Origin of the sequence: Actinomadura meridiana (assembly GCF_039537545.1) — a bacterium.
Taxonomy (GTDB): domain Bacteria; phylum Actinomycetota; class Actinomycetes; order Streptosporangiales; family Streptosporangiaceae; genus Spirillospora; species Spirillospora meridiana.
Window position 1 is genome coordinate 1 of sequence record NZ_BAABAS010000001.1, and the last position, 57,671, is coordinate 57,671.

Annotated in this window: 48 protein-coding genes, 2 tRNA genes and 1 pseudogene (1 of these 51 running past the window's edge); 38 read left to right on the forward strand and 13 right to left on the reverse strand. The window is 67.6% G+C overall.

Features of this window, described 5'->3' with window-relative positions; all coding sequences use genetic code 11:
- A pseudogene (locus tag ABD808_RS00005) lies at nucleotides 1-509 on the reverse strand (hypothetical protein); the annotation flags it as partial.
- A 505-nt stretch (nucleotides 510-1,014) separates the two neighbouring features.
- Here ABD808_RS00005 and ABD808_RS00010 point away from each other — a divergent pair.
- From ABD808_RS00010 to ABD808_RS00020, 3 genes are all read left to right on the forward strand, one after another.
- Nucleotides 1,015-1,929, forward strand: coding sequence for a hypothetical protein (locus ABD808_RS00010; RefSeq protein ID WP_344887460.1), 915 nt, complete (start codon nucleotides 1,015-1,017; stop codon nucleotides 1,927-1,929).
- Nucleotides 1,926-2,960, forward strand: coding sequence for a DNA methyltransferase (locus ABD808_RS00015; protein ID WP_344887465.1), 1,035 nt, complete (start codon nucleotides 1,926-1,928; stop codon nucleotides 2,958-2,960). Before ABD808_RS00010 ends, ABD808_RS00015 begins: the two co-directional genes overlap by 4 nt.
- Nucleotides 2,961-3,114: 154 nt before the next feature.
- Entirely contained in the window at nucleotides 3,115-4,833 is a 1,719-nt protein-coding gene (locus ABD808_RS00020) for a recombinase family protein (protein ID WP_344887468.1), read from the forward strand.
- Here ABD808_RS00020 and ABD808_RS00025 read toward each other — a convergent pair.
- Nucleotides 4,798-4,883, reverse strand: a tRNA-Leu gene (locus tag ABD808_RS00025). The genes ABD808_RS00020 and ABD808_RS00025 overlap by 36 nt on opposite strands.
- An 83-nt stretch (nucleotides 4,884-4,966) precedes the next feature.
- Between ABD808_RS00025 and ABD808_RS00030 the strand changes: the two genes are divergently transcribed.
- Entirely contained in the window at nucleotides 4,967-6,301 is a 1,335-nt protein-coding gene (locus ABD808_RS00030) for a M20/M25/M40 family metallo-hydrolase (RefSeq protein WP_344888297.1), read from the forward strand.
- A 254-nt stretch (nucleotides 6,302-6,555) separates the two neighbouring features.
- Here ABD808_RS00030 and ABD808_RS00035 read toward each other — a convergent pair whose 3' ends face one another.
- Nucleotides 6,556-6,741: a DUF5703 family protein gene (locus ABD808_RS00035; RefSeq protein WP_344887471.1), complete on the reverse strand. Its 186-nt coding sequence runs from the start codon at nucleotides 6,739-6,741 to the stop codon at nucleotides 6,556-6,558.
- A gap of 256 nt (nucleotides 6,742-6,997) precedes the next feature.
- Here ABD808_RS00035 and topA point away from each other — a divergent pair, with 256 nt between their 5' ends.
- The 12 genes from topA (at nucleotide 6,998) to ABD808_RS00095 (ending at nucleotide 23,483) form a co-directional block, all read left to right on the forward strand.
- Complete coding sequence (topA, locus tag ABD808_RS00040; RefSeq protein ID WP_344887474.1) at nucleotides 6,998-9,694, forward strand: type I DNA topoisomerase; 2,697 nt, start codon at nucleotides 6,998-7,000, stop codon at nucleotides 9,692-9,694.
- A gap of 28 nt (nucleotides 9,695-9,722) precedes the next feature.
- On the forward strand, nucleotides 9,723-11,807 hold the full coding sequence (gene tmk, locus ABD808_RS00045; protein WP_344887477.1) for a dTMP kinase: 2,085 nt from the start codon (nucleotides 9,723-9,725) through the stop codon (nucleotides 11,805-11,807).
- A 19-nt stretch (nucleotides 11,808-11,826) separates the two neighbouring features.
- On the forward strand, nucleotides 11,827-12,966 hold the full coding sequence (locus ABD808_RS00050; RefSeq protein WP_344887480.1) for a DNA polymerase III subunit delta': 1,140 nt from the start codon (nucleotides 11,827-11,829) through the stop codon (nucleotides 12,964-12,966).
- A gap of 316 nt (nucleotides 12,967-13,282) precedes the next feature.
- Complete coding sequence (locus ABD808_RS00055) at nucleotides 13,283-14,893, forward strand: S8 family peptidase (protein WP_344887483.1); 1,611 nt, start codon at nucleotides 13,283-13,285, stop codon at nucleotides 14,891-14,893.
- A 308-nt stretch (nucleotides 14,894-15,201) separates the two neighbouring features.
- Nucleotides 15,202-16,008 (forward strand): permease-like cell division protein FtsX, encoded by an 807-nt coding sequence (locus tag ABD808_RS00060; RefSeq protein WP_344887486.1) that lies wholly within the window; start codon nucleotides 15,202-15,204, stop codon nucleotides 16,006-16,008.
- A gap of 7 nt (nucleotides 16,009-16,015) precedes the next feature.
- Nucleotides 16,016-16,498, forward strand: a complete 483-nt coding sequence (locus tag ABD808_RS00065) for a low molecular weight protein-tyrosine-phosphatase (RefSeq protein WP_344887489.1) — start codon at nucleotides 16,016-16,018, stop codon at nucleotides 16,496-16,498.
- A 7-nt stretch (nucleotides 16,499-16,505) separates the two neighbouring features.
- Nucleotides 16,506-17,354: a fructosamine kinase family protein gene (locus ABD808_RS00070; RefSeq protein ID WP_344887492.1), complete on the forward strand. Its 849-nt coding sequence runs from the start codon at nucleotides 16,506-16,508 to the stop codon at nucleotides 17,352-17,354.
- Nucleotides 17,355-17,572: 218 nt separating this feature from the next.
- On the forward strand, nucleotides 17,573-18,595 hold the full coding sequence (locus ABD808_RS00075; protein ID WP_344887495.1) for a hypothetical protein: 1,023 nt from the start codon (nucleotides 17,573-17,575) through the stop codon (nucleotides 18,593-18,595).
- A 65-nt stretch (nucleotides 18,596-18,660) separates the two neighbouring features.
- Entirely contained in the window at nucleotides 18,661-19,497 is an 837-nt protein-coding gene (locus ABD808_RS00080) for a PSP1 domain-containing protein (RefSeq protein WP_344888300.1), read from the forward strand.
- A 249-nt stretch (nucleotides 19,498-19,746) separates the two neighbouring features.
- A complete protein-coding gene (locus ABD808_RS00085) occupies nucleotides 19,747-20,829 on the forward strand; it encodes a S1 family peptidase (protein WP_344887498.1) in 1,083 nt (360 codons plus the stop codon).
- A gap of 53 nt (nucleotides 20,830-20,882) precedes the next feature.
- Nucleotides 20,883-21,722 carry a GNAT family N-acetyltransferase gene (locus tag ABD808_RS00090; protein WP_344887501.1) on the forward strand — a complete coding sequence of 280 codons (840 nt, stop codon included), beginning with the start codon at nucleotides 20,883-20,885 and terminating at the stop codon, nucleotides 21,720-21,722.
- A gap of 966 nt (nucleotides 21,723-22,688) precedes the next feature.
- Nucleotides 22,689-23,483: a methyltransferase gene (locus ABD808_RS00095; RefSeq protein WP_344887504.1), complete on the forward strand. Its 795-nt coding sequence runs from the start codon at nucleotides 22,689-22,691 to the stop codon at nucleotides 23,481-23,483.
- A 327-nt stretch (nucleotides 23,484-23,810) separates the two neighbouring features.
- On the opposite strand, the gene ABD808_RS00100 is transcribed toward ABD808_RS00095, so the two are convergent.
- Nucleotides 23,811-25,301: a DHA2 family efflux MFS transporter permease subunit gene (locus ABD808_RS00100; protein WP_344887507.1), complete on the reverse strand. Its 1,491-nt coding sequence runs from the start codon at nucleotides 25,299-25,301 to the stop codon at nucleotides 23,811-23,813.
- A 103-nt stretch (nucleotides 25,302-25,404) separates the two neighbouring features.
- On the opposite strand from ABD808_RS00100, the gene ABD808_RS00105 reads away from it, so the two are divergent.
- The 3 genes from ABD808_RS00105 to ABD808_RS00115 all read left to right on the forward strand — a co-directional run bounded on the left by ABD808_RS00105 (nucleotide 25,405) and on the right by ABD808_RS00115 (nucleotide 27,826).
- Nucleotides 25,405-26,106, forward strand: coding sequence for a TetR/AcrR family transcriptional regulator (locus tag ABD808_RS00105; RefSeq protein WP_344887510.1), 702 nt, complete (start codon nucleotides 25,405-25,407; stop codon nucleotides 26,104-26,106).
- A gap of 68 nt (nucleotides 26,107-26,174) precedes the next feature.
- Nucleotides 26,175-27,689, forward strand: a complete 1,515-nt coding sequence (locus tag ABD808_RS00110; RefSeq protein ID WP_344887513.1) for an alpha/beta hydrolase — start codon at nucleotides 26,175-26,177, stop codon at nucleotides 27,687-27,689.
- Nucleotides 27,690-27,753: 64 nt separating this feature from the next.
- Nucleotides 27,754-27,826: transfer RNA gene (locus ABD808_RS00115), tRNA-Thr, on the forward strand.
- Between the two features lie 82 nt (nucleotides 27,827-27,908).
- On the opposite strand, the gene ABD808_RS00120 is transcribed toward ABD808_RS00115, so the two are convergent.
- Nucleotides 27,909-28,034 (reverse strand): hypothetical protein, encoded by a 126-nt coding sequence (locus ABD808_RS00120; RefSeq protein WP_344887516.1) that lies wholly within the window; start codon nucleotides 28,032-28,034, stop codon nucleotides 27,909-27,911.
- Between the two features lie 3 nt (nucleotides 28,035-28,037).
- Here ABD808_RS00120 and ABD808_RS00125 point away from each other — a divergent pair, with 3 nt between their 5' ends.
- Nucleotides 28,038-28,970: a tetratricopeptide repeat protein gene (locus ABD808_RS00125; protein WP_344887519.1), complete on the forward strand. Its 933-nt coding sequence runs from the start codon at nucleotides 28,038-28,040 to the stop codon at nucleotides 28,968-28,970.
- On the forward strand, nucleotides 28,963-29,322 hold the full coding sequence (locus ABD808_RS00130; RefSeq protein WP_344887521.1) for a tetratricopeptide repeat protein: 360 nt from the start codon (nucleotides 28,963-28,965) through the stop codon (nucleotides 29,320-29,322). Before ABD808_RS00125 ends, ABD808_RS00130 begins: the two co-directional genes overlap by 8 nt.
- A gap of 258 nt (nucleotides 29,323-29,580) precedes the next feature.
- Here ABD808_RS00130 and ABD808_RS00135 read toward each other — a convergent pair whose 3' ends face one another.
- The 4 genes from ABD808_RS00135 to ABD808_RS00150 form a co-directional block, all read right to left on the reverse strand.
- The gene (locus tag ABD808_RS00135) at nucleotides 29,581-30,129 is read right to left on the reverse strand and encodes a GNAT family N-acetyltransferase (RefSeq protein WP_344887524.1); all 549 of its coding nucleotides are present in this window, start codon (nucleotides 30,127-30,129) and stop codon (nucleotides 29,581-29,583) included.
- Between the two features lie 152 nt (nucleotides 30,130-30,281).
- Complete coding sequence (locus ABD808_RS00140) at nucleotides 30,282-30,770, reverse strand: hypothetical protein (protein WP_344887528.1); 489 nt, start codon at nucleotides 30,768-30,770, stop codon at nucleotides 30,282-30,284.
- Between the two features lie 182 nt (nucleotides 30,771-30,952).
- Nucleotides 30,953-31,501, reverse strand: coding sequence for a GNAT family N-acetyltransferase (locus ABD808_RS00145; protein ID WP_344887531.1), 549 nt, complete (start codon nucleotides 31,499-31,501; stop codon nucleotides 30,953-30,955).
- Nucleotides 31,502-31,622: 121 nt separating this feature from the next.
- Nucleotides 31,623-32,015 (reverse strand): MarR family winged helix-turn-helix transcriptional regulator, encoded by a 393-nt coding sequence (locus tag ABD808_RS00150; protein WP_344887534.1) that lies wholly within the window; start codon nucleotides 32,013-32,015, stop codon nucleotides 31,623-31,625.
- 90 nt (nucleotides 32,016-32,105) lie between these two features.
- On the opposite strand from ABD808_RS00150, the gene ABD808_RS00155 reads away from it, so the two are divergent.
- The gene (locus ABD808_RS00155) at nucleotides 32,106-33,569 is read left to right on the forward strand and encodes an MFS transporter (RefSeq protein WP_425548864.1); all 1,464 of its coding nucleotides are present in this window, start codon (nucleotides 32,106-32,108) and stop codon (nucleotides 33,567-33,569) included.
- Nucleotides 33,570-35,237: 1,668 nt separating this feature from the next.
- On the opposite strand, the gene ABD808_RS00160 is transcribed toward ABD808_RS00155, so the two are convergent.
- Nucleotides 35,238-37,595 (reverse strand): VIT domain-containing protein, encoded by a 2,358-nt coding sequence (locus ABD808_RS00160; protein ID WP_344887540.1) that lies wholly within the window; start codon nucleotides 37,593-37,595, stop codon nucleotides 35,238-35,240.
- Nucleotides 37,592-38,593 (reverse strand): MerR family transcriptional regulator, encoded by a 1,002-nt coding sequence (locus ABD808_RS00165; protein ID WP_344887543.1) that lies wholly within the window; start codon nucleotides 38,591-38,593, stop codon nucleotides 37,592-37,594. The genes ABD808_RS00160 and ABD808_RS00165 overlap by 4 nt, the downstream gene beginning before the upstream one ends.
- Nucleotides 38,594-38,851: 258 nt before the next feature.
- Between ABD808_RS00165 and ABD808_RS00170 the strand changes: the two genes are divergently transcribed.
- Complete coding sequence (locus ABD808_RS00170) at nucleotides 38,852-40,639, forward strand: RNA polymerase sigma factor (RefSeq protein ID WP_344887546.1); 1,788 nt, start codon at nucleotides 38,852-38,854, stop codon at nucleotides 40,637-40,639.
- Nucleotides 40,640-40,765: 126 nt separating this feature from the next.
- The gene (locus ABD808_RS00175; protein ID WP_344887549.1) at nucleotides 40,766-41,998 is read left to right on the forward strand and encodes an NlpC/P60 family protein; all 1,233 of its coding nucleotides are present in this window, start codon (nucleotides 40,766-40,768) and stop codon (nucleotides 41,996-41,998) included.
- 213 nt (nucleotides 41,999-42,211) lie between these two features.
- Here ABD808_RS00175 and ABD808_RS00180 read toward each other — a convergent pair whose 3' ends face one another.
- Nucleotides 42,212-42,703, reverse strand: a complete 492-nt coding sequence (locus tag ABD808_RS00180; protein ID WP_138645020.1) for an inorganic diphosphatase — start codon at nucleotides 42,701-42,703, stop codon at nucleotides 42,212-42,214.
- Between the two features lie 219 nt (nucleotides 42,704-42,922).
- On the opposite strand from ABD808_RS00180, the gene dacB reads away from it, so the two are divergent.
- The 11 genes from dacB (at nucleotide 42,923) to ABD808_RS00235 (ending at nucleotide 53,312) form a co-directional block, all read left to right on the forward strand.
- The gene (gene dacB, locus ABD808_RS00185; RefSeq protein WP_344887556.1) at nucleotides 42,923-44,227 is read left to right on the forward strand and encodes a D-alanyl-D-alanine carboxypeptidase/D-alanyl-D-alanine endopeptidase; all 1,305 of its coding nucleotides are present in this window, start codon (nucleotides 42,923-42,925) and stop codon (nucleotides 44,225-44,227) included.
- A gap of 134 nt (nucleotides 44,228-44,361) precedes the next feature.
- A complete protein-coding gene (locus tag ABD808_RS00190) occupies nucleotides 44,362-45,471 on the forward strand; it encodes a zinc-dependent metalloprotease (RefSeq protein ID WP_344888303.1) in 1,110 nt (369 codons plus the stop codon).
- Between the two features lie 104 nt (nucleotides 45,472-45,575).
- The gene (tilS, locus tag ABD808_RS00195) at nucleotides 45,576-46,601 is read left to right on the forward strand and encodes a tRNA lysidine(34) synthetase TilS (RefSeq protein ID WP_344887559.1); all 1,026 of its coding nucleotides are present in this window, start codon (nucleotides 45,576-45,578) and stop codon (nucleotides 46,599-46,601) included.
- Between the two features lie 123 nt (nucleotides 46,602-46,724).
- Entirely contained in the window at nucleotides 46,725-47,288 is a 564-nt protein-coding gene (gene hpt / locus ABD808_RS00200; protein WP_344887562.1) for a hypoxanthine phosphoribosyltransferase, read from the forward strand.
- 387 nt (nucleotides 47,289-47,675) lie between these two features.
- Entirely contained in the window at nucleotides 47,676-49,679 is a 2,004-nt protein-coding gene (gene ftsH, locus ABD808_RS00205) for an ATP-dependent zinc metalloprotease FtsH (RefSeq protein WP_344887565.1), read from the forward strand.
- Between the two features lie 14 nt (nucleotides 49,680-49,693).
- Nucleotides 49,694-50,305, forward strand: a complete 612-nt coding sequence (gene folE / locus ABD808_RS00210; RefSeq protein ID WP_344887568.1) for a GTP cyclohydrolase I FolE — start codon at nucleotides 49,694-49,696, stop codon at nucleotides 50,303-50,305.
- Nucleotides 50,306-50,505: 200 nt separating this feature from the next.
- The gene (folP, locus tag ABD808_RS00215) at nucleotides 50,506-51,426 is read left to right on the forward strand and encodes a dihydropteroate synthase (protein ID WP_344887571.1); all 921 of its coding nucleotides are present in this window, start codon (nucleotides 50,506-50,508) and stop codon (nucleotides 51,424-51,426) included.
- Nucleotides 51,423-51,860, forward strand: coding sequence for a nuclear transport factor 2 family protein (locus ABD808_RS00220; RefSeq protein WP_344887574.1), 438 nt, complete (start codon nucleotides 51,423-51,425; stop codon nucleotides 51,858-51,860). The genes folP and ABD808_RS00220 overlap by 4 nt, the downstream gene beginning before the upstream one ends.
- Nucleotides 51,857-52,222, forward strand: a complete 366-nt coding sequence (gene folB / locus ABD808_RS00225) for a dihydroneopterin aldolase (RefSeq protein ID WP_344887578.1) — start codon at nucleotides 51,857-51,859, stop codon at nucleotides 52,220-52,222. Before ABD808_RS00220 ends, folB begins: the two co-directional genes overlap by 4 nt.
- Nucleotides 52,219-52,806, forward strand: a complete 588-nt coding sequence (gene folK, locus ABD808_RS00230; RefSeq protein WP_344887581.1) for a 2-amino-4-hydroxy-6-hydroxymethyldihydropteridine diphosphokinase — start codon at nucleotides 52,219-52,221, stop codon at nucleotides 52,804-52,806. The genes folB and folK overlap by 4 nt, the downstream gene beginning before the upstream one ends.
- Nucleotides 52,803-53,312: a DUF3180 domain-containing protein gene (locus tag ABD808_RS00235; RefSeq protein WP_344887583.1), complete on the forward strand. Its 510-nt coding sequence runs from the start codon at nucleotides 52,803-52,805 to the stop codon at nucleotides 53,310-53,312. The genes folK and ABD808_RS00235 overlap by 4 nt, the downstream gene beginning before the upstream one ends.
- Before the next feature lie 54 nt (nucleotides 53,313-53,366).
- On the opposite strand, the gene ABD808_RS00240 is transcribed toward ABD808_RS00235, so the two are convergent.
- Nucleotides 53,367-54,515 carry an NADH-quinone oxidoreductase subunit D gene (locus ABD808_RS00240; protein WP_344887585.1) on the reverse strand — a complete coding sequence of 383 codons (1,149 nt, stop codon included), beginning with the start codon at nucleotides 54,513-54,515 and terminating at the stop codon, nucleotides 53,367-53,369.
- A 79-nt stretch (nucleotides 54,516-54,594) separates the two neighbouring features.
- Here ABD808_RS00240 and ABD808_RS00245 point away from each other — a divergent pair, with 79 nt between their 5' ends.
- The 3 genes from ABD808_RS00245 to ABD808_RS00255 all read left to right on the forward strand — a co-directional run.
- Nucleotides 54,595-55,275 (forward strand): PH domain-containing protein, encoded by a 681-nt coding sequence (locus ABD808_RS00245; RefSeq protein WP_344887587.1) that lies wholly within the window; start codon nucleotides 54,595-54,597, stop codon nucleotides 55,273-55,275.
- Between the two features lie 332 nt (nucleotides 55,276-55,607).
- Nucleotides 55,608-56,750 carry a PH domain-containing protein gene (locus ABD808_RS00250; RefSeq protein ID WP_344887589.1) on the forward strand — a complete coding sequence of 381 codons (1,143 nt, stop codon included), beginning with the start codon at nucleotides 55,608-55,610 and terminating at the stop codon, nucleotides 56,748-56,750.
- Between the two features lie 234 nt (nucleotides 56,751-56,984).
- Nucleotides 56,985-57,671: the 5' portion of a cytochrome P450 gene (locus ABD808_RS00255; protein WP_344887592.1), read on the forward strand. It continues 522 nt past the right edge of the window; only the first 687 of its 1,209 coding nucleotides appear in the window; the start codon lies at nucleotides 56,985-56,987; its stop codon lies off the right edge, out of view.

Here is a 57,671-nt window from a genome sequence, read left to right on the forward strand (position 1 = left end):
GTGCCAACGACCTTCCTTTCCGGTTCCCCCAACCCTAGTTGGGGACCTGTCCGGAAGGTCCGAGGCACCTCAGTGTCCAGGTGGGCGAGACGGTCACGAACGGCTGCCTTCAACCCGGGCAAGGCCACCCCCACGCATCCGACGACCCAGGCCGAGCCGTCGCGGCGGGCGCGCGTGACCAGCTCCCTCCACACCAGGTCGCGGGTCTGGTACGCGGTCGCCGGGTGCAGCAGGATCGCCCGCAGCTCATCGAGCCCGATCAGCCGCGCGGGCAACCCGTGCCCGAGCGCGGCGCCGTCCACCGACAGCGCGCCCGGCTCCCGCGTCAACGCGGCGAAGCTCCTTTCCGCGACGTCTAGGGCGTGCCCGCTCCCGGTGGCGGCGCGGCGGGGCCGCTTCCCGAGGGACTGGACGGAACGGGTGCGTGACCGCGACACCTCGCCGGTTCGCGGGCGGCTGGTCGGACGGAGGGCGCCGCTGGTGAGGCTGAGGTCGGTGACGTTGCGCATGTGGACCCCCGAGTGGTCGGTTCCGGATCGGACGCCGACATCACCTCAGAGACCATGTGCAGATCATGAACACATCCCCGGCGCGCACCGTGTGCAGCCGCGGACACGGATCTGCTTACGATCTGCTCAAAATCGCTGTGACCAGCCAGAACACGAAGTGTTCACCATGAGCACGCCGTGACAGGCTCGGCCGGTCAAGCCCGAACATGTGCTTATAACCGCTCTGACCTGCGTGAACACGGAGGCGGAGGTGGACGTGCAAAGGAAGATCAAAACCGTGAAGCGGTCTCCCGCGTACCACCTCACAGCTGGGATGTCCCTCCGGCGGCCGCCGTGTTCACGGCGGCTCGAATTCCTGCTGTCGCGCCTTCCCGTCGCGCGACCTTCGCCGGTGCGGCTGGACCGTGCGAGTGGTGAGAGATCTTTCGTTTGTCCAAGTGGTCGATGCGGTGGGTCTGTTACTTAGTGAGACAGGGGACCGGGTGACCATCACGGGTCACCCACCATGAACAGCACCAGTGGACCGGCTCCGACACCTGCCACCCGCGCGCGGCACCTGTTGCCGCTGACCGTCTGGCTCTGCCCCGACGACACCACCAGCCCACCAATCCCACCCACCGGCCAGCCACACCAGACACCAGACCGCCGCGCTGCGCTCACCAAGATCTGCGACCGGCACCGCGCGAGTATCAACACCACCCTGGCCCGCCACATCATCAACGCCACCACCGGCGAAGGTGACGTGATCACCGAAGCGTTCACCACCAACCACGCCACCCTGACCGCCGCCGCCCACCTCGGCCGCCGCGCCCTGGCGTGTGTCCCGCACCCGCCGATGGCCCAGCACATCGGCGCGCAACTGCGCGCCACGCTGCCCCAAGAGTTCCTCGGCCGGGTGCAGATGCGGCCGTGCCGCGCCGACCAGATGCACCGGGGCGTCGCCGACCACCTCGGCCGGGTCTCGCTCGTGATCGCGGCCCCACCGATACCCCGAGCGGCGACCACCCACACCGGGCCCAGAACCGCCAGCTCCCCGGGCGGATGCCCGGCCTGTTTGTCCGACGTCCTAGCCAACACCGCCTTCCAGACCCGCTCGTTCCTGCCCGCCGCCTACCGGATCCTGCGGCCGGGTGGACACTTGGCGGTCGTCACCACCGCCAGACACCTCAACGGGCGGCTCGTCGATCCCGCTCCGGAGATCATCCGGCAGGCCCGCGCGGCCGGGTTCCGGTACAGCCAGCACGTCATCGCCGTCCGCGTCCCCGTCGAAGGAGACACACTCCTGGTCCAGGCCAGCCCCGTCAGCATCGGGCAACTCCGCGACGTCCGCTCCCGGGCACTGCCCCCAGCGGTCCGCGTCCACGCCGATGTCTGCCTCCTGACTCGGCCGGGCGACACCAGCCGGGGAGGTAACCGATGACCGTGAACAGCCACACCGAACCCCGAGTGTTCACCTCGGTTCTGCTCACCGGGCAGCAGCCCTCACGCATCCAGCGCAAAGGCCGCTACACGCCCGAGTCGATGGCGCACCCGGCCAAGATGCTTCCCGCGATCGCCGCGCAGATCATCGCCACCTACACCGAACCCGACGGCCTGGTCGTCGACCCGATGTGCGGGATCGGAACCACCCTGGTCGAAGCCGTCCACCAAGGGCGTCCCGCGATCGGAATCGAGTACGAAGCCCACTTCGCGCGGATGGCCGCCGCCAACCTCCGGCACGCCCGATCCCAAGGGGCACCCAGCGCCAGCCGGGTCCTTCACGGTGACGCCCGCCAGGTCATGACCACCACGCTCGCCGAGTACGCCAGTACCGCCTCACTCATCCTGACCTCGCCCCCCTATGGCGCGGCCACCCACGGGCAGGTGCGCACCGGCCGCGACAACGGCGGCGGGAAGATCGACAAGTTCGACAGCCGGTACTCCACCGACCGCCGCAACCTCGCCCACCGTCCCACCGGCGAACTCCTCGCCGGATTCGGGCAGATCCTCGCTGGCAGCGCCACCCTGCTGTGCCCAGGCGGAGTCGTGGCCGTCACCGTCCGCCCGTTCCGCGTGGCCGGAGAACTCATCGACCTGCCAGGCCAGGTCATCACCGTCGCGCAAGACAACGGCCTGGTCCTGGTCAACAGACTCGCCGCCCTCCTGTGCGGCCTGCGCGACGGGCAGATCGTCACCCGCGCGTCGTTCTTCCAAATGATCGAAGCCCGCCGCCTCCGCGACCACGGCATACCCGCCATGGCCACCGCCCATGAAGACCTGTTGGTGTTTCAGCGCCGAAGAGACCTTCCCTGCGAGTTTGACGAGGAAGCTGGCGGTTCGGTGAACCGATGCGCGTCATTCGGTTCCGCGAGCTTGACAGGGCTTGACCTTGTCAAACGAGGTCGGGCTGGATCGGTGGGCCGATTCCGGGATGGTCGCACCGCCCGGACGGGCGGGGTGGTCACCTCATGAGCACTCCGGACAAGACCAAACGAAGAATCCGGGTCTGCGTGCCGGATGAACCACCACCGCTCACACCGGATGTGGCTCGCGTTCTGCTGCGGATTGTGCTCGCCGCGCGATCTCGGCGAGACCCGGAACACCAGCACGAGCAGGAGGACAACGAATGACATTGTCAAGTGCGCCGCTGCCACAGACGGCCGTCCAGGAACAGGGGTTGAGGTTCGCCTTCTACGGGCGGGTCTCGACAGAAGACAACCAGGACCCGGCCGCATCACGCGCCTGGCAACTCCGCCGCGCAGGCGGGCTCGTCGAACCCAAAGGCGGAACGATCGTCGCCGAGTACTTCGACGTCGACAAATCCCGTTCGATCCCGTGGGCTCGGCGGCCGCGCGCCTCGGCGCTGATCGAAGCGCTCAAGAATCCCGCCCGCGACTTCGACGCTGTCGTCGTGGGGGAGCCGCACCGGGCCTTCTACGGCAACCAGTACTCGTTGACCTTTCCGCTGTTCGAGCACTTCCGCGTCCCGCTGTGGGTCCCCGAGGTCGGCGGCGCGATCGACCCGGCCAACGAAGCCCACGACATGATCATGGGTGTCTTCGGTGGACTGTCCAAGGGCGAACGGAACCGGATCAAGATCCGCGTTCGCTCAGCCATGGCCGCGATCACCGCCACCGAGGGCCGCTACCTTGGCGGGCGCCCTCCCTACGGGTATGAGCTGATCGACGCCGGACCACACCCCAACCCGGCCAAGGCGGCCGACGGCAAGCGCCTTCGCCGTCTGGTCCCTCACCCGGCATTCTCCTTGGTGGTGAAATGGATCTTCGCCCAGTTCATCGGCGGGCGGGGCCTGTTCGACATCGCCGAGGAACTGACCCGTGAGGGTGTCCCGTCGCCCTCGGCGGCTGACCCAGGACGTAACCGACATCGGGTTCAGGTGGCCTGGTCGAAGTCGGCGGTGCGGGTCATCGTCACCAACCCGCGCTACACAGGACGCCAGGTCTGGAACAAGCAGCGCAAGGACGAGGTCCTGCTCGATGTCAACGACGTCGCGCTGGGGCACACCACCAAGCTGCGCTGGAACGACCGCGACCAGTGGGTCTGGTCCGAGCAGCAAGCCCACGAACCGCTGGTATCGGTGGAGGACTTCGAGCGCGCCCAAGCCGTCCTGGCCTCGCGCGGGCACGGCCCGGCCGTCCACAAGCCGCACCGGACCCGGCGGCCCTACGCCTTCCGAGGATGCCTGCACTGCGGGTACTGCGAGCGCAGGATGCAAGGCAACTGGAACAACGACCAGGCCTACTACCGGTGCAGGTTCCCGGCCGAGTACGCGCTCGCCAACACCATCGCCCACCCCAAGGTCGTCTACCTGCGCGAGGCCGAGATCATCAAGGACATCGAGAGCTGGCTGATGACGGCGTTCTCGCCGGGCCGGATCGAGGCCACGGTCGAGGCGATGGTCGAGCAGGCAGGCAGTACCGAGAACCCCGCCGCGACCCAGCTTCGTAAGCAACTGTCCACCTGCGCCCAGCGGTTGAATCAGTACCGCGCGGCTCTGAACGCGGGCGCCGATGCCGTGCAGGTCGCGCAGTGGATCAACGAGACAGAGCAGGAACGTGCTCGGCTGGAGGGCGAACTGCGCGCCGTCCCAGATGATCGGGTGGTCTCGACCGACGAACTGCGGGAGGTGTTGCGGCAGACCAGTGAACTCGCTCACGCGGTCGTGAACGCATGCCCCGATGACAAGGCGGATCTCTACGCGAAGCTCGGGCTCAGAATGATGTACTACCCGCAGAAAAAACTCGTGGAAGCCAAGCTCGTTCCGACTTCCACATGTGCTAATGGTGTGTGTCCGAGGGGGGACTTGAACCCCCATGCCCCGTGAAGGGCACTAGCACCTCAAGCTAGCGCGTCTGCCTATTCCGCCACCCGGACTGGTCGCAGGCCGCAGTGGGGCTGCGGCGGGCTTCACCATACCAAAGGTGCGGGGTCGCGGCGACGTCGTGCGGCGGGGCACCATGGGACGGGTACGCGACGGACTTGGGGTGATCGGTGTGAGTGCTGAGGACGAGGTCGTGCGGCTCTGCCAGGAGCTGATTCGGATCGATACGAGTAACCCGGGCGATCATTCGGGGCCGGGGGAGCGGGTGGCGGCGGAGTATGTCGCGGAGAAGCTTGAGGAGGTCGGGCTGGAGGCTCGGATCTTCGAGTCGCATCCGGGGCGGGCCAGTCTGGTGGCGCGGATCGAGGGGGAGGATCCGGGGCGGGACGCCCTGTTGTTGCACGGGCATCTGGATGTGGTGCCCGCTCGCAAGGAGGACTGGACGCGGGATCCGTTCGGGGGTGAGATCGCGGACGGGTGCGTCTGGGGGCGCGGGGCCGTGGACATGAAGGACATGGACGCGATGATCCTGGCGGTGGTTCGGGATCGGTTGCGAGAGGGGAGGAAGCCGCCGCGGGATGTTGTGCTCGCGTTTCTCGCCGATGAGGAGGCCGGGGGGAAGTGGGGCGCGCAATGGTTGGTGCGGGAGCATCCGGAGTTGTTCGAGGGGTGCACGGAGGCCGTGGGGGAGGTCGGCGGGTTCAGTTTGACGGTGCCCGGCGACCGGCGGATGTATCTCATCGAGACGGCGGAGAAGGGGATGGCATGGATGAACCTCACCGCCAAGGGGACGGCCGGGCACGGGTCGATGGTGCATCCGGACAACGCGGTGACGGCGGTGGCGGCGGCCGTCGGGAGGCTCGGGTCGCATGAGTTTCCGGTGCGGCTGACGAAGTCGGTGCGGGCGTTCCTGGAGCGGGTGTGTGAGGCGTACGGGGTCGAGTTCGACCCGGAGCGGCCGGAGGCGTGCCTGGAGCGGATCGGGCCGCTGGCGCGGATGATCGGGGCGACGCTCACGAACACGCTCAATCCGACGCGGCTGGACGCGGGATACAAGACGAACGTCATTCCGCAGACGGCCACGGCACAGGTCGACGGACGATTCCTACCTGGGCATGAGGCGGAGTTCTTCTCCGTTGTGGACGAGCTTCTCGGGCCGGACGTTCAACGCGATTTCGTCCACCATGACCATGCGCTGGAGACTGATTATGAGGGGGCGCTCGTCGCGGCCATGGAGGACGCGCTGACCTCGGAGGATCCGGGGGCGCTGCCCGTCCAGTACTGCCTGAGCGGCGGGACGGACGCCAAGTCGTTCGCGCGGCTGGGAATGCGGTGCTTCGGTTTCGCGCCGCTGCGACTCCCGCCAGATCTGGACTTTTCCGGAATGTTCCATGGCGTCGACGAGCGCGTTCCGGTGGACGGTCTTCGATTCGGCGCGCGCGTCCTCGACAGGTTCCTCGATCGGTCCTGAGTTTGCCGTCACGAGTGCGTTCCGTGGTGCTATGGTTACTACTCGTTGACGGCGATCCGGTCGCAACGTGATTGATCGGTGGTGGGTGACGCGGCACGGTGGGGCCGGCTGACGTCCCGCCGCGTCGCGTCACCGCCGTCGCGCTGTTGTTGATCGCCGATCTTGCCCGTGGATGTCCGGGTGAGAGGGTGGGCTCACGGTGTGTTATTTCGGGCGCACCTAGTGCTACACTCCGGCCGGACCGGCGGGAACGGTCAGAATGTGCGGACGACGCGGATGACCTTGCGGCGGAGTTGAATACGGCGGCGCCCGTCCGGGTAGAGGCGCAAGCGATCGATCTCCCAGCCGCCGCGCTCCGCGTGCTCGGTCAGGATCTGCCGGGCGGTATCGCGGGTGGTGCCGCGGGGCAGTGACAGAACGAGGTAGGTGTACTGCGCCATTGCGACCATTATTACCTGGTCCACCGGGAACCCGACACCGCACCGTGGACGCCCGGTCCGCATGGCTTCCGGGGGCATGTCATCCTGTCTGGGGCGTACGGCGGTGAGCGTACCGTTCGCCTCCCGAGGGACGGGACGATGATCGCCGGCCGGTGGAGACGGCCCGCGGGCATGAAGACGCCGTCCCGTGACGTTGTACGAAGACTGTAAGAAAGAGCCTGTTCAAGAGGATCAAGACAGCGAGGTTGGAGCGACTGTGCCAGCCAAGAACGGCACCGCGAACAGTGGCCGGAGCAACGCCGCCGGTACCCGCCTGGTGATCGTCGAGTCGCCCGCGAAGGCGAAGACGATCGCGGGGTACCTGGGGCGTGGCTACATCGTGGAGTCCAGTATCGGCCATATCCGGGACCTCCCGGGCAGCGCCTCGGAGGTGCCGGCCAAGTACAAGGGCGAGCCGTGGGCGAAGCTCGGCGTGAACGTCGAGAGCCAGTTCGAGCCGCTCTACGTCGTCAACGCCGACAAGCGGGCGCAGGTCCAGAAGCTGAAGAAGCTGCTGGCCGAGGCCGACGAGCTCTACCTCGCGACGGACGAGGACCGGGAGGGCGAGGCGATCGCCTGGCACCTCCAGGACGTCCTGAAGCCCAAGGTCCCCGTGCACAGGATGGTCTTCAACGAGATCACCAAGGACGCGATCCAGCGCGCCGCCGCCAACCCGCGCGAGCTGAACATGCGGCTGGTGGACGCGCAGGAGACGCGCCGTATTCTCGACCGCCTCTACGGGTACGAGGTCAGCCCCGTCCTGTGGAAGAAGGTCATGCCGAAGCTGTCGGCGGGCCGTGTCCAGTCGGTGGCGACGCGGCTGGTCGTGGAGCGGGAGCGGGAGCGCATCGCGTTCGTCACCGCCCACTACTGGGACATCGCGGCACAGTTCGACACCGGCAAGGACGAGCAGCCGACGGAGTTCAAGGCGGGTCTCGTCTCCGTGGACGGCAGGCGCGTCGCGCAGGGCCGTGACTTCGCGTCCACCGGCACCCTGAAGAGCGGCGACGTCCTGCATCTGGACGAGCCCGCCGCCCGCGCGCTGGCCGACCGGCTCCGAGGACGGCCGTACGAGGTCAAGTCCGTCGAGCGCAAGCCGTACACGCGCAGGCCGTATCCCCCGTTCCGGACGACGACCCTCCAGCAGGAGGCCAGCCGGAAACTGAACTTCTCCGCGAAGTACACGATGTCGGTGGCGCAGAAGCTGTACGAGAACGGCTTCATCACCTACATGCGTACCGACTCGATCACGCTGTCGGAGACGGCGATCACGGCGGCGCGGCGGCAGGCGGCGACGCTGTTCGGCGGCGAGTACGTTCCGGACAAGCCGCGCGTCTACACCTCGAAGGTGAAGAACGCGCAGGAGGCGCACGAGGCGATCCGTCCGGCGGGCGAGTCGTTCCGCACCCCGGCGGAGACGGGCCTGTCCGGCGACCAGTTCCGGATGTACGAGCTGATCTGGAAGCGGACGATCGCGTCGCAGATGAAGGACGCGGCGGGCCAGTCGGTGTCGATCCGCGTCACCGGGCTGTCGACCGACAACGAGCGGGCCGAGTTCGGCGCGACCGGTAAGACGATCACTTTCCACGGGTTCCTCAAGGCATATGTGGAGAGCGCGGACGACCCGTCCACCGACCGCGACGACCAGGAGCGGCGCCTGCCGAACCTGGCGGAGGGCGACCCGCTGACCGCGTCCGCCGTGGACGCCGAGGGCCACTCGACCCGCCCGCCCGCCCGCTACACCGAGGCGAGCCTGGTCAAGGAGCTGGAGGAGCGGGAGATCGGGCGCCCGTCCACCTACGCCTCGATCATCGGGACGATCCTGGCCCGTGAGTACGTGTTCAAGAAGGGCACGGCGCTCGTCCCGTCGTTCCTGGCGTTCGCCGTGGTCAACCTGCTGGAGCAGCACTTCGGCAACCTGGTCGACTACGACTTCACCGCGCACATGGAGGACGGTCTCGACGAGATCGCCCGCGGCGAGGCGGAGCGCGTCCGCTGGCTGACGCGGTTCTACTTCGGCGACGGCGGCGAGGAGGGGCTGAAGGAGCTGGTCGGCGACATCGGCGACATCGACGCCAAGGGTGTCAGCTCGTTCCCGATCAAGGACTCCGACATTGTGGTGCGGGTCGGCCGGTACGGCTCCTACCTCGACCGCGACGGCCAGCGCGCCAACATCCCGGACGACATCGCGCCGGACGAGCTGACCGCCGACAAGGCCGAGGAGCTGCTCGCCCAGCCGTCCGGCGACCGTGAACTGGGCACGGACCCGCAGAGCGGGCACCTGATCGTCGCGAAGTCCGGGCGATACGGCCCGTACGTTACCGAGGTCCTGCCCGAGCAGCCGCCTCCGGCGGAGGGCGAGAAGAAGCGGCGCACGAAGAAGGCCGACGCCGCGAAGCCGCGCACCGGTTCGCTTTTCAAGTCGATGTCGCTCGACACGGTGACGCTGGACGACGCGCTGAAGCTGCTGTCGCTGCCGCGCGACCTCGGAGAGCTGGACGGTGAGAAGGTCACCGCGCAGAACGGCCGTTTCGGTCCGTACATCAAACGCGGCACCGACAGCCGTTCGCTCGGCTCCGAGGAGGACCTGTTCACCGTCACGCTGGAGCAGGCGAAGGAGCTGTTCGCGCAGCCGAAGCAGCGTGGACGGCGAGCCGCGGCGGCGGCGCCGCTGCGTGAGCTCGGCAACGATCCGGCGAGCGAGAAGCCGGTCGTGGTGAAGGAGGGGCGTTTCGGCCCGTACGTCACCGACGGCGAGACGAACGCGAGCCTGCGCAAGGGCGACGAGGTCGAGTCGATCACCATCCAGCGGGCGGCGGAACTGCTCGCGGAGCGCCGCGAGAAGGTCGCGGCGGGTGGCGGGAAGAAGAAGCCGGCAACCCGCCGTCGAACCTCCGCGAAGTCCAGTTCTTAGGGACATCCACGCCGATACCCTGACCGACATGACCAGAACGGGCGCCCCGCACCCCGCCGCGTCACCGCCGCCGGGAAACTCGTCCCTGTCGAACTCGTCGATGTCGATCAGGCCGTTCCGGCGACTGCGGACCGCCCTCGCCGTCTCCGGGCTGGGCCTGTGGCTCGCCGTTCCCGCGCTGACGGCGATGGCGGCGGCGCTGACCAGCGACGACGGCGCCGCCACGCGGGCGCGCGCGGTCGGCGCCGTGCTGGCGCTGATGCTGCTGCCAGCGGTGCTGCTCGCCCCGATCGCCGGGGTGCTCGCCGCCCGGGTCGACCGGCGGCTGATGCTGATCATCACCGATGTGCTGCGGCTGGTGATCCTGGTGACGGTCCCGCTCGTGAACACGCTGCCGTGGACGATGGCGGCGGCGTTCCTCGTCGCCTGCCTCGGTCTGCTGTGGGCACCCGCGGCGCGCGCGTCGCTGCCCGCGCTCGTCCGGGACGACGAACACCGCGCCGCCGCGCGCCGGTCGGCGGCCCGCGTGCTGTCCGGCCCCGCTCCCGTGGCCGCGCTGCTGTTCGCGATCCTCGCCCTGATCGCGGACGGGACGCTCGGCCGCGACACCCGCCACGACCTGCCCATCTACGTGACGGCCGCCGTGCTGCTGATGTCGGCAGCCGTGGTCGCCGCGATCCGCGACATCCCGGCGACGGAGCCGATCAACGTCCCGTCGCCGCTGAAAGTGATCTTCCAGGGGCCCGGGACGGCGTCCGCGCGCGGCCTCGGCCTGGCCGTCACCGCGGTGTCGTTGACGGTCGCCGCGATCGTCGCCGTCGCGCGCGTCCACACCGGTGAGCTGGGCGGCGGCGACGCGGGCTACGGCAGCGTGCTGACCGGTCTCGCGCTGGGGCTTGGTTTCGGCGTGTTCCTCGGGCCGCGCGTGCTCGTTCCGTTCAGCCGCCGCAGGCTGCTCGGTCTCGCCGTCCTCGCCGCCGCCGTGACGCTCGGCGTGGCGGCGCTCGTCCAGAACCTCGTCGTGGTCGTGTTCGCGACGGGCCTGCTCGGCGTGTTCGCCGGGGTCGCGTGGACGAACGGGACGGCCACGCTCGCCGACCCCGACGCGCCGGACGACACTCGTCCGGCCGCCTACCTGCGTTCCGTCGCGGCCGTCACCGCGACGGTCGTGTTCGCGGTCGTCCCGCTGATCGCGGGCGCGGTCGGTTCGCACCGCATCGACCTCGGCGGCGGGGTCTACGACTTCGACGGGACGGGCGCCGCGCTGCTCATCGCGGTGATCGTCGGGCTGCTGTGCGGCGTTTTCGCGTACCGGCGGCTGGACGACCGGCGCGACATCCCCCTCGTCCCCGACCTGCGGGCCGCGCTGCGCGGCGAGATCTACACGCCGCCGGAGCAGATCGCCGCTGCCGTCGCCCGGCAGCCCGTCCAGCGCGGGCAGCGCGGTGTGTTCATCGCGTTCGAGGGCGGTGAGGGCGCCGGGAAGACCACGCAGGCGCGGCTCGCCGCGATCTGGCTCCGCGACCACGGCTACGACGTCGTCACCACCCACGAGCCGGGCGCGACGAAGATCGGTATGCGGCTGCGCGCGATGCTGCTCGACCGCGACACCACCGGACTGTCGGACCGGGCTGAGAGTCTGTTGTACGCCGCCGACCGCGCCGACCATGTCGCCAACGTGATCAAGCCCGCTATGGAGCGTGGCGCTATCGTCGTCAGTGACCGTTATGTCGACTCGTCCCTCGCCTACCAGGGGTTCGGACGCCAGCAGCGGGTCGAGGACATCGCCCGGGTCAACGCCTGGGCGACCGGCGGTCTCGTCCCTGACCTGACCGTTCTGATGGAGATCCCGCCGTCGTCCGGCCGGGACCGGCTGTCCGCGCCCGCCGACCGGATCGAGTCCCTGCCGGACGAGTTCCACGAGCGTGTCCGCGCCGGTTTCCACGCGCTTGCCGAGGCCGACCCGGACCGCTATCTGATCGTCGACGCGACGCGTCCGCAGTCCGAGCTGAGTCGCGAGATCCAGTACCGCATCCGCGAGATCCTGCCCGACCCCGTCCCCGCCGGTACGGAGGACGCCACGAGCACGTTCCCCGTCATCACCGACTTCTGACCCGGCTAGCCTCGTACCCATGAGCGTCTGGGATGACCTGGTGGGGCAGGAGCCCGTCGTCGCGCAGCTGTCGGCGGCGGCGGGGGGTGCGGGCGGCCTGGCGCACGCCTGGCTGTTCACCGGCCCTCCCGGTTCGGGTTATGTCACGGCGGCGCGGGCGTTCGCGGCGTCGTTGCAGTGCGAGGAGACGCCGCGTGGGTGCGGGCACTGCGCGTCCTGCCACCAGGTGTTGCAGGGAACCCACGCGGATGTGGAAGTCGTCCGTCCGCAGGGGTTGTCCTTCCTCGTGCGTGAGGCCCGGGAGCTGGTGTTGCGCGCTGCGTCGTCGCCGGGCGGTAGACACTGGCGGATCGTCCTGTTCGAGGAGACCGAGCGGGCGGGGGAGCGCGCGGCCAACGCGTTGCTGAAGGCGATCGAGGAGCCGTCGCCGCGAACCATCTGGTTGCTGTGCGCGCCGTCGCCCGAGGATCTGCTGGTGACGATCCGTTCGCGCTGCCGTCAGGCGGTGTTGCGGACGCCGCCGACTGCCGCGATCGCCGACTTCCTCGTCCAGCGGGACGGTGCCGACCGGGAGATCGCCGAGGTGGTGGCGCGGGCCGCGCAGGGCCACATCGACCGTGCGCGCCGCCTCGCGTCCGACGGGCGGATGCGGGGGGTGCGGGACGGCGTCGTGGCGATCCCGCGCCGCCTGACGGGGGTGAGCCCGGCGGTCGCGGCCGCGGAGACCCTGGTGGACGCGGCGAAGGCGGAACGCGATTCGCAGACCGTGGAACTCAACGAGTCCGAGATGTCGGCCTTGCGGAAGGCGCTCGGCGAGAGTGAGAAGGGCCGCATGCCGCGCGGCACGGCGGGCGCTCTCAAGGACCTGGAGGACCGGCAGAAGTCGCGGGCGACCCGGGTGCTGCGCGACGCCCTGGACCGGACGCTCCTCGACCTCGCCTCCTACTACCGTGACGTGCTGGCCCTCCAGTTGGGGGCGGGCAGCGAGCTGGTCAACGTCGATCTCGGGCCCGAGCTGCGCACGGCGGCGGGCCGGGACCGTCCGGAGGACACGCTCCGCCGCCTGGACGCGATCATGGCGTGCCGGGAGCGGCTGGACGCGAACGTCAACCCACAACTGGCCTTCGAGGCTCTGACCCTGGCCCTCCGCACAGGCTGACCTCGGCCTCCGCGCGGGCTGACCGTGGCGCTTCGCGTGGGCTGATCGTGGCGCTTCGCGCGGCTTGGTGGGCGCCCGTGCTGGGGGCGTTCCGGACGCCTTACAAGAGATCTACTTTTTCGTTACATACTCGTACGCACTTCTCAATAGGAACATACGTACCTTCTCCTCGCTTGGGGTCTAATCTCGGGCCCGCTCCCACGGCCAGGAGGTTGCTTTGCGGCGAACCTTGGTTTCCGCCGCGTGCGCCGTCACCACCGTGACGGCCCTCGCGTTCCCAGCGTCAGCGGCTCCGGGTCCCGCTCCCGCGAAAGGCGTGGACTCGGAGTACGTCGTCCTCTACAAGGAGGGCGCTTCCCCTGGTCAGGCCCATCGTGCGGTGCGGGACGCCGGGGGCAGGATCGTCCACGAGAACCGCGATGTGGGCCTCGCGACCGTCCGTTCGAGCAACCCCGAGTTCGTCCACGACGCGATGGACGAACGGGCCCTCGACGGCGTCGCGCACAACCGGGTCATCGGCGAGGCGCCGAAGACGCCCAAACGGAAGGCCCCGGATGTCGAACGGGTCGTCGGTGCGAAGAACACGGCGTCCCTCAATGGCAAACCGTCCAAGGACGCCGAACCGCTGGCCGACCTGCAATGGGACATGAAACAGATCCACGCGACAGAGGACGGCTCCTACAAGAAGGAACCGGGCGACAAGCGCGTATTGGTCGGCATCCTCGACACCGGGGTGGACGGCGACCATCCCGACATCAAGCCGAACTTCAACCGCAAACTCAGTAGGAACTTCACCCACGACATCCCCACCGACGCCAATGGCGCAGAGGTCGACGGCCCCTGCGAGTTCGCGTCGTGCGTCGACCCCAACGACTGGGACGACAACGACCACGGCACACACGTCGCGTCCACGATCGCGTCACCGCGCAACGGTCTCGGCATCGCCGGGGTGGCGCCGAACGTCTCAATCGTGAATCTGCGCGTCGCACTGGACTCCGGCTACTTCTTCGTGGGCCCTGTCGTAGACGGCCTGACCTACGCCGGCCGGAACGGCATCGACGTCGTGAACATGTCCTTCTACGTGGACCCGTGGCTCTTCAACTGCGGTGACAACCCGGCCGACCGCCCCGAGGACCAGCTGGAGCAGCGCACGATCGTCAAGGCCGTGCAGCGCGCCCTGGACTTCGCGCACGAGCACGACGTCACGCTGATCAACTCGGCGGGTAACGAGCGCGTCGACTACACGAAGCCGACCACGGACGCCGCCAGCCCCAACTTCGTGTCCGTTCCGGGGGAGAAGCCGCACGAGCGGACGATCCCGGCGGACTGCAAGGCGATGCCCGCCGAGGGCGACCACGTCATCCCGATCGCGGCGACGGGCCAGAGCACCCGCAAGTCGTACTACAGCAGCTTCGGCGACGGGTACGTCGCGGTGGCCGCGCCCGGCGGCGACAAGGTCGACACGGCCGATCAGCGTCCGGATGACAAGGCCGGGGTCTGGGCCGCCTACCCCGAGCGCCTCGCGAAGGCTCGCGGCGAACTGAACGCCGACGGCACGCCGAAGGTGCCGAACATCATCCGCAGCTGCAAGGGCGACGAGTGCGCCTACTACCAGTCGCTCCAGGGCACGTCGATGGCGTCGCCACACGCGGTCGGCGTCGCGGCGCTCATCATCAGCAAGTACGGGCACCGGGACCGCGACCACGGTGGCCTCACGCTTGACCCGCGCGCAGTGGAATGGAGGCTGCGCGGTACCGCGACGGAGAAGGCGTGCCCGAGCCCACGGACCGTCGAGTACGTCTGGTACACGCAGCAGGACGGCAAGTGGGTGAAGAACACCTCGACGCAGACCTGTGAGGGTTCGGAAGGACAGAACGGGTTCTTCGGCAACGGCATCGTGGACGCGCTGAACGCCGTCCGCCACTAACCTCCCAACCCAGAATTCGGCTCTCGGATCGACCTCTTACGGTCGGTCCGAGAGCTGTTTCGTGCTGCGGTACCTGCATTGCTTCTGAAATTCTGCGACGGAAGCAACCTGAGACAGTCGACGGCGTCTCTGGTGCATGGAAGGTCAACTTCTCAACCGCCAGCGACTGGGCCAACGCGCGAACACCCCTTGTGGGCGAACCCTTGCCGGAGGCCCCTCGCATGAATGAGGTCAAAACGACGGTGGCCGAACGCCCTCCAGACGCATCGGCGACGGCTCACGGTGACACGGCCATGGGTGACACAGCCATGACGGCGTCCGATGACGCGACATCAGCGGTCACCGAGTTGTACCGGGGCCATGCACTGGGGCTGACGCGCCTCGCCCTGATGCTGGTCGGTGACCGGGGGACGGCCGAGGACGTCGTCCAAGAGGCGTTCGCGGGCCTCTACAAGCGGTGGCCGCGCCTGCGGGAGCGTGACAAGGCGCTCACCTACGTGCGTTCGGCTGTTCTGAACGGAAAAGCTGTGAGCGAGAACGAAGAGCGCCTGACGGACGCGCTGAAGAGCGTCGGGGAGACCGTCGAGCCCGGGGACGTCCTCCCGCCGCCGTTCCCGGACACGCCGCGCAGGACGTCCCCACATCCCCTGGCGATGGCCGCCGTGATCGCCGCGTCCGTCGTGATGGTCGGCGGCGCGGCCGCGGGCGGCTATGTCGCCTTCGACCGGACGACCGGCGACCACGCGGGGCCGAACGCGGCGGCGTCCAACGGGCGCCAGGTGTCGGTGTTCCTTTGCGTCGTCACGTCCAGCAAACGCAGGTGCGCGAAGCAGAACGCGACCGATCAGCAGAAACAGGACATCAAGCGGCGGCTGGAACAGATGCCGCAGGTGCGGAGTGTCGAGTACGAATCGCAGCTGGAGGCGTACAAGCGAATCAAGAAGCAGTTCACCGGCCACAAGGACTTCTTGGCGAGCACCCGCGCGACCGACGTGCCTGATTCGTTCCGCGCCCAGGTCGCGGACCTTCAGGGCGCGAGGGCGGTGACGCTCGTGATGGAGACGCTCCCCGGCGTCGACACCGTCACGATCGACCCGCGTCCGCCTCGGGCATGATGGAGGGATGCCGTATCGCGTCACGTTCGTCTGCACGGGAAACATCTGCCGCTCCCCGATGGCCGAATGGGTCCTGCGCCAGCACGTTGAGGACGAGGGCCTCGAAGTGGAGGTGGACAGTTCGGGAACCGGCGGCTGGCATGTCGGTGACGAAGCCGACGAGCGGACGGTCGCGGCGCTGCGGCGGGCGGGCTACCGGTCCGCGCACATCGCCCGGCAGTGGGAACCGTCCTGGTTCGACCGGTACGACCTGATCGTCGCGCTGGACGAGGGGCACCGGCGGGCGCTGCGGTCGATGGCGCCGGACGAGGCGTCCCGCGCCAAGATCCGACTGTTGCGCGAGTTCGACCCGGACGCGGTGCCGCCGGACCTCGATGTCCCCGACCCCTACTACGGGGGAAGCGACGGTTTCGACCTCGTCCTGAAACAGGTGGAGGCGGCCATGCCGGGCCTTCTGGACGAGATCCGCTCGGCGCTCAAGGAGCGCTGAGCGGCCCGTGCGCGGCCGACTCGAACGCCTCCTCGGGACCGGGGTGGACGCCTTGGCCGACCTCGGCTCCAGCCACGCGTGGACGCTGCACCGGGCGTCCCTGGCCGACGGCCGCGAGGTGTTCGTGAAGGCCGCGTCCGACCAGGCGGGCGTGTTCGCGGCGGAGGCGGCCGGGCTGCGCTGGCTGGCCGAGGCGGGCCCCGGGACGCCCGTCCCCGAGGTGATCGCGGCCGACGACCGTCTGCTCGTGCTGCCATGGCTGCGGTCCGCGTCCCCGGCGCCGTCCACGGCTGAACGCCTCGGACGCGAACTGGCCGTGCTGCATACGTCAGCTCGTCCCGCTACGTACGGCGCGCCCTGGGAGGGCTATATAGCCGACCTCCCTTTGGACAACACGTCCGGCGACGATGACTGGCCCCGTTGGTACGCCGAACGGCGCCTCGAACCGTTTCTGCGCCTTGGCGCGCGGCACCTGTCGTCCGCCGACGTCCGGCTGGTCGAGCGCGTGATGGCGGACGTCCAGGCGCTCGCCGGGCCGCCGGAGCCTCCGAGCCGCATCCACGGCGACCTGTGGTCGGGGAACGTCCTGTGGACCGGCGACCGGGCACTGCTGATCGACCCGGCGGCGCACGGCGGCCACCGCGAGACCGACCTGGCGATGCTGGCGCTGTTCGGGACGCCGCACCTTGACCGCGTCCTTGCCGCCTACGACGAGGCCGCGCCGCTCGCCGACGGGTGGCGCGACCGGATCCCGCTGCACCAGCTGCACCCCCTCCTCGTGCACGTCGCACTCTTCGGGGGGTCATATCGTGCGTCCCTGGTGGACGCGGCCCGCTCGACGCTCGGCTCCGGCTGACACGCGCGGCGGGCGACACGCAGGGCGAGCGGACGCGCAGGGCATGCGAGGCGGCGGGCGTGTGACGCGCAGGGCGAGTGACACGCGCGGGTGCGATGGAGTTTCGATGCGGTAACTCCGCGTTGATGGGTTTTTGTCGCGGTGCAGATGAGATAGAAACGACGGGCGACAGGGACGCCGGGCCGCGTCCGGACTGGGGGAGAGCAGCGGAAAGGCAGGTGCGGGGCGACCCGATGGACGGCAGGCGAGAGAACCCACTCTGGAGGGGCCTCATTCCCATCGCCGTCGCCGCGGCGGCGGCGCTGTTCGTCGGCGGCGGCATGGACGCCGTCCACCGCCACCAACGCGGGGAGAAGAAACAGCACGACGCCAAGCCCGCCTCCGAGTCGCGCGAGACGGGGCCGCGGTTCGTCGTCGGCGTCGCCGCGTCCGGTTCCGCGCTCATCGTCCGGGACATCCGCACCGGAAACGACGTCGGCCTACCCGTCGCCGCACCGCAGGGCCACCAGTTCCACCGTGTCGAGGCGTTGAAGGACGGTTCGTACATCGTCGCCGCCTATGCCGCCCACACGGTAACGTTCCAGCGGCTTACGCTCGGCAAGGACGGACGTCCGAAAGACCTCAAGGACGTTCCGAAAGCCACCGTCCCCGGTGTTTCCACCGCCTGGTCGGACTTGGCGGTCAGTTCCGATGGTGCGCGTATCGCCTACGTCACGTACGAGCATGCGCGTGGCCGCGTGGACGTCGTTTCCACCAGTACCGGCGCCCACAAGGTGTGGACGACGAAGATGGCCGCACGTGTCGGCAGCCTTTCCTGGTCCGGAGGCACGCTCTCGTTCGTGTGGAGCCCTGTTCGTACCACCGGCGGACGGTTCACCGAAGTCAAACACCAACTGCGAACCCTCAACACCGGTGGCGCGGCAGGCGACCTGAAACTGAGCAAGGCCGTCCTGAACCTGCCCGAAGGGTGCACGACCGCGATCCTCACCCGGGACGGGAAAGCCGTCGTCGCGGGGATCGTGAAGAACTCCCAGATGTCCGTGCAGGTGTACACCGTGGCCGGAAAACCCACCACGGTCCTGTGGCGCCAGAAGGTGAAGAACAAACTCACCGCTCTGGACACCGCTCCAGCAGGCAAGGCCGTCCTGGCGAACGCCGGAGACCTGTACCTGAAGGGCGTCCCCGGTGCGCCGGGCATCCGAGCCATTCCCGGTGAGGACCTCGCGGACGCGACCTGGTAACTCGCGGGTCCCGACGCCTACAGTGGACCGCACAGAACCGGGCGAACGGGAGCAAAGCCGTGGGAATGGTGATGGCCGTCAGCTTCACCCGTTACGGCCGCCTCTACTACCTCGATCCCGGCCCGCACAGCCCCCGGGTCGGCGACAGGGTGCTCGTCCCCACCGACTCCGGCCCGGAGGTCGCCGAGTGCGTCTGGGCGCCCCAGTGGGTGTCCGAGGACATCGACGGCCTCCCCGAATGCGCCGGTCCCGCCACCGACGAGCACCTGGCCCGCGACGAGACCAACCGCCGCCGCCGTGCCGAGGGCCGCTCGATCGCCAAACGCCTGATCCGCAAGCACGAGCTCCCCATGAAGGTCATCGGCGTCGACTATCTCGACCACGACAACGTCTTCAAGATCTACTTCACGGCCCCGCACCGCGTCGACTTCCGCGCCCTCGTCCGCGACCTGGCCCGCGGCATCAAGGCCCGCGTCGAACTCCGCCAGGTCGGCCCCCGCGACGAGGCGCGCCTCCAGGGCGGCATCGGCCCCTGCGGTCGCGACCTGTGCTGTGCGACCTTCCTGAAGGACTTCGAACCCGTCTCAGTCCGGATGGCGAAAGAGCAGGATCTCCCCGTCAACCCACTCCGGATAGCCGGTGCTTGTGGGCGCCTTATGTGCTGCCTCAAATACGAGCATCCGCTGTACGTCAAAGCTCACGAACGGATGCCCGCACTGGGTTCGCGCGTCGATACCCCTAGTGGGCCGGGCCAGGTGGTGGGACGGAACGTCCCGTCCGACAAGGTCACCGTCCGTCTCGCTGGAGGCGGGCGCTGTTCCTGCCCCTCCGCCTCGGTCTGCTCCCCGCGGAAGCAACACGAAGCCATGTACAGCGACCCCGCCCCAGACGACGAGACCTAAGCGGCGTTCGACGAAGAGTCACCAGCTCAGCCGTCACCCGTAACGACGCAGGCCGCAGGCCCGGACGGAACTCGGACCGGTCACCCGCTCGGCCGCCCCGATCTCGCTGGCCTTCGGCTGGCACTTGACAGAGGGTGACCGCCAACCTTGGCAGTTTCACCACTTGTGGTGGTTGTCGTCCGTTCTTCACTATTCCGGGGAGTCGTCTCCCTGGGAAACCCCCTCACCCGCCTACCCCCAGGAGGCTCCGTGAGACCCCTCCCGCTGATCATGATCACATGTGGTACGGCGATCATCGTCGCCGTCGCTCCCCGCATGGCCGCTCCCAACCCCGAGATCCTGGCCGGTCCCAACCCGGCCCCCGCTCCCGACATCGCGCCTCCCGACCCGGTGGCCGCCCCCGAGCCCGACGTGCCGTCCGACCCCGAATCGGCCCGGGCCCATGCCCGCGCGCCGAAACACGACTCCGCAACACCCCGGGGATCGGCCCAGGCCCGCGGCTCAGGCCACGCACCCGCTCCAGCACGCGCTGGCGCCCCCGCCGCTCCCGGTGCCGCCGCGCCGTCCGCTCCCTCCTCGGCGTCGGCTCCCTCGGCCCCGGCGGTGGCACCCACGCCCGACCCGGTCTCCGAGCCCGCACCCGGTGCGAACCCGGAACCCCCGTCCAACCCGGACCCCGAGCCCGGTTCCGGATCCGACCCCGTCGGCCCCGGGATCATCCCCGACCCGGTGGACAACGGACGCTCCCGCTCCATCCCCGCACCGATGGCCGAGGGCGGCCAGCCGATCTTCGCGCCCGGTGGCATCCGCTGCACCCTGGGCTTCAATGTGCGCAAGTCGGACACCTACTACTTCCTCACCGCGGGTGCCTGCGCCGACAAACAGGGCCTGAAGATCTACGCCGACCCCATGCTCACCCTCCAACTCGGGACCGTCGTCTCCGTCGCCGACACCGTCGCGCTCGTCCGCTATGTCGACCCGCACACGGAGCGCCCCGGCAGCATCCGCGTTGCGAACGAGTCGCACGACATCACCGGCATTCGCAACCCGGTCGTCGGCCAAGAAATATGCGGCGCGGGCCCCGTCAAGGGGTTGCGGTGCGGCACCGTCAAACGGCTCGACGCGACCATCAATTTCCCGCAGGGATCCGTGACCAACGTGGGAGAGGCGTCCATGTGCGGAGAGCCCGAGAACTGGGGCGTGCCGTACTTCGCCGGGACGACCGCCATCGGCATGGGCGTCGGTACTCCCGACGGCTGTGGCGGCGCCGGATCGTCCTACTTCACCCTGATCGACGATTCACTCGACGCCTTCGGAGTCGAGGTGTACTGACCACCGCGTTTATTCGGTTGTGCGGCGGAAGGGAGCGGTCCTAGCGTCCGACCATGAACTCACCGGTGCCGGACGGACCTGTACGGCTGCTCGGAATCGACGACCTCCCCGCCTGCCAGCGCCTCGCCGAAGACCGGGACTGGGGCCGCGAAGACCACAAATGGCGGTTCCTGTTCTCGGTCGGCGACGTGTACGGCATCGACGGGCCGGACGGCGAACTGGCCGGGACGGTGATTTCGACGCCCTACGGTAAGGACGTCGCCGCCATCAGCATGGTGCTCGTAGCCCGTCGCTACGAGCGCCGCGGCCTGGGCGCCCGCTTGATGCGCCACGCGATGGACAACACGAGAACGGCGAGCCTCTGCCTGACCGCCACCGAATATGGACGCCCCCTCTACGAGCGCCTGGGATTCCGACCCGTGGGCCTCTGCACCGCATACGCAGGTGTGGCCACAGGGCCACGCAGACGAGGAGCCTCCGTCCCGGCACGGGCGAACGACATGCCCGCCATCCAAAAACTCGACACCGAGGTCTTCGGTGCCGACCGCGCGCAGGTGATCAGGGGCCTGCCCTCCTTCTGCGAATCACTACATGTAGTCAGAGACGGCCCCGACATCACGGGCTTCGGAGGCACATGGCAAAACGAAGACTGGACCATGGTCGGCCCAGTCATCTCCCAGAACACCGAAACCGCACTAACCCTCATAACTGACCTTCTCCCACCAAACAACCAAACACGCCTGGACATCGACAACCGCCACCCAGAACTAATCGCCTTGGCGGAAAAGCGCGGCCTACGCCCAGCGTTCACAACCACGGTCATGGAGTACGGCGCGCCCATAAACGGCGACCCCACTCGCCTCTACACCCCCATAGCCCAAGCCCTGGGCTGACCCAACTCCCCGAAACCCAACAACCAGAACCCCACCGCGCCCCTCACGCCCGAGACTCACCGGCACACCCCAAAAACGCGACCGGCATCACATCCCACCAACCGACACTCGCCCCCCAACCTCACCACTAACCTCTCGCGCCCCAGCAACCACCCGACCCCACCCCGAGTCCCCACCGAAGGCACTTCGCGCCCGGCGTTTGCCTCCCATCCCACCGCCCCACCCGCCGCCAAGTCGCCCCCGAGGGCGCCTCGCAACCCGACCGTGCCCCGAGCCCGACGTCGAGTCGGTCCGGAGGAGCTTCGTGACTCGGCGGTCGCCGCCGAGCTCGCCGTCAAGTCGGCCCGGAGGTGGTTCGTGACTAGGCGGTCGCCCCCGATTCCGCCGCGCCGCCCGGCGCCGAGTCGGCCCCCGGGGGCGCCTCGCGATCCGGTGGTTTGCTCCGAGCCCGCCACGCTGTCCGGCGTCGAGTTGACCGACTCCATGCCGGCGTCCAAACACGACCCGTCCCGCCCAGAGGCTCAGCCCTGTGGCTCAGCCCTGCGGCCGGCCGCGCCCAGCGCGCGCTGGGGCCCCGCCACCCCCCGGCTCGGCGCCCGCCTCGCCGCAGAAGGCCTGGGCAGTCGCGTACCGGGTGGTCGGGGTCAGTTATGAGTGAGGGCGTCGCGGGCGGACGCGGGTTGTGGCCGCATAGCCCATGTCCGTCCACCGTCCGCCACTACGCGCCGTCCGCGATTACGCACGACCGAGCCAATACACGACTGGCTTTCGCTCGCCGTCGGTCACCTCACGGCCTGGGCCCTGGAGCGGATCATGGTTGGAGACTGGTCATGGTCTGGGTTTCGCCATTGTTCATGGGTGGTCGTTGTGGGGGGTGTCGTTTGTGGTGACCATGGGGCGTACGGGCACCGGAGCTCTAGGCTTGGCGTATGGCTTGGCACCTTCGGGCTTGTGGGTGTGGTGTGTGTGGACGCTGACCCGTGGGCCGCTCTGGCGGAGCAATTTGTTGACGGGGCTTACGCGACGGTGAAGGGTCGGGTCCGGACGTTCGTCCTGCACAGTCACCTTCTGGATCATCTTCCGGAGGCGCCCGCACGGGTTCTCGACGTAGGCGGTGGAGCCGGTCACCAGTCGTTTCCGCTCGCGCGTTCCGGCTATGACATCACCCTCCTGGACTCGTCGGCCGCGATGCTTGCCAAGGCCGAGCAGCGGCGCGCGGCTGAGCCTCCCGATGTTCGTGACCGCATAAGGCTCGTCCACGGACGAGGAGAGGACGCTCCCGCGGTCCTGGACGGGCAGCGGTTCGATGTGGTTCTGTGCCACGGCGTCCTGATGTACCTCACCGATCCGGCCGCGCTCATCGCCTCCCTTTGCGCGTGCACCGGCGATGGCGGGATCTTGTCGATCATGGCGCTCAATGCCGACACTCTGGCGGTGCGGCCCGCGCTCGAACGACGTTGGGGCGACGCGCTGGCGGCATTCGACTCCTGTGAGGAGCGTGGAGTCCTCGGCGTCGAGACCCGCGCCGACACGGTTGCCGAATTGGCCGAGCGGATTCAGTCCCACGATGTCGCGGTGATCGCCTGGTACGGGGTGTGGTTGTTTTCCGACTGGATGAGCTTGGACGCGACCGCCGATGAAGACATCGCCGCGATCGCCGAGGTTGAACTTGAGGCCAGCAAACGGGACCCCTATCGCAGTCTCAGTCGGGTCTTTCACCTTCTTGGCCGCAAGTCTGTCGGTGGTGACATCTCGCATTGACCTTTGCGCAGCGAGCGGTCCCCGGACGACGCGGTTCACTGCGCTTCACTGGCAGCTGAACGTACCTGCCGGACGGGCTATCCCAAGAAGCTGTCGCTCAGGGACGGGTGTCAGAGCCCATAAGTGCTCGTGGCGGTCGTGGGCCTTCTTGATGTTTCGGGTCGGTTAGGCGGTGGGCGGGTGTGAGGCTCCAGTGATGCATGGGTGACGCTCGTCTCTCTCCCTGACCTGCTGGACGGTGGCCCGCGCAGCGCCGACGAGATGGCGGCCGGGTGGGGCGCCCACCCCGAGAGCTGCACCGCATGCTGCCCTCCCTGGCTGGGCGGTTCAATTGGTCCGTAGGGACGTGGCCTCCTCCTGCTTGCGAGGGATCGCGAGGATCGGGAGTAGGGCGAGGAGCAGGATCGCCGCCGTCCACCAGAGGGTTTCGGTGAAGGCGTTCGTCAGGAGGGCGGGCGTGTCGGGCGTGCGCCGTGCGGCGGCCTCTGCGAGGTTGCCGGACGCGCCGGGGATCTCGCCGCGAATGGCGATCTGCAGGATGACCGCGACCGCCGCGGTGCCGAACGAGCCGCCCACGCGGACCAGGATGTGCGCGCCGGTGGTCGCCGTCGGCACGGCCTCGCGTGGCAGGCCCTGGTAGGCCATCGACAGTAGACAGGGTGCGATCATGCCGTGGCCGAGCCCCACAACGAACATCGTGCCCGCGATCATGGCGCGTCCAGTGTCGGGGGTCAGGGTGGTGAGCACCAGGGTGCCCGCGAGGACGCAGAGGACGCCGCCGACGGCGAACCAGCGTCCGCCGAACCTGTCGGCCAGTCGTCCCGACACCGACATGGTGATCATCGCGCCCACGCCCATCGGCGCCAGCAACCAGCCCGCGTCCAGGGCGGAGTCTCCACGAACCAATCCGGCGAACAGCGGAATCAGGATCATCACGCCGAACATCGCGCCGCTGTAGAAGAAGAGTCCGCCGGTGGCGGTTGTGAACGCGCGGGTACGCAGTCGACGCAGATCGATGAGTGCGCCGTCCCCCTTACGTATCGCGTGTACGACGAACGCGGCCACAAGGATGCCCCCGCCGATGACGCTGGCCAGGAAGCGCACGCCGGTGAGACTCGTTCCGTTACCGGCTTCCGACAACCCGTACACCAGGCCCGCCAGCCCTGGGGACAGCAGCAGCATGCCACGGACGTCCAGGCGCGCGTCCGTGCTGCGTTCGGTGTCGTGCGGCAGCATCCGCAGGGCGGCGAGCAGCGCGACCGCGCAGAACGGGACGTTGACGAAGAACATCCAGCGCCAGTTCATGTTGTCGACGATGACGCCGCCGAGAATCGGGCCGAGCACCGGTGCCAGCATCGTCGGAACCGAAACGATGCTCATCACGCGGCCCATACGCCCTGGACCCGCCTCCCGGGCGAGCATCATCTGCCCGACCGGCATCAGCATCCCACCGCCGGCGCCCTGCAGGACGCGGAACGCGATCAGGGAGGGGACGGACCAGGCGAGCCCGCACAGCAACGATCCGCTGATGAACAGCCCGAGCGAGGTGAGCCACATCGTCCGCGCGCCGAACCGCTGCACCGACCATCCGGTCAGCGGGATCGCCATGGACAGGGCGAGGGTGTAGCCGGTCACCACCCACTGAATGGTCGACAGGGAGGTGTCGAAGTCCCTGCCCAGGGCCGTGATCGCGACGTTGACGATCGTGGTGTCAAGGACCGTCATTATGGCGCCGAGCACCACGACGATCGCGAGGTTGCGCAGGTGCGGGTCGATCCCCCTGTCGCCGGCGGGGGGCGCGGTTCGAGTGGTCGTCATCCGGCCGCCTTCCGTTTCCGTACGCCGTATCGCCAACACCGTACATCGTATCCAGCGATCCGTACACCGTATCGATACGGCGTATCGCGTTAGGATCGGTGTCGTGGCAGGTTCGGCGAGGTCAGGCGACGTGTGGACCCGTTCTCAAGGCGGGCGCCGTCCGAAGTTGACGCGCGAGGCGATCGTCAAGGCGGCGATCAAGGTCGCGGACGCCGAGGGCCTGGACGCGGTGTCGATCCGCCGTATCGCGAGCGAGCTGGGCGTGCGCGCGATGAGCCTCTACACCCATATCGACGCGAAAGAGGACCTCCTCGACCTCATGTACGACGAGATCGCCGAGGAGGTCCTGATCAAGGGTGAGCTGCCGGACGACTGGCGTGAGGCCATCTTCCAGATCGCCCACAAAGAACGCGAGGCCGGCCTCAGACATCCCTGGACGTTCGAACTGGCCCACCGGTCACCTCGCGTAGGGCCGAACGGCCTGCGCCATGCCGAGCAGTCTCTGGCCGCGGCCGCACTGCTCACGGACGACCCGGAGAGCATGCTGGCCATCGTCACGACCGTCGACCACTACATGCTGGGTTACACGGTGCGGGAGCAGCACATCAGCGAAATCGGTGAGAACGGCTTGGAGCGCGCCCACACCAGCCTTCTGGAGCGGCAGTACGTCCGCTCACTTCTGGACAGTGGTGAGTTCCCGCACCTCAAACCCGTCTTCGAGAGCGGGCTCTACGGGCGCGCCCACTTCGAGCAGGGGCTCAAGTGGCTCCTCGACGGCATCGAACGCGATCACGCAGAGAAGTAGCACTTGGCCGTCTTGTCGACGTAGCGTAGGCGATGGCATGCGTACCGTAACGAGGAGACGGGGTCCAGGTGCGGGGAGCGAAGTTCATCGGTGTCGCCGTGGTGCTGGTGTTGGCGGCGGCTACCGGATGCAACGACAACGACAGTGGCGGCGCGGAGGCGGCGTCGTCCGCGCGTGTCCCGGCCGGTCTCGAATCGTTCTACAACCAGAAACCGTCTTGGAAAAACTGCGGGGACGGGTTCAAATGCGCGACCGTCCAGGTACCGCTCGACTACGCGGAACCCAACGGCGCGAAGGTCGGCATTTCTGCCATCAAGCTCCCCGCCCAGGACAAGTCCGACCGGATCGGCTCGCTGCTCACCAACCCTGGCGGCCCCGGCGGTTCTGGGGTTGAGTTCGTCCGCCAGGCGGGCCGTGCGTTCGGGAACGACCTGCGGCGCCGCTTCGACATCGTCGGCTTCGACCCCCGTGGTGTCGCCAGCAGTGCTCCCGTCCGGTGCAACACCGGCCCCCAGCTCGACCGGTTCTTCGCCACTGACACATCCCCCGACGACCAGCGGGAGACGAACGCGCTCGCTGCTGAGAGCAAACAGTTCGCCCAGAACTGCAAGACCAAGATGTCCGCTGAACTTCCGCACGTGAGCACGGTCGACGCCGCCCGGGACATGGATGTTCTACGCGCTGCCTTGGGCGACCGGAAGCTCACCTACTACGGCGCGTCCTACGGCACCTACCTCGGAGCCTTCTACGCGGAGGAGTTCCCCGAGAACGTACGTGCCCTGGTCCTGGACGGTGCCGTCGACCCCACGATGTCCTCGACCGACTTGCTGATCGAGCAGGCCAAGGGCTTCGAGACCGGACTCCGTGCCTTCGCCGAGGACTGTGTCAAAACAGGCTCCTGCCGCTTCGGCGACACCGCTGACGCCGTACTGGTCAACATCTCGTCCCTCCTTGCCAAGACGGACAAGACACCGCTCAAGAGCAGCAAAGACTCCCGGAAGGTCACCGAATCCCTCGTCGTCATGGGCATCGCCAGGGCGCTCTACGTCAAGGAGTACTGGCCCGTCCTGCGCCAAGCCCTCACCCAGGCCTCCCAGAACTCCGACGGCACGATGCTGCTGAACCTCGCGGACGAGATGGTCGAACGCAAGCACGACGGCACCTACAGCAGCCAGACCGACGCGAACATGGCCATCAACTGCGTCGACAAGCCCAGCCCCACAAACCTCGCCACCTACGGCAAGGCCGCCATCAAAGCCCAGAAGGCCGCCCCCCGCTTCGGCCCCTTCGTCGTCTGGGGCGGCCTCCCGTGCGTCTACTGGCCCGTCCAGACGAAACAGCAGCCGAAACCCATCACCGCCAAGGGCGCCGCCCCGATCGTCGTCATCGGAACCATCCGCGACCCCGCCACACCGTACAAGTGGGCCCAGGGCCTCGCGGACCAGCTCTCCAGCGGCGTCCTCCTCACCTTCGACGGCGACGGCCACACCGCCTACCTCCAGGGCAACCACTGCATCACCGAGGCCACCAACGACTACCTGATCACCACCGACCCGCCCAAGGACGGCACCACGTGCCGCTGAATATCCAGTGCGCACCCACCCCCGCGGACCCGGTAGACTGCAACCCGCCGTGCCCGCACGGCGCGCCGCCTTAGCTCAGTCGGCAGAGCGATTCACTCGTAATGAATAGGTCATCGGTTCGATTCCGATAGGCGGCTCCCAGTGTGACCAGGGCATTCACCCGAATCGGGTGGGTGCCCTTAGTCGTCCCGGTTGCAATTCGTGTTGCAGTTCCCATGATCACGGCGACCCCCACAGGGCCCGCCCCATGCGCTCCATGCTCTCCTGAGCCATCGGCGACGCGACGTGGGTGTACCGCTGCGTCAGCCGGATGTCGGAGTGCCCCAGGATCTCCTGGCGTCCCACAGCATGATCGACCTGACGGATGAGGTGGTGGCGATGCACCGCCTTACGCGAGCCGCTGTCCTGTCCCAAGCCCAGGACACCATCGAAGGTCACGCACACAGTGCGGCCCGCGACCTCGCCCTCGACTGGCTCCAGGCGAGCATGCCCGACGCGCCCGACTCCGATGTGACCGGTTGGCCTGTCTGGCGATCTCTGGTCGTCCATGTGGAAGCGATTACGGCTACTGCATCGTCCCGTCCATCAGAGCAGCTCAGCAAGGTGCTCAACGAGACGGGGCTGTTCCTGATCGCGCAGGGTGAATATCAACGCGCCAACGCGCTGCTCACCGCCGCAGCCAGCATCGCCGAGGCCGCGCTGGGACCTGATCACCTCGACGTCGCCATCCGGCTGAGGTACCTGGGCGGGACGCACCGCACACTCGGGCGGCCCGCCCAAGCCCTGCCGTTGGAGCGGCGGGCGTTGGCCATCACCGAGGCCGCCCTGGGTCCTGACCACCACGAGGTCGCCATCGGGCTGGCGCATGTGGCCGCCACCTATCGTGCACTGGGGCGGCCAGCCGAGGCCCTCCCCTTCGAGCAACGGGCGGTCGCTATCGCCGAGGCCGCGCTGGGGCCTGACCATCCCAGCGTTGCCCTCGGGCTGGGGAACCTTGCTGTGACGCTCCGCGCTTTGGGACGGTGGACTGAGACTCTGCCGTTGGAACGACGAGCGTTGGTCATCGCCGAGGCCGCGCTGGGTCCCGATCACCCTGACGTCGCCACCGGGCTGGGCAACCTGGCCGTCACGCATCGCGGACTGGGGCGGCCAGTCAGAGCGCTGCCGTTGGAGCAACGGGCGCTGGCCATCGCCGAGGCCGCGCTGGGCCCGAATCACCCTGACGTCGCCACCCGATTGGGCAATCTCGCCGCTACGCACCGCGCACGGACGGGTGGCTGAGGCGCTGCCGTTGTGCGAGCGGGCGTTGAGCATCACAGTGAAGGCCCTGGGTCCTGATCACCCGGATGTCGCCATCCGGCTGGGCAATCTGGCCGCCATACACCGTGCGCAGGGACGGGCCGCCGAAGCGTTGCCTTTGGAGCAGCGGGCGCTGGCCATTACCGAGGCCGCGTTGGGTCCTGATCACCCCGACGTCGCCAACGGACTGGGCAACCTGGCCGCAACGTATCGCGATCTGGGGCGGGCCGCCGAAGCGCTCGCAGCGATCACCCGTGCAGAACAGTGCGCGTTGGCCGCGCTTGGGAAACAGCACCCCACAACACGGTCAATACAGCGGTCCGCCGACAGCTGAAGAGACCTGTTCGGTGTCCCGGACTGAACCAGGGGCGTACGGCGCTTGCGTGTTCATCTATCAGCCCACGTCACGGTCTGGGAGAAGTGCCAAGGATCCGCGATCGCCCGATCGCGGGCGAGCACGTCTGACGAGGTTGTCTGAGTCCATCGAATCGTGTGCGCGTGCGCCCGGAAGTTTAGTGCCCTGCCTTCGAGTGCTGGCTTCGGTGAGCGCGTGATTTTGGCGGTAGCTGTCGGACGAGTTGGGGTAAGACCGTCAGGCGTTGGGACTGCGTAGACCTACGGCATCGTGTTGCCAGAAGGTGTCCGGGTAGACGAGCGTTCCAGTCATCCACGGTTCGTAGGCTGGCAGTGTTATCGCTTGGAAGGCTGCGTCCGGGATTCGCAGCGAGGGTTTGCGGAACCCGAGAGCAGTTCCGGGAGAGAAGCCCAAACGCGGGTAGTAGCCGGGGTCTCCCTCCAGGAACACCATGGGCACCGATCTGGTCGTCATGATTTCCAGGCCGTGCCGTACGAGAGCGGTTCCGACTCCGCGATGTTGACGATCTGGCACGACGCCGAGTGGGCTCAGTACCTGGACGGATACGAGTCGACGAGGCGCGTCCAACCATGCGGCCGAGAACAGCACGTGTCCGACGATGCGGCCCTCCTCCGCCGCGACCAGGGATACGCCTTCCTGCGGGATGAACCGCTCTCGCAGTGCCTCCAGTAGCGCCACCACATGGTCGCCCTGTTCGCCGAAGGCCTGTAGATGGACGTCTTGCACAGCTGTGAGATCACCGGGTTGTTCTTCGCGAAGGTCCACCGTGGCACCGTAATCGGAACGGCAGTAGGAACTCATCACCTTTTTGACGTGCGTGGTGTGTGGAGGGTTTGGGTGACCTGGGGGTGCTGTTGCTAGGGCTGGGACGCCCAGACGTGTCCGGAAGTGCGGTGGCCTTCATTTTCGAGGGGAGATTATTCTAGCTTTTCCCAGCGGTCCACTTGCATGCACTTGTGTAGGCCGAGACGCTGAGCGAGCGGCTTTGTCTCCTCGGCTGCTGTTTTGACGAGGCCCGTGGACATTGCCAAGACGAGGTCGAGGTTCATATATGATCGTGCGGCCGAGAAGTAGCGCCACATTTCCTGCGTCGAGTTGGCGTAGGCTCCGAGTTTGGCCAGCCAGCCGTCAAGGTCACGTCGGTTCACTTCGGGAGGCGGGTCTTTGTGCGCGTGCTTTTGTAGGTCCTTGATCTGCTTTATTCGTTTCTTCATCCTGTCCAGGTCGTCCTTGCCGATGCTGTCGCCCCAGGCCAGGTCATCGGTGAAGCGCTTGGTGAGGGATTTGCACTTCTCGTTGGTGCTTGAAACCCATTTTTCTTTCGCCGATTGCGATGAACAGCCCGCGAGAACTGCTACGGCAATCACGGTGGCGAGCGCCACCGGTTTGTTCTGGATACCGCGCATGTTCTCATCGTGGCTTGCGGGGGTCGGGATCGGTCCCGTCCACGCCGCCGCTCGACGAGCGTTGGACTTCGGGGAGACGGCGAGTTGGTTCCGCAGGTCGATTGGCTGCTGGTGGCCGTCCGACTGCGGCGGGTGCGCCTGCTGAGTTGATGCTGCTGGTTACGCCATGCGGTTGGTGATGCTCATGGCATTAGGTGGGCCTCGCATGGGGGAAGTGCCCCGGTCATTCCTGCGGTTATCGCCCAGCGCTCGTGGTCGCGCCAGAGTCCGCCGATGTTGATGAATCCGGGAGAGAGCCCCTCCAGCCGGAAGTCGAGTCGCTGGACCAGACGGCGGGACGGTTCGTTGTCCGGTTGGACATCCGCCTCGACCCGGTGCAGACCCAGCGGACCGAGCGCGTACCGGACGGTCAGCCCGATTCCTTCCGTCATGAAGCCCTGCCCCCTGCTTGGGGTGAAGGCCGCAAATCCTAGAACGGCTCGATCGTACGGGCCCCGGACGATCCCGGTGAGGGTGGCGTGACCTGCGATGCCGCCCGTGTCGGCGCGCCTGATCAATAGTGCTTCGCCAATCGCGGGATCGGCGAAACCGGCCAGATATTCGCGGAAGGCCTCCGGGTCGGCCGGTGTCCTGACCCAGTCCGCGTGCAGTCGCATGCTCTGTTCGGCCAACCGGACGAACTCGTCCTCGTCCGCCGCGCGCAACCGGCGCAGCATCACCCGATATCCCATCCCGCCTCCGCCGTGGTCACGGATGCTCCTGGGCGGCGGGCGAACGACCTGCCGCCTATGGGACAGGTCGCATCACGCTTCCCACGAACGCACTCGCGACGCGGCACGCCTGGGATGATCCCTACCCGACGGGCTCGGGCACGGGGGTCAGATGCTCTGCGAGGATCTTCAAGTGGGTCTCGCGCGCTTCAGCGTGACATCGGCGGCCCGACTCCGTGATCTCGACGAAGACGCCGCGACGGTCGGCCTCGCAGAGGCCGCGCTGGACGTATCCCTGTTTCTCCAGGCGGGCGACGGTGCGGGAGAGTGCGCTCTGGCTCAGGTACATCGCCGCGGCGATGTCCTGCATGCGGCGCTTCTCACAGTCGACGTCGACGAGACGGTCGAGCGTCTCGTACTCGCTCATGCTGAGGCCGTGCGCGTCCTGGAGGGCGCGGTCGAGAGCGCAGGCGACAGTGTTGTAGCAGGTCGCGAGCTCACGCCACCGGTCGACAAGACCAACCTCCGCGTTCATGGGGCGCATCGTACCATGCACGCGCATCTGATGCATCTGAATTAGATTCTGACGAATCTAGTGCGTGGACATTGATTGCATGTGCATGTAATGTCCTACGCCGTGACTATCACTGACACCTCACCTGCCTCTGCCGTCCGTGCGCCGGCCACCGAGAGCGCGCCGGCCCAACAGGCCTGGACTCCCCGGCTGTGGGGGGTCCTCGCGGTCCTGTGCGGCGTGTTGTTCCTGGACGGACTCGACGTCTCGATGGTCGGGGTCGCGCTGCCGTCCATCGGTACCGAGCTGGGTCTTTCGACGACGTCGCTGCAGTGGATCGTGAACGGTTACGTCCTTGGCTACGGCGGGCTCCTCCTGTTGGGCGGACGCACCGCCGATCTGCTCGGCCGCCGGAAGGTGTTCCTCACTGCCCTCGCCGTCTTCGCGGTCGCGTCCCTGATCGGCGGCCTGGTGAACGACGGATCCCTGTTGATCGCCACCCGTTTCATCAAGGGGCTCGCCGCCGCGTTCACCGCGCCGACCGCGCTGTCCATCCTGACCACCACGTTCCATGAAGGCCCCGCACGAAACCGGGCGCTTTCGGTGTTCTCGGTTTTCGGTGCCAGCGGCTACTCGTCCGGTTTGATCCTTGGCGGTCTGCTGACAGGCCTCGGATGGCGCTGGACGTTCCTGACGCCCGTGCCCCTCGCGATCATCGCACTGATCGTGGGCTACGTGCTGATCCCGCGGGACAAGCCGGCTGTGGGCGGTGGACATGACCTCGTCGGCGCCGTGACGCTCACCAGCGGCATGCTGCTCGCCGTGTACACCGTCGTTTCCGCACCTGATCGCGGCTGGCTCGCCCCGGTCACGCTGGGTTCGGTCGCGGTGGCGGCGGCCCTGCTGGGCGCCTTCTTCGTCACCGAGAGCAAGGTACGACACCCGCTGATCCGGCTCGGCATCCTGCGGATCGGGTCGATCGTGCGCGCCAACCTGAGCATCGTCGCGCTGTTCGGGTCGTACCTGAGCTTCCAGTTCATGATGACCCTCTACCTGCAGGACGTGCTGCACTGGTCGCCGCTCAAGATGGCGATGGCCTTGCTGCCGGCCGGACTCATCGTGGCCTTCGGCTCCCCGTTCGTCGGCCGCCTGATCGACCGGTACGGGACGCCCCGTCTGATCATCAGCTCCATGACGTCCCTGAGCCTCGGCTACGCATGGTTCCTCGCCACGGCGGGCAACACCCCGAACTACGTGGTGACGATCCTGCCGACGATGCTCCTGCTGGGCGGCGGCTTCGCGTTCGGGTTCAGCTCGATCATGGCCCAGGCGACGGACGGCATCGAGGACTCCGAGCAGGGCCTGGCCTCCGGACTCGTCCAGACGTCGGGACAGGTCGGTGCCGCCCTGGTCCTGGCGGTGGTCACCGCCCTGGTCGCGGGAGGAACGAGCTCCGCGGGCGGCGACTTCGCCGAGTTCCACCCGGGCGTCAACCTGGTCAGCGCCGTCGCAGTGGTCGGCCTGGCTCTGAACCTGGTGCCACTCCTGCGCCGCTACCGCCCCAAGCACGTCTGACCAACACGCGGGGACGCACTCTCTAACGAGGGTGCGTCCCCGCCCCCTTTCCGCAGGCAAACAAATCAACCCAGCCACCGAGCCCCTCGGCCCCCAAGCCCACACCGCCCGAGCACCACCCACCCGTCTCCCCAGCTCCCAGGACGAAGACCGCGCCACATCTGCCCCACCGACTGAGCCCCCCACCCGCCTCCAGTGAGGCGGCCGCTCAGCCTCATCACACTGATCAACGAGTCCGAAGCCCACCGCTCACTGCCCCCGTCCATCCAAGATCGGAACCAAGTGCCGCATGCGCCAACCCCGCCAAGCACTCATCCGCGCCGGACCTGGGGTGTCGAACAACCCGCCGCACGAATCAGCGGGTCGGCGTAGACGGCTCCGGGCCCGCGTCCTCCGCCGAAGAACGGAAGCAACCGTGGGATGTGGCACTCCGTCGTGAGCTCGTCCACCGGGGCTGGCATGTCCGGGCAGCCCGTCGCACAGAGCAGCGGGTCGGGTGTGGACGGCCTCCCCGCCAGCGTCCGCCGTGAACGGAAGCAAGCGCTGTGTGCGCCGACCCGTCAAGTATTCGTCCGCGCCAGGTCATGGGTGTCAGGCAAACCCGCCGTACGGATCAGCGGGGTCGGTGCGGACGGCCTTGTGCCCGCGTCCGTCGAAGAACGGAAGCGACCCTGGGATGCGGCTGTTCGTCGTATGTTCGTCCTCGCTGAATCTAGGTGTCCGGCAATTCGTTGCAGAGATCAACAGGCCGAAATCCTGGGCTTCTCGCACACGACCCGTCCAGGTGTGGGAGCAAGCGTGGGCTACAGAACTTCGTCCTTGTGCTTGTCCTCGTCGGTCTGGGCGCCCAGCGACCCGTCGCAGGAGCAGCGGGGCCGACGCCCCGAACTCGGGGCTCGCGTCGGCCTACGTGTGGCAATGAGCGCTGAGCGGTGCTCCGTTATGGCTCGTGCTCGACCGAGTCCGTCCGGCAATCTGTCGGGTGATCGGCAGGTCGCAGCCCCCCGCTCCCCAGGCGCGTTCGTCCAGCGTGGAAGTGGGCGTTGGCGCGGCGCCCTGCCCGGGACGTCCCCGTTCGGGCCGGGCGTCTGCCGACCCATGGAGCAGAGCAACTCGGGCTCCCTGGTTCATGACTTGAGGCCGAGGCGTCTAGCGATCCATCGACAAGATCCTGGGCCCATTGGGTCGGCGGATGCGGTCTACCGTGATGAGCGGATAGCCGTATGGAGTTGCGGGGGTGCTGGGCCCACGACCAGAACGGACGGCGTCGCCTCCTCCTTCTCAATACTGTCTAGAGCAGCTTCGGGTTCCCTGATCTGGATGAGGGGCAGCGGGTTCTGGAGAGCGGCACCGGCGTGGCCATGCTCGTCGGGCCGGTTGACGGCAAGGCCAGCGCCAAGGTTGAGGTTGGCTCAGATACTTGGGTGGAGTGGAACCGGGGGCGCCGGTCCGGGGCTGGCCTCGTGTCGTGCTGATCAGCGTGGATTGCGTGAAACGGTTGTGCGGTGGGCGTCCCTGCGGTCAGGTTCGCGTGGGTGTTTGGGTGTAGTCGATTTCGTCCGTGTAGGTGGGTGGGGCTGTTTGGACAGGCGCATCGTCAGGCTTTGCGCGGGTGTGTTCGGTTGCGGGACGGGGGCAGGCCGACGTGTTGCCCGGGTGGTGTTGGGGTTAGTTCTTGCGTTTCCAGAAGGGGCGGCGTGGTTTGGGGGCCTCAGTTTGGTCGCCGAGGACTTGGAGTGTTCGGGTCCACAGGTCGTTGACGGTGGCCTGGTCCGATCCCGGGTGTAGGCGGCGTAGGTGGTCGCGGAGGTCGGCAAGGGATGTTGTGTCCAGGTGTTGCGCCTCCATTCGTTGGACGATCGACTCCAGAACAGGCAGGAGCTCGCTCAGCAGGTGGTGAACACGCTGGTCGTGCGTGCCGGGGACCTGGTGAAGGCGGTCGAGTACGTTCTTCAGCTCCTCCTGGAACTTGGCGATGGCGGGCGCGTGGGGGACGTGAATTGCAGTTTCCGCGGCCGGGTTGGTGAGGGCTTGGCGTGAACGTCGTGCGGTGGGGCGCGCGAAGCCGTAAGGGGGTGGTGGGGCGCTTGCCGGAGCGGGGGGCATTGGGGCGGCGGAGAACGCGGCGTTCATCACTCTGGGGGCTGCCCAACCTTGGGGCATTTCCACCGGTTGGACGGTCTGGTGGGGCGTGTCGCCACCGGTGACAACGCGGCTGTCCACTGCCACGAATGCGGTGAAGCGGCAGAGAACGCTGAATCGGAGGGATGTGTCGACGATGCGCTGTTCCAGGTCGTCGAGGCCGCCGACCGTGTAGCGGTCTTCGAGGTCGCGGACGTGCGCGCGGGCCCAGATGGATCGGATGGCCGGGTCTTTGGTGATGATGCCTTCCGTGCGCTGCCCCCAGGTCGGTTGGGCGGAGTCTTGTGGGGTTGCGGGATCGGAGGCGGTGCCTTGGACGGTGAGGGATCCGGTGGGGGCACCGTGGAAGCGGCCGGTGATCACCAGGGGGATGCCGGGGAACAGCGAGCCCAGGCGGGCGGGGGCCACGGTCTCGGGGATGATCTCCAGGTTTTCCGGATGGAGTTTCAGGTTGGTGGCGAGCGGCGCGGTGATCCGGTGGTGAATCGCCTCCATCGCCTCGTCCAGGCGATCTTCGGATTCGACGAGTTCGCAGCGCCCCTGGCCGATGGTGGCGAGACGGTTCAGGAAGCCCGCGTTGACCGCCCGGTCGATGCCGACGGTGTGGACGCGGACGCCCGTCAGCCGGGGCTCGAGGTGGGCGAGGATCTGGTCTTCGTTTCCGACCTGGCCGTCGGTGATGAGGACCAGAACCCGGTCGCGTGTGGAGTCGGCCAGGAGGTTGCCGGCCTCGTCGAGTGGGGTGAGCATCTGCGTGCCGCCGCGTGCGTCCAGCGTCGCCAGGTGCTCGACCGCGCGGAAACGGTTGCGGTCGGTGGCGTCGACGAGCTCGGCGCCGAGGTCGCGTGGACGTTCGACGACGGTGTCGAAGGACAGGACGGCGAAGCGGTCCTCGGCGTGAAGCGTGTCGATGATGCGGGCGGCGGCGCGGCGGGCGGCGACCATCTTCCAGCCGTGCATGCTGCCGGACCGGTCGAGGACGAGCACGACGTCGCGTGGGCTGGGCCTGGTCTGTCCAGAAGGGAGAACGGTCAGGCTGAACGTCCCCTCGTCGCCGGTCTCGTCGGGGACGAGGGCGAGGGCCGCACTCTGCCGCGCCGCGTAGTCGAGGCGGAGAATGAAGTCGCGGTCGAGGCGTTCGTCCGGCTGTAGCCGCACCGTCGTGCTTTCCTCGTCGCTCGTGTCGGTCACCACGTGCAGCGCCGAACGGATCTGGGTCAAGGGGAGCCCGGCCGGATCGATGTCGACGGTGATGGCCAGTCGTATCGGATTGGGGAAGCCGGGCAGCAGGACCGGTGGGCTGATTCGGGAGGCGTCGGGCACGGCGTCGGTGTCGTCGGCGACACCGGACCCTGCGGGCTCACCGTCCAGGCGGGCGCCCGGGATGTAGCGGGGTGCCACGACCAGTGGGAAACGGAAGGTGGCACTTGATTCCGACTCGTGCGGGAGGGGCTGGTCGAGGTGCAGCCTGATCGTCACGCGCTCGCCCGGCAGGATGTTGCCGACGCGCATGGTGAAGACGTCGGGGCGGTCTTCCTCGGCGATGGCGGCGCGTTGGCCTGCGGCGATCGCGGCGTCGTAGTCCTGCCTGGCCTGGGCGCGCTCCTTCAAAGTGCCCTCGATGACGCGGTCGTCGGCCTCCATCCGCATGGCCGTCACAGCGCCGCGGTCGGGCAGCGGGAAGATGTAGGTGGCTTCGAGCGGCATTTCGTGGGGGTTGCGGAACCCCTGGACGACCTCGATGCCGGCGGCGAGCCCGGTGATCGTGGCGTGCACGTCGACGATGTCGAGCGGCAGGTTGCCCTTGTCGGTGCTGAGCGCGCCCAGGCCTCGGTCGGGTTCCGAGGTCGCGGTGTCGGGCAACGGCAGGATGCGCACGGTCACTGGGGCCTCCGGGAAGGATCGGCGGGCTGGGGCGCGGGGCTGACTGGGGGATTGAGAAGACCGCGCCGTCGTAGTTCTCCGAGCAGCGGCCGTGTGGCGTCTTCGATGGCGGCGAGGTCGTCGCCGCTGATGGTGGAGACGTCTAGGAGAAGGGTGAGGCCGGGTGCGAGCCGGACCCCCTGGACGATCAGAGGAAGCGGCTTGCCGTAGTCGCCGGACACCGTCGCCTGGTGGTGGTACGACACGTCAGGGCGCGTGTTCCAGAAGCCTTCTCGGGTGGGTCGGGCCCCTCGGCTGGCAGCGCCTTTCGTTGGATCGTCTGTGGGGGCTCCTTGTGATGATGTCTCTCCTGCGTACGTGGAGGTCGATGAGGCTGCGGTGACTTCTGCCAGTGGGGCTTCGGGGTTCGAGGGTTCGTTGGTCGATGTCGCGGGGGCTGGTGGGGTGGAGGAAGGGCGTGTTGGAGCGGTTGGGGAGTTCTGTGAGCCCGGGGCGAGGACGGGGCGTTCGTCCGATGCAGGGGTTGTCGTTGGCCAGTCGTTGTCGAGTTCCGGGGTCGTCTGGGTATCGGGGGTGGCTTGGCCGCCGGCTTCTGGGGAGATGGTGGCGTGTGGTGTGGGCCGGTCCGCTGATTTCGGGGTGAGTGCCTGGTCGATGTTCGGTTGAACGGGGGGAGCGGCCTGGGGTGGGAGGGTGGCGATCCGTTCCAGGGCCTCGTTGGTGGCGGCGGCGAGCTCGACCTGGATCTCGGCGATGGAGCGCCCGGCGGCCTGACGGCGCTTCACGGCGACCAGTTGCAGGAGGTGGCGGGGGCCGTAGAGGGCGGTGCGGCCACGGCGGCCGAGCGGCGGGTCGACGAGGCCGATCGTGGCGTACCAGCGAATCAGCCGCTCGTTGGGCAGGTCGCGTACCCGTCCGCTGACCTGCGCGGCCCGGTCCGCAGCGACGGCCGCGGCGGCACGTTCCGCCAGCTCGCTGATCGTCCAGGTCTCCTCCATGGCTCGATGATGACACTGTCATGATGACAGTGTCAACCGAATTTGAAGATCGACTTCGCGAGGATTTCGCGTCGGCCGGACGGGGTCACTGCAATTGCAGAAAGAAGCTGGCCTTCGCGTATCGGGCAAATGCCACGAACTCCTCGTCCGCGACAGTCGGGAAAAGTATTGGCGAAGCGCAAGAATGGTGTTCGGTATCGTAGTTCGATATCTTGAATTGACTAGTAAGGGCCACTCGGAGCCCTTACGTTTTGTGGCATGGACGACCATCGCCTGGTCGAGGCACTGCGTGAGCACGGCCCCGACTCCACTGCCGCGCTGTACGACACCTATGCCGAGCGTCTCTACGCCTACTGCTGGCTTCAGTTGCGTTGCAGGGACGCCGTGCGCGTGGCGCTCCGCGACACGTTCATCGTGGCCGAGGCGCATGTCGGCAAGCTGCGCGACCCGGAGTGGTTCGGTCCGTGGCTGTACGGCATCGCCAGGGTGGAATGCGCGCGACGTCCTCCGCCCAAGGGCAGGGCCCCGGACGTGCCGATCGCCAGTCATTACCAGGAGGACGTCGACCAGCGCGTCATGGCGTGGCAGACGGTTCTCTCGCTGTCGCCCCTCTCGCGGGAACTTCTGGAGCTGAGGATCAGGCATGACCTGTCCGTAGCCGACCTCGCGGTGATGTTCGACGTGCCAGTGAAGAACATCCCGGTGGCGCTGGACCGGGCGCACGGCGAGTTGGACGAGGCGTTGACGGCGGAGATACTCGCGCACCAGGGTCCTTACGGTTGCGCTGAGCGTGCCCTGCTGCTGCGGGAGCGGCACGGCGAAATCAGCCGTACTCCCAACGGCCGGTTGTTGAAGCACGCGGAGGAGTGCCGCGTCTGTGGAGCGTTCCGTCCTCGGATGGTGTCGGCCACCAAAGTGTACGGGTTGCTGCCGATCGTCGGCCCTGCGGCGGAGTTGCGGCTCCGGGTCATGAGCTACTTCCTGGATCCAGAGCTCGTTGGCTACAGGCTCTTCGTTGCCACGCGGCTCACCGATTTCACGGCCGACGGGTTCCCCGTTCAGCCCGAGCAGCCTGGAGGGCCTCTCCGGGGGTCTGTTTCGGGCCGCTTCTCCTGTCTGCATCGCGTCCGCAGGTCGGGGGCTCGGTCGAAGGAGACTTCGTCCGAGAAGGATGCTCTGAGGACGGTTGGCCCCCGAGCCCATGCCGCTCGTGTCGGTGTAGTGCTCACGGCCATGGTCGCCCTCTCCGGCGGCGGGGTCGCGTCCATGTACGCGGTCTTCGGTGGTGGGCGAAGCGATGTGGGCGCTGTCGCCGGTCCACGTCCGATCGTGGTTTCCCGCCAACCCGGGCGACTGGATGAGGGACGGCGATCCGTGGATCATCCGGATGCTGTCGGACACATTGACGGTGTTCCAGTGTCCGCGACGTTCCCGCTGGGTTCGCGGGCTTCGTCCGCGCCGCCGACCGCTCTGCCCACTCCGTCCCCGAGCTCGGGGCTAGGCGATGGACGGTCAGGCTCCGCGGCCAAGGGCACGTTGCTGGTTTCTCCACGCTTCGTGGACCTGGCGGGGGAGTCGGACGGTTTCGTTCACCTGCGTGCGCACGGTGGACCAGTGGCCTGGTCGGCGAAGGGGCAGGGAGCCTTGCGGCTAGATCAGGCAGCTGGGCGTCTCCAGCCCGGAAAGGGCGTGACGCTGCGTGTGCACGCATCTCGGCGGCCGAACTCCCAAGGGGGTGGCACCATCACGTTCTTCCCTGGCGGGGTCAAGGTGCGCGTCACCTGGCGCCCAGTCGACCCGAACCCGGATCCGACGACCTCGCCCACGCCGACACCGTCCGGACCGAAAGGCCCGTCCACCCCGCCAGATACGGGTGGGTCGGGCGGTCCGTCGTCCTCTGGCCCGAAACCAGCGCCGTCCAAGCCGACATCGTCCACGGCTCCGGTGGCTCCAGAGCCGCGGCCCGCTGAACGTCCGCCTACCAGTGGCGGGCCCGATCCGTCGCCGTCCGCAGGACAGGATTCGTCGACGACGCCCAGCTCCTGAACGCAGCGGTGACAGTACCTGCCATTGGTAAAGCCAACTACAGTTCGTAGTTGATCTTTTGCACTATGTGATACGTGCCGTGGGGAGAACGTGCTCATGGCACCTGGTGCAACAGAGACCAGCCGAGTGTTCTCGTCATCCTCTCGCCGTACGACGCTGCGGATTCTCGCGTTCTCAGCGAGCCTCGCGTTGGGCATGGGCACGGTGGCGCCGGCCGCCGTCGCGGCCGAACCCGGGCCCAGTGCCCGGGATGTCGAGCGGAGCGAAGACCACGTCAGGGAACAGGCCGCCGAGGTCGGTCGGACGCAGGCGAAGCTCGCGCAGGCAGACGGTGAGCTTCATCGGCTCGCCGTCGCCGCAGAGACCGCGATAGAGCGCTACCACGGCGAGCAGCTCGCACTCCGACGCTCCCAGGAGGCATACAAGGACACCCAGGTACGACTGGTGGAGGCCGACCAGAGGCTGGAGCAGACGCGAGTCGAGCTCGCGTCGTTCGCCGCGCAGGCCTATCGCAGCAACACCGGTTCCGGTCGCATGCCTTCGGCGCTTGGGGGCCATGGTGGTCCGCAGGGGTTCATGGACCGTGCGGTGATGGTCGACGTCCTCGCCAAGCGACGGGCTGCGGCGTTGGAGCGGATGCGGGCTTCCAGGAACGTCGCCGACCTGTTCCGCAGACAGGCTCAGACAGCATTCGTCCAGCAGAGCGTTTCGACGACCCGCGCCGATGAGGCCAAGCAAGCCGCGGAGGATGCGGTTGCCAAGCAGCAGGCGTCTATGCAACGCATTGAGGCCGAGAAGCGGCGTCTGGAGCATCGGCTTGGCCGTGCACAGGCTCATGCGGCCCGGGTCAAACGCGCGCGGGAACGGGCGTTGGAGAAGGCGGAGGCGCGTAGGGCTCGCGCCAAGTTCACCGGTTCGGATCCGTCTCCCGCAGGTGAGGCGGACACGGCTGCTCGTGGCGCGATCGTCGTGGAAGCCGCGCTCAAATGGCTAGGGACCCCGTACTCCTGGGGTGGCGGCACGGTGGACGGTCCGAGTTACGGCGTGGCGCAGGGAGCGGGAACGGTCGGTTTCGACTGTTCTGGCCTGACACTGTACGCATGGCACAAGGTGGGTGTGGAGCTTGACCACTGGACCGGCACGCAATGGACATCGGGGCCGCACATCCCCACCGACGAACTACGCCTGGGTGACCTGATCTTCTTCGCGACGAACACATCCGATCCCCGCACGATCCACCATGTGGGCATCTTCATCGGCGAGGGTCGGATGGTCGAGGCGCCCTACACCGGTGCACGGGTGCGCATCTCCAGCATCCACCGAGACGACTTGATCGGCGCGACCCGTCCCGCCGGCTGACGCGACGCGTACCTGGCTGAGGATGACGAGAACCCTTCCGCAGCGGATCACGTGCGGAAGGGTTCTTCGTATCGCGTGTCGCTCAGGCGCGGGAGCGGATTTGGCGCCTTCCGCGACGCCCGCTGGATGCGGCCGTAGGTCCAGCGGGTCGCGGGCAGCCCGTCTACCGTGTGTGACGGTCCCCGGTGTAGACCGGGCCGGGCACGGTCGTCGTCAGTGGCCGCCCCGGTCGGCCTCGCGCTTGAGGGACCGTTCGATCTCCTGCTCGGCCTCGACGCGCCCCACCCAGCTGGCGCCCTCGACGGACTTGCCGGGCTCCAGGTCCTTGTAGACCTCGAAGAAGTGCTGGATCTCCAGGCGGTCGAACTCGGCGACGTGGTGGATGTCGCGCAGGTGCTCCATGCGGGGGTCCGTCGCGGGAACGCACAGGACCTTGTCGTCACCACCGGCCTCGTCGGTCATCCGGAACATGCCCACCGCCCGGCAGCGGATGAGGCAGCCGGGGAACGTCGGCTCCTGCAGCAGGACCAGGGCGTCGAGGGGGTCGCCGTCCTCTCCGAGGGTGTGTTCGATGAACCCGTAGTCGGCCGGGTACTGCGTCGAGGTGAAGAGCATGCGGTCGAGCCGGATGCGTCCCGTCTCGTGGTCCACCTCGTACTTGTTCCGCTGGCCCTTCGGGATCTCAATGGTGACGTCGAAATCCAAGATGTCCTCCGCTCCCTGCGCGCGGGCAGTGAATAGTCTTTCGGGAGCCCGTGGGCGAGGCCGTCCCCACAGGTGAGTGTTTCCCTTATATAAGGATGTCGCACGTTGGTGAGTGCTGAGTGGGAGAGGGTCGGTCAGGCCCCTGGGCGAGCTCGTGCCCTCGTGGTTCTGTCGCTGTCCCTCCTTAACGTTTTCGCTGTTGCCGCCGGGTTCGCAGTGGTGAAACTCACACCGGATCGGCAGCTGTCTCCGCAGCCGCCCAGTGTGGCCGCCCGCGACCTCGTCCGTGTTCCGGCGTCGGCGCTCCCCACGGTCGATCTCGCGTCAGGCCCGTTGCCGACGTCGTCCGCCCTGGCCGGACGGTTGTCGGCGCTGATCGGTGGTCCACGCGCCAAGATCAATGCGGTGGTCATCGACGTCGCCACCCGCCGCCCTCTGTTCGAGTGGCGTGCCGACCGGCCCGCGACCCCGGCCTCGACGACGAAGCTGATGACATCGGCGGCGGCACTGGCATCGGTGGGTCCCGCCCACAGGATCACCACGCAGGTCGTGCGCGGTACGGGGGGTGGGATCGTCCTTGTCGGAGGCGGGGATCCTACCTTGACGGCCCTTCCCGCACGTCCTGACCCGGGGCATCCGCCCTTCGCGTCCCTCCAGGAGTTGGCTCGGCAGACGGCCACCGCGCTGAAGGCATCGGGTGTCGGACGGGTGCGCGTTGACTACGACACGTCCGCGTACCAGGGTCCCCGGACAGCGGCAGGGTGGAAGCCCAACTATCTGCCCGATGGTGAGGTCGCGCCTGTCACCGCCTTGACGGTCGATGAGGGCCGAGTGGCTCCGTCCAAGAAGACGAGGGTCGCGGATCCACCCGCTGTTGCGGCGAAGCAGTTCGCACGGTTGCTGTCCCGGTACGGGGTCAACGCGAGTGCGGGGCGTCTTACGGTCGCGCCGAAGGGGGCAGGACGGCTCGGTGCCGTCCAGTCACCGCCGATGTCGGCGTTGGTGGAGCATTTGCTAACCCACAGCGACAATGATGTGGCGGAGGCGGTGGCCAGACAGGTCGCCATGAAGCTGGGGCGCCCTGCGACGTTCGCGAACGCCGCGCAGGCCGTGCAGCAGGTCATTGGCCGGTTGGGCGTCACGAGCGGGGTCTCGGTCAACGACGGTAGCGGGCTGTCCCCGCGTAACCGGATCTCGCCGATAGCCCTGGCCAGTCTCGTTTCCCTCGCCGCCGGTGAAGACCACCCGGAGCTTCGTTCGGTCATCACGGGCCTGCCGATCGCCGGTTTCTCCGGGACGCTGAGCCCACCGCGCTACAGCGTCGCGGCCAGTCGGGCTGGTGCCGGGGTCGTCCGCGCTAAGACGGGCACTCTGGCGGGGGTCAGCACGCTGGCTGGGTTGGCCTACGACGCCGATGGGCGGTTGCTGGCGTTCGCCTTCATGGCGGGGGACGGCAAGGGGGCGGTCGACCCCGGAAAGCTGGACCAGCTCGCGGCCGCCATAGCGACGTGCGGGTGCGGCTGACGCGTTCGTTGGGCCTTGGCCTGTGGTGTGGGCTGGACCGTACGGGAGATAACCAGAACGGTTGTTCGTTGAACAACTGTGCAGGGCGCTCCGGCGCCGCGTCCGAACGTACGGTGGAGTACATGAGCGCCTCAATGATCGACTGGAACGTGGCGGTCCAGACCGGGACCCGGCTTGTCCGGCCGGGGCCGCAGGTCAGCCATGCCGAGGCCCGCGAGGTCGTGGCGGAACTGCGGGAGTTGTCGGGGATCGCTCACGGACATGTCCGGGACTTCACCGGCATGGCCTCCGAGCTCGATCCCGCCCCGGCGACCGTCGTGGACAGGCCCGGCTGGATTCGCGCGAACGTGGACGGCTTCCGTGTGGTGCTCGAACCGCTGATGGAGCAAATGTCCGAGCGGCGTGGCCCGGGTGCTCTCGGTGGTGCGGGCAACGTTGTCGTCCAAGCGGTTGGCTCTCGTGTCACCGGGATGCAGGTCGGCGCGATCCTCGCCTACATGGCCAGTCGTGTCTTGGGTCAGTACGAGCTTTTCCTTCCGCCTGACCCGTCCGGGCGGGCGCCGACGGGACGGCTCACCTTGGTCGCGCCCAACATCGTCCATGTCGAGCAGGAGCTCGGTGTGGAGGCGCATGACTTCCGTCTTTGGGTGTGCCTACACGAAGAGACGCACCGGGCCCAGTTCACCGGTGTCCCGTGGTTGCGTGAGTACGTGCAGGAGCAGATGACCAAGTTCCTGCTTGCGTCCGACCTCGACCCGGGGCTGATGCTGGATCGCATCCGGGACGCGGCAGAAGCGGTCGCGGACGCCGTACGCGGCGGTGACGCCAACCTCATCGACGCGATCCAAACTCCAGAACAGCGCGAGATCCTTGACCGTCTCACCGCGGTGATGACGCTGGTCGAAGGGCACGGCGACTACGTCATGGACGCGGTCGGCCCAGAAGTCGTGCCGTCCGTACAGCAGATCCGGTCACGTTTCCAGGGACGCCGTGACGGCGGCTCCAGGCTCGACAAGACGATCCGGCGCCTGCTCGGCATCGACCTGAAGATGAAGCAGTACGCGGAGGGCTCGCGGTTCGTCCGGCGTGTTGTCACCGAAGTGGGAATGAGCGGCTTCAACCAGGTGTGGCAGTCTCCAGAGACGCTGCCGACGCACGACGAGATCAAGGAACCGACGCTCTGGATCAACCGGGTCGTCGGTCCACAGGCCATCGACGCGCCGCCCAAGGCCAACGAGGCCTGAGCAAGCAGGCGAAGGCTTGTCCGAGGAGGCGACGTGCGGGTGTTGCTGACTGCGGACGGAGCCTGTCGCGGATGCTAGAAGCCGTGTGGTGATAGAGGTTTCCCATGGGGCCTGATCCGGCGGTGGCGACAGTACGTCTCGCAGTGAGGCGTGCCTTGGCCGAGTTGCCGCCGGGAGCGGTCGTGGTGGCCGCGTGCAGTGGCGGAGCCGATTCGTTGGCTCTCGCAGGGGCGCTGGCCTTCGAAGCACCCAGATCGGAGCGCACCGCCGCAGGTGTCACGATCGACCACGGTCTCCAGGACGGCTCGGACAAGCGTGCCGACACCGTCGTCCGAACCATGGCAGGCCTGGGTCTGGACCCGTCCGGGTCGATCGCGGTCACCGTCGACGGGCCGGGCGGGCCCGAGAACGCCGCCCGCGATGCCCGCTATCGCGCGCTCGACGAGGCCGCCGGACGACTGAGCGCCGCGGCCGTCCTCCTCGGGCACACCAGGGACGACCAGGCCGAGACCGTCCTGCTGGGTTTGGCACGCGGTTCCGGGGCCAGATCGCTGGCCGGTATGCCGAGCGCGTTCCGCCGCCCCTCTCCAGGAGCCGCTGACCAGAGCGACCAGGGTGTTCTCTACCTGAGGCCACTGCTGGAGCTTGACCGGGCGACGACCCGCAGGGCATGCGACGCGATGGGGCTTGAACCCTGGGACGACCCCCACAACGTTGATCCCACATACGCGCGCGTGCGCGTCCGGCACGACGCTCTGCCCGTCCTGGAGAAGACGCTAGGGCCCGGCGTGGCCGAAGCCCTGGCACGCACGGCCAGGATGCTGCGGGACGACGCGGACGCCTTGGACGAGCTCGCTGCCAACGCCTACACCGACTTTGAAACCCAGGAAGACGGCTGCCGTGTGGCCGTCCTTCTGGAAGGGCTCGAAAATCTGCCCAGGGCCGTCCGGACCCGGGTACTGCGGATGGCGGCGGTGAGAGCCGGCAGCCCGCCGGGTACGCTCGCGGCGGTCCATGTCGATGCGGTCGATCGCCTGGTCACGGCCTGGAGCGGCCAACGGCACGTGGACCTGCCCGGGCGGCTTCGGGCCGTCCGGCGGTATGGGAAGCTGCTGTTCGTCCCGGTTTGACATCGCGCCGCGTAGGACGTCACCGACCGTCGCGTGGTGCGCCCGCCGCGTGAACGGGGGAAACGGCGCGTGGTGATGTCCGTCCCACCAGACGGGCGTGGTCCGAACTATGAGGGTGGGGTTGTGGACGAGAAGGACCTGGGCACCGACCTTGCGAAGGTGCTCATCCCGGAGGACGACCTGCAGGCCAAGGTGGGGGAGCTCGCCGGACAGATCGACGCCGACTACGCGGGCAAGGACCTGCTCCTGGTCGGGGTCCTCAAGGGCGCTGTCATGATCATGGCGGACCTCGCGCGGGCCCTGCACACGCCTGCCTCGATGGACTGGATGGCGGTGTCGTCCTACGGATCCGGGACGAAATCGTCCGGTGTCGTACGCATTCTCAAGGACCTCGACACTGACATCCTCGACCGGCACGTCCTCATTGTGGAGGACATCGTTGACTCTGGCCTGACGCTGTCGTGGCTGGTGAGCAACCTGCGTTCGCGTGGGCCCGCGTCGTTGGAGATCTGCGCGCTGCTGCGCAAGCCGGAGGCGGTCAAGGCGGATGTGGACGTCCGGTACATCGGGTTCGACATTCCGAACGAGTTCGTCATCGGCTATGGGCTCGACTACGGGGAGAAGTACAGGAACCTGCCGTTCGTCGGCACCCTCGCCCCGCACGTGTACGGCGGTGAGCGGGGCTAGGGGCCGGGCCCGGCACGTGCTCGAAACACCCGTGACGGTAGCGCCGCGCCGTGCTGGCAGGGTGAGACTGGACGAGCCGTTGGAACGGGCCCAGGGAACAAGCGACCGTGACGAATCGTTGCAAAGGTCGTTGACGGGTATATGGAAGGGATGCAGGAGAACAGCGCAGGCTGCGTCGTCTGCATCTCGCGGTGTACCGTCGGTGTCCCGGACCCTCGGGTTGGGGAGCCACACCAGGGAAGCCGCCACGGCGGGTTCGGCGCCCCGGGCGACGGGCCGTCCGTGGGACGCATTGTTGGTCGCCCCGGCGTCCGTCCCCATGGGCGGACGAGGATCGCACACAGATGTTGGTCAGGAGGGACGGGCCCCGGAGGGGTAACCGGATAAATGGACGTGAAGCGCTATTTTCGCGGGCCGCTGCTGTGGATCCTGCTGTTCGGGCTCTTGATCGCCCTCGTCGTGTGGGGCATGAGCCCCGACCGTTCGTTCGAGAAGGTCGACACCTCCAAGGTCGTCCAAGAGATCAACTCGGGCCAGGTGAAGTCCGCGAAGATCATCGACAAGGACCAGCGGATCGAGCTGACGCTCAACAACGGCAAGCAGCAGCAGGCCTCCTGGGTCGACGGCCAGGGTCTCGTGTTGCAGGACCAGCTCCAGAAGCAGGCCAACGCCGGGAAGCTGCCCGGTGGCTACAACGTCGACGTGCCCAAGCAGAGCTTCTTCTTGAACCTGCTGTTCAGCTTGTTGCCCATCGTCGTCATCGTGCTGATCTTCCTGTTCATCATGAACCAGATGCAGGGCGGCGGCTCGCGGGTGATGAACTTCGGCAAGTCCAAGGCGAAACTCATCACCAAGGACACTCCGAAGACGACGTTCGCCGACGTGGCCGGAGCCGACGAGGCTCTGGAGGAACTTGAGGAGATCAAGGACTTCCTCCAGAACCCGGCGAAGTTCCAGTCCATCGGAGCGAAGATTCCCAAGGGCGTGTTGCTGTACGGCCCACCCGGGACTGGTAAAACCCTGTTGGCCCGTGCGGTCGCCGGTGAGGCGGGGGTCCCGTTCTACTCGATCTCCGGGTCGGACTTCGTCGAGATGTTCGTCGGTGTGGGCGCGTCCCGTGTCCGTGACCTGTTCGAGCAGGCCAAGACCAACGCCCCGTCGATCATCTTCATCGACGAGATCGACGCCGTGGGACGGCACCGCGGCGCGGGTCTCGGCGGTGGCCACGACGAGCGTGAGCAGACCCTGAACCAGCTGCTGGTCGAGATGGACGGGTTCGACGTCAAGGGCGGCGTGATCCTGATCGCCGCGACGAACCGTCCCGACATCCTCGACCCCGCGCTGCTGCGTCCGGGGCGGTTCGACCGTCAGGTCACCGTGGACCGTCCTGACCTGGAGGGCCGCAAGGGCATTCTGCGGGTGCACGGACGCGGTAAGCCGTTCGCGCCGGATGTTGAGCTCGACATCATCGCCCGCCGCACCCCCGGTTTCACTGGTGCGGACCTGGCGAACGTCATCAACGAGGCGGCGCTGCTCACCGCGCGGTTCGACCGCAAGCTGATCGACATGGACACCCTTGAGGAGTCCATCGACCGCGTGATGGCCGGGCCGGAGCGCAAGACGCGTGTGATGTCGGAGAAGGAAAAGAAGATCATCGCCTACCACGAGGGTGGGCACGCTCTGGTGGCGCACGCGCTGCCGAACTCCGACCCCGTGCACAAGGTGACGATCCTGCCGCGCGGACGGGCCCTGGGCTACACCATGACCCTGCCGATGGAGGACAAGTTCCTCACCACGCGTTCGGAGATGAACGACCAGCTCGCCATGCTGCTCGGTGGGCGCACCGCGGAGGAACTGGTCTTCCACGAGCCGACGACCGGTGCCGCCAACGACATCGAGAAGGCGAGCTCGATCGCCCGCAACATGGTGACCGAGTACGGCATGAGCGAACGTCTTGGGGCGCGCAAGTTCGGCACGGGCCAGGGCGAGGTGTTCCTGGGACGCGACATGGGTCACGAACGTGACTACTCCGAGGACATCGCCTCCGCGATCGACGACGAGGTCCGTCGCTACATCGAGGCCGCGCACGACACCGCGTGGGAGATCCTCGTGGAGTACCGGGACGTCCTCGACTCGCTCGTCGTGAACCTGATGGAGAAGGAGACCCTCTCCAAGCAGCAGGTGCTGAAAATTTTCGAGCCGATCCAGAAGAGGCCGCACCAGAACTCCTACACCGGTTACGGCAAGCGTCTCCCGTCGGACCGTCCGCCGATCATGACGCCGAAGGAGCTCGCTCTGCTCGGCCCGCAGGACGTCACCGATCTCACCAAGAACAACGGCCAGGGCGGCGTCCCTTCGGAGTCCTCCGACCCGGCCCAGGGTGAGAGCTGACCACGTTGGCTGATTTGGGGGTCGACGATGAGGCGCGGGTCCCGGGGGAGCCCCCGGGGTTCGACCACGCGCGGATCGAGAGGGCGGTTCGCGAGATCCTGATCGGAATCGGGGAGAACCCTGACCGTGACGGGCTTCGCGACACACCTGCCAGGGTGGCGCGCGCGTACGCCGAGCAGTTCGCCGGGCTGCGGCAGAAGCCGGAGGACGCGCTGACGACGGTGTTCGACGTCGACCATGAAGAGATGGTCCTGGTGAAGGACATTGAGGTGTACTCCGTGTGCGAGCACCATCTGGTGCCGTTCCACGGAGTGGCCCACGTCGGTTACACGCCGAACAAGAGGGGCCAGATCACCGGTCTTTCGAAGCTGGCCCGGCTGGTGGACGTGTACGCGCGTCGCCCGCAGGTTCAGGAACGGATGACGAGCCAGATCGCCGACGCGCTGATGCGTGTGCTGGAGCCGCGTGGCGTGATCGTGGTGATCGAGGCGGAGCACCTGTGCATGACGATGCGGGGCGTGCGGAAGCCGGGCGCGAAGACCGTGACGTCGGCGGTGCGCGGCGACTTCCGTGATCATGCAGAGACGCGGTCCGAGGCGATGAGCTTGATTCTCGGGCGTTATTGATCGTCCACCCTGTCTCGGGGACATCAGCCGATTCAACGGGCCTCAGCGTAAAGCTGAGGCCCGTTGCGCTGTCATCGGTGAGCGGTCGTGACCGTCCGCCCGGCGGCTCGCGGCGGAGCCGGGGCCCGGCGTCGGCGGGCGTGCGGGATGGCGGAGGCGTCGCTCCGGCACGGTGATTTCAAGGCATAGGGTTGGGTGTCATGACCAGTGCCGCCGTTCCAGGGCTGCCCACGCCAGGGCGCTGCCTTGTCATGGGCGTGGTCAATGTGACCCCCGATTCGTTCTCCGACGGCGGGGCCTGGTTCGACCCGGAGAAGGCCATCCGGCATGGGCTGGATCTCGTCGCGGAGGGCGCCGACATCGTCGACGTGGGCGGCGAATCCACGCGGCCCGGCGCGCAACGTGTGTCGAGGGACGAGGAACTGCGCCGCGTGATTCCCGTCATAGAGGCGCTTGTCGCCGAGAACGTTCCGGTCAGTGTCGACACCATGCGCGCCGAAGTGGCGGAAGAGGCCATCGGTGCGGGCGCCCGGTTGGTGAACGACGTCAGCGGCGGCCTCGCCGATCCGGACATGCCGCAGGTCGTGGCCGCGACGGGCGTCCCCTACGTGGTGATGCACTGGCGCGGGCACAGTCATGACATGCAGACCCGCGCCGTGTACGAGGACGTCGTGCGGGAGGTGCGCGACGAGCTTCGGCACAGGGTGGACGCCGTGCTGGACGAGGGCGTCGACCCGTCGATGATCGTCCTCGACCCCGGGCTCGGTTTCGGGAAGAACCCCGTGGCCGGGCACAACTGGTCGCTGCTAGCCCATCTGGACGCTTTCACCGGTCTGGGGTTTCCCGTGTTGGTCGGAGCGTCCCGCAAGAACTTCCTCACCAGGCTTCTGGCAGAACCGGACGGGACGAGCCGTCCTTTCCTCGATTGTGACGACGCCACCGTCGCCATCACGTCGCTGGCCGCCGTGGCCGGTGCGTGGTGTGTGCGGGTCCACCGCGTCCGTCCGAACGCGGACGCCGTACGGGTGGCGGCCGCCATCCGCGCCGCCCGCCCTCTCGACGAGGACGCCGCCGAAGCCGCCGCCGACGACCGCGCCGACCACGGGAGTCATCGTCCATGAGCCGTGCCGTGAACCGCTCCGACGTGGGCGAGGTCCACGCCGAGTTCTATGCGGCGTTCGAAGAGGGCGACCTTGACCGTATGTCCGACGTCTGGGCGGCCGGTTCGTACGCGGAGGGTGTTTCCTGTGTGCACCCTGGGTGGACGATGCTGCGCGGACGTGACGAGGTGCTGCGTTCCTGGGCGCTCATCATGGCCAACACCACCTACATCCAGTTCGTGCTGACCGACGTGGAAACTGACGTCTACGGCGATCACGCGGTGGTGACGTGCAAGGAGAACGTCCTCACCGCCGATGAGGACACCGAAACCGGGTTTCTCGCGGGTGGAAGCATCGTTGCCACCAACGTGTTCGTACGGGCGGACGGCGAGTGGAGGCTCTTGCTCCACCACGGTTCCCCCGTTCTCAACGTCGTGGATGCAGAGGAAGAATGAGTCTCGACCGCATCGAGGTGCGCGGCCTCCGCGCATGGGGGAGGCACGGGTATCTGCCCGCCGAGCGCGAACTCGGGCAGGAGTTCGTGGTGGACGCGGTTCTCGGTCTCGACACGCGCCCGGCCGCGTCCGGCGACGATCTCTCGCGTACCGTCGACTACGGAACGCTCGCCGGCCGACTGGTCGCGGTGATCGAGGGAGAGCCCGTCAATCTCCTCGAAACACTCGCCGACCGGTTGGCGAAGACATGTCTGGAAGATGAGACGGTGTCCGAGGTCGAAATCACCGTCCACAAGCCGTACGCCCCGGTGCCGCACCCCTTCACGGATATCGCCGTGAAGATCAAGAGGAGTCGCCCATGACAGCGTCCGACCGCATGCCCGACCGCACCGCCACCGGTGGCCACATGCTGGTCGAGCACCGTGTCGTCTTTTCGATCGGCAGTAACCTCGGAGACCGCCTGGACAACATTCAGGAGTCGGTGGACGCGCTGTTCGACGCCCCCGGCCTGAATTTCGTGGCGTTTTCACCCGTCTACGAGACCGCTCCCTACGCGCCTCCCGGTGAGACCATCCCCGAACAGGGTGATTTCCTCAACATCGTTCTCATCGCCGATACGCGACTGCCACCGGAGAACCTTCTCGAACGTGTTCTGAACATCGAGACCTCGCTGCGGCGGGAACGCAAGGTCCGTTGGGGGCCGCGCACGCTCGACATCGACATCGTCGTCTTCGGGGACGTGTCGTCCGACGACCCCGACCTGACGCTTCCGCACCCGCGCGCGCACGAGCGTGCGTTCGTCCTCGTCCCCTGGGCCGACATCGAGCCGGACGTGTTGCTCCCCGGGCACGGCCGTGTCGGTGACCTCGCCCAGGCCAAGCAGGCGGAGGGTGGCCCGTCGGCCGTTCGTCGCCGGGAGGACCTGGCCCTCCAGCAGCCTGCATGAAGCCGTCCCGTCCGCTTTTCCTCATCGCCCTAGTGGTCGTCATCGCGGTGATCACTTGGGCGGTGCTGCGTTCTGCCTATCTGTCGTTGCCGCCGTTGCCGTGGACGGCGGTTCCGACGCTGTTGCTGCTGGCGCTCGGCGAGGGTTTCACCGGTCTGAACGTGTTGCGCCGCATTCGCCGCAAGCCTGGCCGTGGACGCGGACCAGATGCGAACCGCACCCCGGCACCTAGGCCGCTGGACCCGATGGCGGTGGCGCGGCTCGCCGCTCTGGGCAAGGCCAGCGCGCATTCGTCCGCGGTCATCGCGGGTGTCTTCGCCGGGTTCGCCGCCAGCCTCGCGTCGTCGCTCGACAAGCAGACACCACGCGAGGACTTCTATGTCAGCGGCGGTACCTTCCTGGCCGCTGCCGTCCTGGTCGCCGCGGCCTTCTTCCTGGAATACGCGTGTCGCGTACCGAAGGACCCGGACGAAGAGGAACGCCACCGAGGCGCCTCCCGTGCCTGACCCGTCGCGTAGGCGAGTCTCAGGAGCGGCAGACGGGGTTTTCGTCCGTGCTCGTCACTTGTCGATGTCGCCGACCACGAAGAACATCGACCCGAGGATCGCGATCATGTCGGCGACCAGGTTGCCGGGCAGCAGTTCCTGCAGAACCTGGATGTTGTTGAAGGACGCGGACCGCAGTTTCATACGCCACGGAGTCTTCTCACCGCGCGACACCAGGTAGTAGCCGTTGATGCCCAGCGGGTTCTCCGTCCAGGCGTAGGTGTGGCCCTCCGGAACTTTCAGAACCTTGGGCAGCCGCTGGTTGATGGGGCCGGGCGGGAGGTCGGCCAGATGGTCGAGGCAGGCGTCGGCAAGGTCGAGGGACGCGTGCGCCTGGTCGAGAAGGCACTCGAACCGGGCCAGGCAGTCGCCTTCGGACCGGGTGACGACGCGGACGTCGAGGTCCCCGTAGGCGAGGTACGGCTCGTCCCGGCGCAGGTCGAAGTCCAGGCCGGACGCGCGTGCGATGGGCCCGGACACCCCGTACTGCAAAATCTGCTCTTGCGTGAGCGTCCCGACGCCTCTCGTTCTGGCGCGGAAGATCTCATTTCCCCTGATGAGGTCGTCGATATCGCTCATCCGGGAACGGACCTCGGAAACGGCCTGTCGCGCGCGCGTCGTCCAACCGGCGGGGAGTTCCTCTTTGAGCCCGCCGACACGGTTGAACATGTAGTGCATGCGTCCGCCGGAGATCTCCTCCATCACCCGCTGCAACGCTTCCCGTTCACGGAAGGCATAGAAGATCGGGGTGATGGCGCCGACCTCCAGCGGATACGAGCCGAGGAACATCAGGTGGTTGAGGATCCGGTTGAGCTCTGCCAGCAGCGTCCTCGTCCACACCGCGCGGGACGGGACCTCCATGCCGAGCATCCGTTCCACCGCGAGGACGACGCCGAGTTCGTTCGAGAACGCGGACAGCCAGTCGTGCCGGTTGGCGAGCACGATGATCTGACGGAAGTCCCGGACCTCGAAGAGCTTCTCCGCTCCCCGGTGCATGTAGCCGATGATGGGTTCGGCGGCCGAGATGCGTTCGCCGTCCAAAGTCAGCTTCAGCCGGAGCACGCCGTGTGTGGACGGGTGCTGGGGGCCGATGTTCAGAGTCATGTCCTCGGTGGCGAGCTCCTTGGCGCCCGCACCGATCCCGACGATCCGTTCGGTGGTCATGGTCGCGTCTCCACCCGCTCCGGTTACCGCTTCATGGTCCCATGGCGAGCGCTACTCGCTATCCGATTGACTAGACGGAATGAACGTGAGCCAAGACGGACCGCCCTACGACCCCGCTGCGGGCGCCGAAGGCCATGGCCCGGCGCATCCGGACGCGCCGTCCGGCCCGGGTTACGGCGGTCGCCCGCCAGGCTTTCCCGAACAGGGCCAGGTACCCGCGCACTACCCGCAGGACCACCGGCAGCCTTTAACGCAGCCTCATTACAAGGCGGACCAGGCGTACGCGCCGGGCGGTGGCCTTGAATGGTCACCGATCTCTGCACGCCATGCCTGGTGGAGGCTTCTCGCCGCCGTCCTGTGGGCGATACCGGTCGGTGGTGTTGGGGCGTTCCTCGGATGGCGGAATGGTGGCGTGATACCCGCCGCCATGTGGGTCGGTGCTGTACTGCTCGGGGTTGTTCTGACCTGGTTGGTGGCTGAGCTCGATCGCCGAGCGTACGGCTACGCGGAGCGTGTGGACGACCTCATCGTCACCCACGGGGTCCTCGTGAAGCGGCTCGTCGTCGTTCCGTATGGGCGGATGCAGTTCGTGGATGTCACGGCGGGTCTGCTGGAGCGCTGGATGGGCATCGCGACCGTCCGGATGCACACCGCCGCAGCCGCCACGGACGCCACCATTCCCGGCCTTCCGTCCGCCGAGGCCGCCCAACTGCGCGACCGCCTCGCGCGGATGGGCGAGGCGCGGGGCATGGGTCTATGAGCGGTCCCTATGGTGGCCCAGCCGGACGACCTGGCCCTTACGGCCCGTACGGTCAGCGTCCTCCCTACGGACCTCCGATTTATGGACCCCCGGCGGGCCCGCCCGTAGGGCCGCCATACGGGACGCCTCACTCTTCGTATGGGCCGCGCTATCGTCCACCGATTCGGTTCTCCGAGGGCACTCACAGGCTTCACTGGGCGACGGCGCCGCTGCGCGTCTTCATCTTTCTCGTCATCTACTTCGTTCTGCTCGGTTTTCCGCTGCTGCTGACCCAGACGGATGACGGCTTCACGGTGGCGCTCACTCCTCAGGTGATTGCGAGATTCCTTGTCGTGACCGTCCCCATGGGGCTGGTCGCCGTGGGAACGGGTCTGTGGACGTGGCTTGCCGTGCGCTTCCGTGTCGACGGGGACGACCTCGTCGTTGAGACCGGCCTGCTCCGCAAGAACAAGCGCCGAATCCCGCTTTCGCGCATCCAGGCCATAGACCTTGTCCGTCCCCTGGTGACGCGCGTGTTCGCCCTTGCCGAAGTACGCGTGGAACTGGCCGGTGGCGAACAGAGTGAGATCGCGCTGCGTTATCTGGGACGGCACTCCGCCCTGCAACTGCGCGCCGAACTCCTCGCCCGTGCTGCCGGACTGCCCGGCCACACGCCCGAGGCGCCAGAACGGCGTATATGGCGTGTTCCGTTCGGCGCCTTGCTCATGTCCCTTCTCACGCGACTGCCGGTCGTTGGGACGATCCTGCTCTTCTTCGCGTCGTTGCTGTTTCTCGTGGTCTACGCGGAGGGCGGCATCTTGGCCGTCACCGTTCCCGTCCTGCTCGGGCTCATCCGGGCGGTAATCGGACCCCTGGTGATGTACGCCAACTTCACCGTCGCGATGTCACCGGACGGGATCCGCCTGCGCTACGGACTTCTGGAAACCCGGATGCAGACCCTTCCTCCTGGCCGCGTCCAAGCCGTGAGCATCGTCGAACCGGCGCTCTGGCGGTCGCTTGGATGGGCCCGCGTGGAGGTCACCGTCGCCGGTTATGCGGGCGAGCGCCAGGCCCTGTCGTCCACTCTCCTGCCAGTGGCGCCGCGCCACGTCGCCATGCATCTCGTCTCGCAGGTGTTCCCAGGGACGAATGTCGATGCCGTCTCCTTGGTTCCCGCGTCGTCCAAGGCAGTGGCGATCGACCGTGCGGACGGTGCGGGAACCGACGACGTCGTTTTCGTGACGAGGCACGGCTGGCCGTGCCGCCGCACCGATGTGATCCCCCATGCGCGTGCGCAGAGCGTCCGCCTCACCGCGAACCCGTTCCAGCGTCTCCTCGGCTTGGCCACCGTTCACGTCGACGCGCCGCCTGGCCCGGTGCGGGTCGCCGCGTCCGACCGCGAGTTGGGCGAGGCACGGGCCATCGTCGAGTCGACCGTCCGCCGCGCCATGGCCGCCCGCCGGAACGGTGGCGACCCCGTCCACTGGGCCCGCTGACGGACTTATCCACAGAATCTCGTTCTAGTATCGTGGCGGGCTGTGGCGTCGCACCATGGATTCCGGTCGGCTCGCTCTTGGGGGGAGGGCGGGCCGACCGCCCAAGACAGCCACATGAGAGGTGGTCAGAGAACCAATGCGAGCGAGTCGTGGCACCGACGGTGTGTTCGTGGCCGCTCGCTGTCGAAAAAAGGAGTGGCTTGGCCCTATGACACGTACCAATATCGTCGGAACATGACTGTTATGGCTTATGACCCCTGGGCTCCCGAGTTCGTGGCCAACCCCTACCCGGCGTTCGAACGGCTCCGCGAAGAAAGTCCCGTGTTCTACCATGAACCCACTCGGCAGTGGGTGATCAGCCGATACGCGGATGTGGACGCCTTACTCCGAGACCGGCGCCTCGGACGGACCTATCTCCATATCGCGAGCCACGAGGAGTTCGGCCAGGAGCCGGAGGCCGACTTCCTCAAACCGTTCTGGGACCTCATCCGCGCCGGGATGCTCGACATGGAGCCTCCCACGCACACCCGGCTGCGGCGACTGGTCTCCAAGGCGTTCACCTCCCGCATGGTGGAGGACCTGCGTCCCACCATCAGGCGGCTCGCCGGGGAACTCGTCGCGGCACTCGCGGACAAGGGCGGCGGAGACCTGCTCGCGGAGGTCGCCGAGCCACTGCCGGTGAACGTGATCGCCGAGATGCTCGGGGTTCCCGTCGAGGACCGGCACCTGCTGCGCCCATGGTCCGCCGACATTTGCGGAATGTACGAACTGAACCCGCCCGAGGACGTCCAGCACACGGCGGTCCGCGCCGCCGCGGAGTTCTCCGACTACCTGCGCGACCTCATCCGCAACCGCCGTACCGAGCCGCGCGACGACCTCATCTCCGCCCTCGCCCACGTCGTGGACGACGGCGACCGGCTC

Bases quoted from the DNA above. Each gene is read 5' to 3' on its own strand.
- folP (WP_344887571.1), top strand. From the start codon at position 50,506: ATGACCAGTGCCGCCGTTCCAGGGCTGCCCACGCCAGGGCGCTGCCTT.
- ABD808_RS00240 (WP_344887585.1), bottom strand. From the start codon at position 54,515: ATGACCACCGAACGGATCGTCGGGATCGGTGCGGGCGCCAAGGAGCTC.
- ABD808_RS00090 (WP_344887501.1), top strand. From the start codon at position 20,883: ATGAACTCACCGGTGCCGGACGGACCTGTACGGCTGCTCGGAATCGAC.
- ABD808_RS00190 (WP_344888303.1), top strand. From the start codon at position 44,362: ATGATCGACTGGAACGTGGCGGTCCAGACCGGGACCCGGCTTGTCCGG.
- ABD808_RS00080 (WP_344888300.1), top strand. From the start codon at position 18,661: ATGGTGATGGCCGTCAGCTTCACCCGTTACGGCCGCCTCTACTACCTC.
- ABD808_RS00050 (WP_344887480.1), top strand. From the start codon at position 11,827: ATGAGCGTCTGGGATGACCTGGTGGGGCAGGAGCCCGTCGTCGCGCAG.
- ABD808_RS00220 (WP_344887574.1), top strand. From the start codon at position 51,423: ATGAGCCGTGCCGTGAACCGCTCCGACGTGGGCGAGGTCCACGCCGAG.
- ABD808_RS00030 (WP_344888297.1), top strand. From the start codon at position 4,967: ATGGGACGGGTACGCGACGGACTTGGGGTGATCGGTGTGAGTGCTGAG.
- ABD808_RS00235 (WP_344887583.1), top strand. From the start codon at position 52,803: ATGAAGCCGTCCCGTCCGCTTTTCCTCATCGCCCTAGTGGTCGTCATC.
- folB (WP_344887578.1), top strand. From the start codon at position 51,857: ATGAGTCTCGACCGCATCGAGGTGCGCGGCCTCCGCGCATGGGGGAGG.
- ABD808_RS00010 (WP_344887460.1), top strand. From the start codon at position 1,015: ATGAACAGCACCAGTGGACCGGCTCCGACACCTGCCACCCGCGCGCGG.
- ABD808_RS00245 (WP_344887587.1), top strand. From the start codon at position 54,595: ATGAACGTGAGCCAAGACGGACCGCCCTACGACCCCGCTGCGGGCGCC.
- ABD808_RS00100 (WP_344887507.1), bottom strand. From the start codon at position 25,301: ATGACGACCACTCGAACCGCGCCCCCCGCCGGCGACAGGGGGATCGAC.
- folK (WP_344887581.1), top strand. From the start codon at position 52,219: ATGACAGCGTCCGACCGCATGCCCGACCGCACCGCCACCGGTGGCCAC.
- ABD808_RS00020 (WP_344887468.1), top strand. From the start codon at position 3,115: ATGACATTGTCAAGTGCGCCGCTGCCACAGACGGCCGTCCAGGAACAG.
- ABD808_RS00035 (WP_344887471.1), bottom strand. From the start codon at position 6,741: ATGGCGCAGTACACCTACCTCGTTCTGTCACTGCCCCGCGGCACCACC.
- tmk (WP_344887477.1), top strand. From the start codon at position 9,723: ATGACCAGAACGGGCGCCCCGCACCCCGCCGCGTCACCGCCGCCGGGA.
- ABD808_RS00150 (WP_344887534.1), bottom strand. From the start codon at position 32,015: ATGAACGCGGAGGTTGGTCTTGTCGACCGGTGGCGTGAGCTCGCGACC.
- ABD808_RS00155 (WP_425548864.1), top strand. From the start codon at position 32,106: ATGTCCTACGCCGTGACTATCACTGACACCTCACCTGCCTCTGCCGTC.
- ftsH (WP_344887565.1), top strand. From the start codon at position 47,676: ATGGACGTGAAGCGCTATTTTCGCGGGCCGCTGCTGTGGATCCTGCTG.
- ABD808_RS00140 (WP_344887528.1), bottom strand. From the start codon at position 30,770: ATGCGCGGTATCCAGAACAAACCGGTGGCGCTCGCCACCGTGATTGCC.
- tilS (WP_344887559.1), top strand. From the start codon at position 45,576: ATGGGGCCTGATCCGGCGGTGGCGACAGTACGTCTCGCAGTGAGGCGT.
- ABD808_RS00145 (WP_344887531.1), bottom strand. From the start codon at position 31,501: ATGGGATATCGGGTGATGCTGCGCCGGTTGCGCGCGGCGGACGAGGAC.
- ABD808_RS00125 (WP_344887519.1), top strand. From the start codon at position 28,038: ATGATCGACCTGACGGATGAGGTGGTGGCGATGCACCGCCTTACGCGA.
- ABD808_RS00065 (WP_344887489.1), top strand. From the start codon at position 16,016: ATGCCGTATCGCGTCACGTTCGTCTGCACGGGAAACATCTGCCGCTCC.
- ABD808_RS00165 (WP_344887543.1), bottom strand. From the start codon at position 38,593: ATGGAGGAGACCTGGACGATCAGCGAGCTGGCGGAACGTGCCGCCGCG.
- ABD808_RS00170 (WP_344887546.1), top strand. From the start codon at position 38,852: ATGGACGACCATCGCCTGGTCGAGGCACTGCGTGAGCACGGCCCCGAC.
- ABD808_RS00060 (WP_344887486.1), top strand. From the start codon at position 15,202: ATGACGGCGTCCGATGACGCGACATCAGCGGTCACCGAGTTGTACCGG.
- ABD808_RS00015 (WP_344887465.1), top strand. From the start codon at position 1,926: ATGACCGTGAACAGCCACACCGAACCCCGAGTGTTCACCTCGGTTCTG.